The organism is Oscillospiraceae bacterium, assembly GCA_025757685.1.
In the GTDB taxonomy this organism is placed as follows: Bacteria; Bacillota; Clostridia; order Oscillospirales; family Acutalibacteraceae; genus CAG-217.
The window spans coordinates 433,530-491,200 of sequence record CP107220.1 but is presented as its reverse complement, the minus strand read 5'-3'; the positions used below and the strand labels follow the sequence as shown (position 1 = coordinate 491,200).

The following is a 57,671-nucleotide window of genomic DNA, read 5'->3' as shown; positions in this document are numbered from 1 at the left end:
TCCTTGATCATCATCTCGTCCACCCAGTCCGCGTCCGTATTGGCGTCGCCCACCTGGTCCATCACATAAATGGTGTCACCCCCATCGGAATACACCGGCTCGTACAAGGACACCGGGTCCACAATGGCCTCCAGCGCCAGCACCACATCGGCGGTTTTCATGCCCAGCTTGGCGGCGATCTCGTCCACCGTAGGCTCTCGACCATTGGCGGCCATCAGCTGCTCCTTCACCTGCATGGCTTTATAGGCGGTATCCCGCATAGAGCGACTGACCCGCACCGGGTTATCGTCTCGCAAAAAGCGGCGCACCTCCCCTACGCACATGGGCACGGCGTAGGTGGAGAACTTTACATTCAACTCCGTATTAAAATGGTCAATGGCTTTGATCAGTCCAATGACCCCCACCTGGAACAGATCGTCCATACTTTCGCCCCGTCCGGAGAACCGCTGGATCACCGACAGCACCAGCCGCAGATTGCCGCAGATCAGGGTGTCCCGGGCCTGCTTGTCCCCGGCCTGGGCCTTGCGCAGCAGGTCCATTTTTTCTTTTTCTCCCAGCACTTTCAGCTCCGAGGTGTTGATCCCGCAAATTTCTACTTTACCGTATTGCACATGCGTCCGCCTTTCTATGATATGTACAATACGCTTATGAATAGTATGGACCGCTGGGTGCAAAAATATCAGGCAAAGCAAGATTTTTGTGTGGCGGGTGATCGGGTTGCAGTATAATGTGGCGTTGCGCCAATCGTTTTATCCCCTCAGTCGCACAAATGCGACAGCACCTAACCGGTGCCCGTCCCCTCTGTCGCATAAATGCGACAGCTCCCCTTGAAAAAACAAGGGGAGCCGTTTTTACATTTTAATATTGTGTTTCTATCACGCCGGGTCCCGGCCGTCAAAAACGGCAAACACGGCATAATCACTCAAACAATAAAAATCATTGTCATAGGTGGCAGACAGATAATTCATAAAGGCGCACACCTCCTGCGCGGTTTTTTCCGTAGCAAAAAGCAAATTGTCGTTCAGATCCTCGGCGTACTCCCGCAGCACCTGGCCGTTCAATTCTTCAAAGAATTCCGGGAACAACGCCTCCTCATACTCGGTAACGCCCACTCGGATTAGGCCGTCTGCCAGGGGTGATACACTCAGATCCTGGGCGCACACATCGTAGCCCAAAAGCGCGCCGCCCAAAAGTCCCGCACTCTCGTGCTCGTCGTTAAAGGTGATCAACTCGCAATCCGCGCCTCGGCTACCAAGCAGGTCCACCATCTGCCGGGCAGCGCAGGCCGCCGCCACAGTACACCGGATCTCCTGGCTTTCATCGTCCACAAAATTCTCCAAAAAATCCGTGACCCGGCCGCCGATCTTGGCGTCCGTCATATAATCAGCCAACTGGTTGGAGCGGCAAACGCCCCGATACCCATCTGGCTGCAAATCGCAAATGGCAAGTCCCTTCAACAAAAATCCCTTCTTTGTGTTAAAAGTGCAAAACGGTCTTGACCACCGCCAGCATCTCCCGCATCCAGTAGGTGCCAAGCAGGTACACATCGGTGGCCGCCGGTGTGGAGCTGGCGGTCAGACCCGCCCGCTGACACAGCAGCATGCCACGACGGCAATGGAAATCAGAGGTCACCACCGTCACATGGCGGTTCAGTCCGTTTTGTTCTATAATTTTGGCCGAAAAAGCCACATTTTCCTCCGTAGAAGTGGAGTGATCCTCCAGATACAACCGATCGGCGGCGATCCCCCGGCGCACCAGCTCCCGGCGCATACACTCCGCCTCGCTGATCTTCTCATCCGGGCCTTGGCCGCCGCTGAGCACAGCCTTGCTGTCCGGGTTCTTCTCCAAATACTCGGTGGCTGCCTCGATCCGCTGGCGCAGCATACGGGAGGGGCGTTCCCCCTTCACCGAGCAGCCCAGCACCAGTACAGTCTCTTCCCGGTGGCCGGTTTGGATCAGCCCAGTGAGCATATAGCCGCTGGTGAGCACCGCCACGGTGCACACCAGTGCCACCACTGCCTTGAGCACCACCGCGCCCGGGGCGTGATTGCCCGGCGCCAGCAAATGGGTCACCGGCTGCGCAAACATGCCGCACAGCAACAGCACCACGGCAAAAGCAATGCCCAGCACATTACCGGCATTGAGAATTCGATTGAGCACCCAAGGCGCCAAATACCACAGCAGCAGTACCGCGCCGACGGCGAAAAACGCAACCTGAATAAAAATCACCTGTTCGTCTTGTTTTTTGTCTTTCTTTCGTAAATGTAGCATAACACAGCGCTCCTTTCAGCCATTTCAGCCTAACAGAGCCGCCGCAGAAAGGCAAGGCACGGGCGGTGGAAACACTCCACGCACCGTGGAACCGGCGAAAAACATTGACAATTCGCCTCACTGCCGTATAATAACTATATTATAGTATAGCATTCAGGAGCCAAATATGGAAGAAAAAAATACAAATTGGCAAAAAAGTGTTTGCGCTGTGGTGCTGCGCGAGGGTAAGGCACTGCTGGCTCGCCACACTTACGGCGCCGGTAAGGGGCTGTTTATCACCCCCGGCGGGTATCTGAAAAACGGCGAAAGCCCGGAGCAGGCCATGTGCCGGGAACTGATGGAAGAGACCGGCATTACCGCCAAGCCGGTGAAGCTGCTGGCGGTGCGCTTTAGCGAGCAGGACTGGTACGCCGCCTTTTTGGCAGAGTACACCGGCGGCACGCCCCGCAGCGATGGGGACGAAAACGACCGGGTGGTGTGGATGGATTGCGAAGAAGCGCTCTCCCGCCCCGATGTGCCGGACCTGTCCAAAAAACTCATTACCGCCGCCATGTCCGGTGGCGGGCTAACGCCTATTGACTATGCTCCCCAGCGGGAAAAATTCGGCGCCATGACTTTCTACGCCGCCGAAAAATAGAACAGAAAAAGCCGACTTGACTGTACGCAACAATCAAGCCGGTTTTTTTAATCGTTATCTAACACAGACTTCAGGTACTGGCCGGTGTAAGACGCCGGGCAAGCAGCGATCTCCTCCGGGGTGCCGCAGGCCACCAGCGTGCCGCCGCCGACACCGCCCTCCGGGCCAAGATCAATAATATAATCCGCCGTTTTGATCACATCCAGGTTGTGCTCGATCACCACCACGGTGTTGCCGTTGGCCACCAGCCGCTCCAGCACATTCACCAGCCGGTGCACATCTGCCGTGTGCAGCCCGGTGGTGGGCTCGTCTAAAATATAAATCGTCTTGCCGGTGGGACGCTTCATCAGCTCGGTAGCCAGCTTCACCCGCTGCGCCTCGCCGCCGGACAGGGTAGTCGCCGGCTGGCCGATCTTTACATACCCCAAACCCACATCGGACAGGGTTTGCAGCTTGCGCAAGATCTTGGGCTGCTGGGCAAAAAACGCCACGCCCTCGTCCACGGTCATCTCCAGCACTTCATAAATATTCTTGCCCTTGAACTTCACTTCCAGGGTCTCTCGGTTGTACCGATGACCGCCGCACACATCGCAGGGTACATACACATCGGCCAAAAAGTGCATTTCAATCTTCACAATACCGTCGCCCTGGCAGGCCTCGCACCGACCGCCCTTAACATTAAAGGAAAAGCGATTGGCCTTGTAGCCCCGCATTTTGGCATCCGGGGTGGAAGCGAACAGGTCGCGAATGTCGTTAAACACACCGGTATAAGTAGCCGGGTTGGACCGGGGGGTGCGGCCAATGGGCGACTGGTCAATGTTGATGACCTTGTCCAGATTGTCCACGCCGGTCATACGGTCAAACTTGCCCGGGCGCTTTTTGGCGCCGTTGAGCATATTGGCCAGGTGCTTATAAAGAATCTCGTTTACCAAACTGGATTTGCCGGAGCCGGACACGCCGGTCACGGCCGTAAAGGTAGCCAGCGGGATCTCCACATCAATGCCCTTCAAGTTGTTTTGTACCGCACCGTAGATCGTCAGTTTTTTGCCGTTGCCCGGCCGCCGCTTGGCCGGTACCGGGATCTTGCGCTTGCCGCTCAGGTACTGGCCGGTGATGGAGCGCTCGCAGGCAATAATATCGTCTACCGTGCCCGCTGCCACCAGCTCGCCGCCGTGGATACCGGCACCGGGACCAATGTCTACCACATAGTCTGCCGCCCGCATGGTGTCCTCGTCATGTTCCACCACGATCAGGGTGTTGCCCAAGTCCCGCAGGTGGCGCAGGGTGCCCAGCAGCTTTTCATTGTCCCGCTGGTGCAGACCGATGGACGGCTCGTCCAAAATATACAGCACACCCATCAGGCTGGAGCCGATCTGGGTAGCCAGACGAATGCGCTGGCTTTCGCCGCCGGACAGGGTGGCCGCTTCTCGCGCCAGAGACAGATAATCCAACCCCACACTGTTCAGGAAATTCAGTCGATCGCGGATTTCCCGCACGATCAGGGCGCCGATCATCTGTTCCTTTTCCGTCAGCTGCAAGTTTTGGATAAAATCCAGCTCCTCATGAATGGGCATTTGGCAGAACTCATAAATATTCTTGCCCCCAACGGTCACAGACAGGCTCTCCGTAGACAGGCGGGCGCCGCCGCAGTCCGGGCACACGCACTGGGTCATCACAGCCTCAATATCTGCCCGGGCCCAGTCGGAGGTGGTCTCCGCATACCGGCGCTGCAAGTTGGGAATCACGCCCTCAAAGGTACCGTTGTAATTGGAAGAGCCGTAAGAGGTGCTCCGCTGCATTTTCAGCTTTTTGGTGCCGGTGCCGTATAAGATGGCGTCCAGCCCCTTCTTGGGAATCATCTCTACCGGAATATCCAGCGAGAATTTGTACGCCTGGGCAATGGCCTCAAAATACATCCGGGCAATGCTGCCGCCGTCTGCCACATTCCAGCCGCTGGCCTTAATGGCTCCCTGGTTGATGGACAGCTTTTTGTTAGGAATCACCAGCGCCGGATCAATTTCTTTATAAGACCCGATACCGCCGCAGGTTTTGCAGGCGCCAAAGGGATTGTTAAAGGAGAACATGCGGGGGCTCATCTCTGCGATCACCGCACCGTGCTCCGGGCAGGCGTAATTGAGGGAATACAGTTCCTCCCGCTCCCCTACAATATCCACCAGCACCACGCCGTCTGCAATATGGGTGGCGGTCTCCACGCTGTCGGCCAAGCGGCCGGCGATATCCGGCTTCATCACCAGGCGGTCCACCACGATCTCAATATTATGCTTTTTGTTCTTGTCCAGCTTGATCTCTTCCGCCAGGTCATAAACGGAGCCGTCAATGCGCGCACGTACAAAGCCGGACTTGCGGGCGTTGTCCAGTTCCTTAACATACTCGCCCTTGTGCCCTCGCACAATGGGCGCCATAATTTGAATTTTTGTTTTCTCCGGCAGGGTAAGAATTTGATCCACGATCTGATCCACCGTCTGCTGGGTGATCTCGCGCCCGCATACCGGGCAATGGGGAATACCGATCCGTGCCCACAACAATCGCAGGTAGTCATAGATCTCCGTTACCGTGCCCACGGTGGAGCGAGGGTTGCGGGAGGTGGTCTTTTGGTCAATGGATATGGCCGGGGACAGACCCTCGATATAGTCCACATCCGGCTTCTCCATCTGACCCAGGAACTGGCGGGCGTAAGAGGACAGGCTCTCCACATACCGGCGCTGACCTTCGGCATAAATGGTGTCAAAAGCCAGGCTGGACTTGCCGGAACCGGACAGGCCGGTAAACACCACCAGCTTGTCCCGGGGAATCTCTACATCAATATTCTTCAAGTTGTGCTCGCGGGCACCTTTTACCACAATATTCTTTATCATTTCAGCTTGCGCTCTCCCTCCTGCTCCAGTTTTTGAATTTCATCACGCAGGAACGCCGCGTGCTCGAATTCCAGCAGCCGGGCAGCCTCCTGCATTTCCCGCCGCAAACGGTCGATAAGCAGCTGCCGCTCTTTCTTGGTCAGTTTCTTTTGCTTGCCGTCGGCGGGGGCTTTGGAGGTAATCTCCAAAATATCCCGCACATCCTTTTTAATGGTCTTGGGCACAATGCCGTGCTCGGCGTTATACGCCTCCTGAATGGTGCGACGGCGCAGCGTCTCTCGAATGGCCCGCTCCATGGAGGGAGTCACGCTGTCCGCATACATAATCACCTCACCGTTGGCGTTGCGGGCGGCACGGCCGATGGTCTGCACCAGGCTGGTCTCGGACCGAAGGAAGCCCTCTTTGTCCGCATCCAGGATCGCCACCAGGCTCACCTCCGGAATATCCAGTCCCTCACGCAGCAGATTAATCCCCACCAGCACATCGAATTCGCCCAGGCGCAGATCGCGAATGATCTCCATACGCTCCATGGTATCCACATCGTGGTGCATATACCGCACCTTGATGGAGAATCCCTCCAAATACTCGGTAAGATCCTCGGCCATGGCCTTGGTGAGGGTAGTCACCAGCACCCGCTCGCCCCGCTGGGTGCGCAGGTTGATCTCGGACACCAGGTCGTCCATTTGGTCCTCGGTGGGCTTGACGGTAATATTCGGATCCAGCAGTCCGGTTGGGCGAATCACCTGTTCCACGATCTGGGCGCTGCGTTCCCGCTCAAAGTCGCCGGGGGTGGCAGAGGTAAAGATCACCTGATTGATCTTGCCGTAGAATTCGTCAAACTGTAACGGCCGGTTGTCAAAAGCGGAGGGCAGCCGAAAGCCATAGTCGATCAGGCTGGCCTTGCGGGAGCGGTCGCCGCCGTACATGCCCCGCACCTGGGGCAGCATCACGTGGCTCTCGTCGCAAAACAGCAAAAAGTCCTCCGGAAAATAATCCAGCAGGGTAAAAGGCGGCTGGCCGGGCTTGCGCCCGCTCATCACCGCAGAGTAGTTCTCAATGCCCTTGCAAAAGCCGGTCTCCCGCAGCATTTCAATATCATTCATGGTGCGCTCTTTGATCCGCTGGGCCTCTAAAAGCTTGCCCTTTTCTTCAAAATAGGCCACCCGCTCCACCATTTCCTGATAGATTTGGTTCAAAGCGCGCTCCATCTTTTCCCGCCCCACTACATAGTGGGAGGCCGGGTACACACAGGCGTGGGACAGCACACCCTTGATCTTGCCGGTAAGCGGGTCAATCTCGCAGATCCGGTCAATCTCGTCCCCAAAAAATTCCACCCGCAAAGCGGTGCCGCTGCTGCCGGCAGGAAAGATCTCCAGCGTGTCGCCCCGCACCCGGAACTTGTTGCGCACAAAGTTAATGTCGTTACGCTCGTACTGAATAGCCACCAACTTTTCAATCAGCGCGTCCCGGCTCCACTCCATACCGGTGCGCAGAGAGATCACCATATTCCGGTAATCAATGGGGTCGCCGATGGAATAAATGCAGGACACGGAGGCCACAATGATCACATCCCGCCGCTCGGACAGTGCCGCCGTGGCGCTGTGGCGCAGTTTGTCAATCTCGTCGTTAATGGCCGAGTCCTTTTCAATATAAGTGTCCGTTGTGGGCACGTAAGCCTCCGGCTGATAGTAGTCGTAGTAGGAAACAAAATACTCCACCGCATTTTCCGGGAAGAATTCCCGAAACTCGCTGCAAAGCTGGGCGGCCAAGGTCTTGTTATGCGCCAACACCAAAGTGGGCCGGTTCACCCGCTCAATAATATTGGCCATGGTAAAGGTTTTGCCGGAGCCGGTGACCCCCATCAGGGTTTGCTCCTTCATACCGTCCAGCACGCCCCGGGCCAACTTCTCAATTGCCTGCGGCTGATCGCCGGTGGGCTTAAACTTGCTGTGTAGCTTAAACTGTTCCATTCTCGCTCCCGTCTGCCCGCATAGAAGGCGTGCAAACACTTTTGTCAAAAACTGTATATACAGTGTTTATTATACACGGTCATACCGCCAAATACAACTGGTTATCCTGCCAATTTTGAACAAATGTTCCCCTGGCTTTTTGTCCATTTCGGCAAATTTTGCGCCCCCGGTGCGCGGGCTTTACTTTTGGCGTTCAATCCGTTATAATGAGCGTATGAAAGAAAAGCAAATCACCCCCGGCGATGCCGGTCGGCGGCTGGACCGCTACCTGGGGCGCACCTTTCCCTCTCTGCCCCGGTCGCTGATGTATAAGGAAATACGCAAAAAGAATATTAAGGTCAATAAAAAGCGCTGCACCCCGGAGCAGGTACTCTCTGCCGGTGACCGAGTGGCCCTGTATCTGCCGGACGATGTGCTGGCGGAAAAGACGGTGTATTATGACTTTCTCTCCGCCTCCAAGGCGCTGGATGTGGTGTACGAGGACGAGAACCTATTGATCCTCAACAAACCCCAGGGGCTGCTTTGCCACCCAAACGGCAAGGAGTATATAGACACACTGATTGCCCGGGTCAAGCGCTATTTATATGAGCGCAATCAGTGGTCGCCGGAGGACTCCGGCTTTGCCCCGGCGCTGGCCAACCGTATTGACCGGAACACCGGCGGGCTGGTGATTGCAGCCAAGACCGCCCCGGCACTGCGGGAAATAACGGCGCTGATACGGGAGCGCAAGATTGAAAAATTCTACCTGACCGTCACGGAAGGGATCCCGCCCAAAGCAGCGGACACCCTCACCGCCTACCTGCACAAGGACGAGAAAAAGAACAAGGTCACCTTGTATGACGCGCCAGCCCCCGACCGCATGGCATGCAAAACCGGTTACCGCGTGCTGGACACCAAGGCGAACCGGGCGTTGCTGGAGGTAGAACTGTACACCGGGCGCACCCACCAAATTCGTGCACAACTGGCAGGCATAGGCTGTCCCCTGGCCGGGGACGGCAAGTACGGCAACACGCACGGCCGCTACCGCCAGGCGCTGCTCAGCTACAAGCTGATTTTCCATGTGCCGGCGGACTACACCATTGCCCATTTGGACGGCAAGGTGTTCACCGCAGACACCCGACCCATCACGCAAATCTTTACTGGAGATGATTCAAATGAAAGATAAGTTTATTCGCATTCTGTCCCCAATGACCCTGGCGGTTGTGATCCTGCTGGACCTGGCGGTGATTGGCTATGGTGTCTTTGCCGTCTATCGGCTGACCCAAGTGCGCACCGGCATGACCGTAATCTTTGCTATCATTGAGATCGCAGCCATTGTGATCGCCGTGCTCACCACCAAGGAGACGGTAAAGAACGGCCTGCTGCTACGCGCCACGGACTTTGAATTTACCGGCATGGATAAAGACAATGTGTACGCCTACAATCAAATCAAGGACATTGCCGGCTACAAGGACGAAGCACCCAGTCTGGTCAAGAACTTTATTGACCGGCACGCAGTGCTGACCCTGACCCTGACGGACGACACCACAGTGCTGCTGGATCTGGGGCTGTGCCAAAAGCGCACCTTGGAAGCTGTGCAAAAAGCCCTATGCGAACGCTGCGGCGTGGATTACCAGCCCCCTACCGTTAAGACCAAGCTGGAATTCAAATCCCTGCGCAAGCGTGGCGAGACGGAAAAAGCGGAGAAACAGCCCGACACCGCAGAAGCCCCCACAACCGCAGACCAGCAGGACGACACTGTGAAATAAGCCTAAAATGTTGAAAGCGCACGGCCAAAGCCGTGCGCTTTTTCTATACCTATTATATATATAAAGCGCCTATGCGTTATCCCGCATTAGGGTAATACTTTGCAGCACCAAAAAGGCCACCGCCAGCACCCGCAGCACAAGAATGAGGATCTGCATAGCCCGAATGGTCTGCTGAAAGGCAGACAGCACGCGAATATCCTTTACATAATGGGTCTTCACACTTACACCTCCAATACCACGCCGTGGGCCACGCCGGGAATGGAGTTGCCCTGCTTGGTGCTGGTGGGCGACATCAGCGCGCCGGTGGCCACAAACAGCACCTTGCGCAGCGCACCCTGCTCCATTTTCTTCAAAATATGGCTGCACAGCACGGAGCCGCCGCAGCCACAGCCGGAGCCGCCTGCATTCACATCCTGACGCTTGAGATCATAGATCATCATGCCACAGTCCTTGTGGTGACCCGCCAGTTGAATACCCCAATCCTGCTCCATCAGCTGATACAGCAGCTTGGTGCCCACTGCGCCCAAGTCCCCGGTGACAATTCGATCGTAGTCTGCCGGGGTGGTGGCGCTGTCCTCCAACAGGTCATGAATGGTGCGGGCAGCCGCCGGCGCCATAGCCGCGCCCATATTGCCGGCATCCGTAATACCATAATCGGTAATGGTGCCAATATGCACCGCCCGTATACGCACGCCATCACCCTTGCTTTCCAGCACTGCACTGCCGGCGCCGGTCACCGTCCACTGGGCACTGGGCGGCCGCTGACCGCCATACTCCAGAGGAAAACGAAATTGCCGCTCGCTGGAGCAAAAATGGCTGGAGGTTCCTGCCACACAGCACTTGGCCCCGGCATCAATCAGCATAGCCCCCACACCCAAGGACAACGCCATGGTGGAACATGCGCCATACAGTCCAATGGCAGGAATGTCCAAATCCTTAATGGCAAAAGCAGAGCCCATACATTGATCCAGCAGGTCGCCGCTTAGGATAAAATCCACATCGGACGGACTTTTGCCCGCTGCCGACAGCGCCCGCAAAATGGCATCCCGTAGCATGGCGGACTCGGCCAGTTCAAAGGACTGCTGTCCCATGGTGGTATCGGCAAACACCGCGTCAAAGTCGCCGCCCAAGGGGCCTTCCCCCTCTTTTTTACCTGCCACGCCGGCGTGACCGGTGATCACCGGCGGATCTGCAAAGGAGACGGTCTTTCCTTTTTTGTGCATAAAAAAACACCTCGGATATAGTATATCCGAGATGTTGTACTTTATCGCTTAGCCAAGAATTTCTTTTAAGATCTTGGTAACCTCCGCCGCCGGTGCCTTGCCGCGTAACGCGCGCATACACTGGCCGATCAGGAAGTTGAAGGAAGCAGCCTTGCCGCCCTTGTACTCATTGACGGCTTTTTCATTCTGTGCCAGCACATCCTCGACCACCTTGCGAATGGCGCCGGTGTCGCTGACCATTTCCATTTGGTTCTGCTTCACATATTCGTCCGGGTCCACATTGTCTGTAAACACGGCAGCCAGCACTTTCTTAGCGCTGTCCCGGCTGATCTTGTTGCCATTTTGCAGCTGAATGATACGACCCAGAGCGTCCGGGTTAAAGTGCATATCCTCCGGCAGGGTTTGGCTGTCGTTAAGCAGCTTCATCACCTCGCCCATGATCCAATGGGCACTGTCCTGGGGATTGCCGGTGATCTCCACCGTGCGCTCAAACAGCCGCACATAAGATACAGAGGAGCAGATCATATCCGTATCATAATCCGTCAAGCCATACTCGCTCTTATACCGAGCCTTTTTGGCCTCCGGCAGTTCCGGCAACTGCTGGCGAATGGTGTCAATGTATTCGTCCGACAATTCGATGGGCGGCAGATCCGGCTCCGGGAAATACTTATAATCCTGGGCGTCCTCCTTGCTGCGCATCGCGTAGCTGGTGCCCTTGGCGTCGTCCCAACGGCGGGTCTCCTGCGTCACGGCGCCGCCGTCCTCGATCACCTCGATCTGGCGCTGGGCCTCGCTCTCAATGGCGTTATGAATGGCGCGGAAGGAGTTAATATTTTTCATCTCCGTGCGGGTGCCGTACTCAGTAGCGCCCACCGGCATCACAGACACATTTACATCCGCCCGCAGAGAACCCTCCTGCATTTTGCAGTCAGACACACCGCAGAACTGCAAGATGGCCCGCAGCTTTTCCACATACTCTACCGCCTCATCGGCGCAGGCAATATCCGGCTCAGACACAATCTCCAGCAGCGGCACGCCGCAGCGATTGTAGTTCACCAGCGTGCAGTCGCTCCACTCATCGTGCACCAGCTTGCCGGCGTCCTCCTCCATGTGGATCTCCTTGATCCGCACTTTCTTGGTGCCGCCGTTGATTTGGTCCGTGATCTCCACATAGCCATTTTGACAAATGGGCAGATACAGCTGGCTAATCTGGTATGCTTTGGGCAAATCGGGATAGAAATAATTCTTACGGTCAAATTTATTGTACCGGGTGATAGTGCAGTTGGTAGCCAAACCGGTGCGCACCGCGTATTCCACCACTCGCTCATTCACCACCGGCAGTGTGCCCGGCATACCGGCGCAAATCTCACAAACATGGCTGTTGGGTTCGCCGCCAAACGCCGTAGAGCAGTTGCAAAAAATCTTGGTCTTGGTGGAAAGTTCCGTATGGACCTCCAAACCGCAAACGGTATTGTATTCCATTACAGCGCCTCCTTTTCCGTTACCGGGGACTGCTTGTGATAGTCGGTCACGCTTTGGAACGCATGACCGGCGCAAAGAATGGTCTCCTCCTCAAAAGGACGACCGATCAGCTGCATACCTACCGGCATACCCTGGGTGTCAAACCCGCAGGGCAGCGCCAGGGAGGGCAAACCGGCAATGTTGATCATAACCGTATAAATATCGCCCAGGTACATAGCCAGCGGGTCGGACAGTCCCTGACCCATAGGCAGCGCCGTAGTGGGTGCCACCGGCCCCAGCAAAAAGTCATAGTCCTTAAAGGCGTCGTCAAAGGCCTGACAGATCAGACCCTTGGCCTGCAAGGCTTTCTTATAATAAGCGTCAAAGTAGCCGCTGGAAAGTACAAAGTTGCCCAGCATGATGCGCTTTTTCACTTCCATACCGAAGCCCTCGGAGCGGGACTTAAAGTAAACTTCCCGCAGAGAGTGCGCCTCCGGCGATTTGTAGCCGTATTTAATGCCGTCAAACCGGGACAGATTGGAGCAGGCCTCGGCGCAGGCGATAATATAATAAGTGGGAATGGCGTACTTCACAATGGGGAGCCAAAAGATCTCTACCGTGGCGCCCAAATCGGTCAGTGTGTCGGCAGCAGCGCGCACAGCGGCGGCCACCTGCGGGTCAATACCCTCGCCGAAGTAATCCTCCGGAATACCGATCTTCTTGCCCTGCACATCCTTGGCGTTCCACACAGCGTTCAGATCCAACCGGCCGCCGGTCATAGAGGTGCCGTCCTTGGGATCCTTGCCCCGGATCACATCAAACACCGCCGCCACATCCGCAGCCGAACGGGCAATGGGCCCAATCTGATCTAAAGAAGAAGCATAAGCGATCAGGCCATACCGGCTGACTGCGCCGTAAGTGGGCTTCAGCCCGGTGACACCGCAGAATGAACAAGGCTGACGAATAGAACCGCCGGTATCGGAGCCCAAAGCCACAACTGCCTCCTTGGCTGCCACAGCCGCTGCTGCGCCGCCGGAGGAACCGCCGGGCACCCGGTCCGTGTTCCAGGGATTTTTGGTTGCACCGTAAAAGGAAGTCTCCGTGGTGGAGCCCATGGCAAACTCGTCCATATTCAGCTTGCCCAGAGGGATCATGCCCGCAGCGTGCAGCTTTTCAATCACCGTTGCGTTATAAGGCGGCTTAAAGCCGGTGAGAATCTTAGACGCACAGGTGGTCAGCTGACCTTTGGTACAGATATTATCTTTGATACCGATGGGCACACCGGCCAGCGGGGACAATGCCTCCCCGGCGTCGATCCGGCTCTGTACCGTCTCAGCCTGCTGCAAAGCAGCCTCTTTATTCAGTGAGGTGTAGCAGTTATAAGTGCCGTCCTTACTGTCAATGGCAGCGATGACCGCCTCTACCGCCTCCGGCGCAGACAGCTCGCCTGCTTTTATCTTTTGCGCCAGCTCTGCTGCGCTCCATTCAAAAACATTCATGCTGTGCCCTCCTTACTCTACCGTCTTAGGCACCACAAAGGCGCCGTCCTGGCTCTCCGGTGCATTGGCCACCACTTCTTCCGGGGTCATGTGCACCTCCACCTGGTCCTTGCGGAACACATTGGTCACCGGGAAGCAGTGGCTCTTGGCCTCTACCCCGTCGGTGTCCAGCTGGCTCAAGGTGTCGATATAAGTAAGCAGTTCCTGCAACTGGTCGCCAACGGTGGCTTCCTCCGCAGGGGTCAATTCAATTCTGGCCAAACTCTCCAGATACTGGATCAGTTCCGGTGTGATCTTCATACGCTAACCTCGATCTATCTATCGTTCTATACGCTCCGTTACGCTTTCGGTGCCGGGCGGCGCAGCTTAATGTGTGCCTCTCGCAGCTGCATTTCGCTAACGGTGTTGGGTGCGCCCAGCAGCATATCCTGGGCATTGGAGTTCATAGGAAATGCGATTACCTCGCGAATGTTGTCCTCATCCCGCAGCAACATGATCAGCCGGTCTACGCCGGGCGCCATTCCTGCATGGGGCGGTGCGCCGTAATGGAATGCGTTAAACAGCGCGCCAAACTTCTCTTCCACATCCTGGGCAGTATAACCGGCCATCTCAAAGGCCTTGATCATCACATCCGGGCGGTGGTTACGCACAGCGCCGGAGGACAGCTCCACGCCGTTACACACAATGTCGTACTGATAAGCCTTGATCTCCGTGGGCTCCTGGTGCAGCAGCGCGTCCATCTCGCCCTGGGGCATAGAGAACGGATTGTGCGTAAAGATCAGCTTGCCGTCATCGTCCCGCTCAAACATGGGGAAGTCGGTGATAAAGCACAAGTCGAACCGATCCTTGTCGATCAAATCCAGGCGACGACCTAACTCGGTACGGATCTGCCCGGCAAGGTCATTGACGATCCGAATGTTGTCGCAAATAAAGAACAGGGTGTCGTCCGTTTTCAGGTCCAGCATGGTGCGCAGTTCCTCTTTCTTCTCGGGAGACAGGAACTTGTCAATGGGGCCTTTATAGCTGCCGTCCTCTTGAACGGTGATGTAGCCCAAGCCCTTCATGCCAATGTCCATAGCAAAAGCCAGCATTTTTTCGTACCAGCCCTTAGACTGCCCTGCACAGTTCGGCACCACGATACCTCGCACCGGACGACCCTTAAAAGGCTTAAACTCTACGGTACTGAAATATTCGGTCAGATCATGGATGATCAGCGGGTTGCGCAGGTCCGGCTTGTCCGTGCCGTATTTCAGCATGGACTCGGCGTAAGGAATACGCACAAAGGGCGCCGGGGTCACTTTCTTGTCAGAGAACTTGGTGAAGGTGTCATACAGCACCTCTTCCGCCACGGCAAACACATCTTCCTGGGTGGCAAAGGCCATTTCAAAATCCAGCTGATAGAACTCGCCGGGAGAGCGGTCCGCTCTGGCGTCCTCATCACGGAAGCAGGGCGCGATTTGGAAATACCGGTCAAAGCCGGAGGTCATCAGCAGCTGTTTAAACTGCTGGGGCGCCTGGGGCAGCGCATAAAACTTGCCCTCGTGCTTACGGGAGGGAATGATATAGTCCCGGGCACCCTCCGGAGAGGAACAGGTCAAAATCGGGGTGGTGATTTCCGTAAAGCCCATTTCCGTCATCTTCTGCCGCAGGAAAGCGACTACCTTACTGCGGAAGAGAATGCTCTCATGCACCTGGGGATTACGCAGATCCAAAAAGCGGTACTGAAGCCGTACATCCTCACGGGTGTCCTTGGACTCGGAGATCTCAAAAGGCAGCGTGCGGGTACATTCGCCCAGCACGGTCACTTCCGTCACATGCACTTCCAGCTCGCCGGTAGCGATCTTTTTATTCACCGTCTCCGGGTCACGCTTTACGACCTTACCGGTCACGGAGATCACGCTCTCCTTACGAACGCCCTTCAGCAGCGCGTCGTCGTGGAACACCACCTGGGTCACGCCGTACTCGTCGCGCAGATCAATAAAGATCACGCCGCCGTGATCGCGGATGGTATCTACCCACCCGGCCAAAGAAACAGTTTGGTTCAGCTGGTCAAAGGTCAGCTGATTACAGTTATGGGTTCTGTAAGCCATAATTCTTAAATCTTCCTTTCGCGGAATTTGGGTACAGTATCTACTGACCCACATTAACTCTGCTATTATAACACACACACCCGCCCACATTCAACCGCTAATTTATAATTTATTATATATAATATAAGCATTTCCGGCAAAAACAGCAAAAAGCCACCCGGCAAAGCCGAGTGGCAAGGTTTTATTGTCTGGTACGCAAAGCGGCTGACATGGGAGGAACGGTTAACCGGCCGTCCATGCAGGTATCGTCAAAAAAGGCATAAGCATTGTCCCACACCGGATCCACGGCAAAGGTCTTAGGCTCAGAGGTGCGGTTCACTGCCGCCAGCAGGCGGGCACCGTCGCTTTGGCGTTCATAGCACACGCCGCCCAGGTCACCCTGTACCGGCACGAATGTGCCCGCAGCCAACGCTTTGCAGCCTCGACGCATTTGGCCCAGTCGCTGATACCAATGCAGTAAATCCCGATCCTGGTGCGCCCAAGGCATACAGCCCCGGTTGAAGGGGTCTTTCATGCCCTGCACACCCACCTCATCTCCGTAATACAGAGAGGGTACGCCGGGCAAAGTATATTGCAGAAAAGAAGCCAGCTTCAGCAGCTGCACCCCGCGGGCATAATCCGCTCCGGACAGAGTATTGTTGCGGTGCTGCCAAGCCCGCCCTTGGCCGGTACAATCCGGTCCGGCCAACGCGGTAATAGCCCGCAGAGTATCGTGGGTGCCGATATGGTTCATCAGCACCGCCGTCACCTGGGGCGGATAATGCTCGGTAATAGACAAGATGGCGTCCAAAAACGCCTGGCCGCCGCCGTAGCGCACAAAGTGCAAGATCGCCGCGGCAAAGGGATAATTCATCACACTGTCCAGCTGATTCCCCAGCAGATAACGCCGCCGCTGCCCATAGGCAAACTTGGTGGTGGCGTCCTCCCACACCTCGCCGATAATGATGGCGTCCGGGTTCTCGCTTTTTACAGCCCGGCGCAGGTCGTCCAGGAACACATCCGGCAGCTCATCCGCCACATCCAACCGCCAGCCACTGATGCCGCAGCGCATCCAACGGCGAAGGATGCCGTTCTCACCGCAAATATAGTCCCGATAAGATGGCTCCTCCTCACGGATCTCCGGCAGCAGGCGAATGCCCCACCAAGACTTGTAATCGTCCCGATCCTTGCCAAATTGGTACCAGCTGTAATAGGGGCTGTCCGGGCTGTTATAGGCGCCCACCGTAGGGTAATGACCATAGTAATTAAAATACTTGGAATCCCGCCCGGTGTGGCTGAACACGCCGTCTAAAATCACACCGATCCCCAGTTTTTTCGCCTGGCTGCACAGATATTTTAAGTCCTCTGTATCGCCCAGCATAGGGTCGATCTTCTCATAATCCCCGGTGTCGTACCGATGGTTGGAATGGGCCTCGAAAATCGGATTCAAATAAATCGCGGTCACGCCCAGCTTGGCAATATACGGCAGCTTCTCCGCAATGCCTTTCAGGTCGCCGCCGAAATAATCGTTGTTCCAAAGGCCGTTCATCTGGGCCTCGTCCCAAAAAGGCTCTTCCCCCCAGTTACGCCGCACCCGGGTGGCAGGCACACCGGTCTTTGGCGCGCCGGAATTGTAAAACCGATCCGGAAAGATCTGATAGATCAGTCCACCCCGCAAAAAGGCCGGCGTTTGAAAATCCTTATCATACACCGTTTGCTGAAAATCCGCGCCGTCCGGCAAAAAATCCCCTTTGCCGCCCCCGGCGTTGCGCACAAAGTGCAGTCCCCATGGGGTGTCCAATTCAAAATGATAAAAATACAGCCCCGGGGTGGTGGCGGCAAAATGCAGCTCCCAATACTCTGCCTCCGTGCCGCACATACCGGCCCAAAACATACCGTAAGGCACCGGCGTTTCGCCGTCCTTGGTGACCACCAACCGGGCGCCGGAGCAATGCATATCCCGCGAGACCACCAGCCGCAGATGTACCGGCTCATCCGTTGCCACGGCGCGGATGGGCGACTTGTACTGTGGGTCTCTGGCGTTGAAGATCAGCATATTTTCCCTCTCTTAAACAGTAAAAAGCGGCAGACACAGGCATTGCCCTGCGCCTGCCGCAAGCAGATTTATTTCTTTTTGGTGGTTTTCTTTGTAGCGGACTTTTTGGCCGCAGGCTTTTTGGCTGCGGGTTTCTTCACCGGCTTCTCAGCGGGCTTTTCCGCAGCAGCCGCCGCCTTTTGAGGCCGGGGCTGCGCTACAACCACCGGGTGGGTGTGCCAAATATTCTCCGCATATTCCTGCACGGCACGGTCTGCGCTGAAAATGCCTGCACCGCTGATATTCATCAGGCTCATCTTGGCAAAGGCGGTCTTGTCAGCATACACCTGTGCCGAGCGCCGCTGGGCGTTTTGATAATCGGCAAAATCTGCCAGCGCCATGTACGGGTCCACATTGATCAGTGAGGAGGTAATCTCACTAAAGTCCTTGCCGTTCACGCCATACTGGATCATATCAATGGCGTTCTTTAACGCCGGGTTATTGGTCACATAGTTCATGGGGTGATAGCCGCTGCGGCGCAGAGCCTCCACGTCCGGCGTCTTCATACCAAACAGGAAGATATTGTCCTCCCCTACGGCGTTGCAGATCTCCACATTGGCGCCGTCCAAGGTGCCCAGAGTAACGGCGCCGTTGAGCATCAACTTCATATTGCCGGTGCCGGATGCCTCCGTGCCGGCCAGCGAAATCTGCTCACTGATGTCCGCAGCAGGCATCAGCACCTCTGCTAAAGACACGGAGTAGTCCTCCATAAACACCACTTTCAGCTTATCCTTGGTGTCCGGGTCATTATTCACCACATGCGCCAAAGCGTCAATCAGCTGAATGATTTTCTTAGCCATGTAGTAACCCGGGGCTGCCTTGGAAGCAAAAATATAAGTCCGGGGAGTAAAGTCCATATTCGGATTTTCTTTCAGCGCCTGGTACTGCGCAATAATGTTCAGTACATTCAGCTGCTGGCGCTTATACTCGTGCAGGCGCTTCACCTGCACATCAAAGATGGAATCCGGGTCCAGCACCACGCCGTTCTGCTTCTTCACCACCTTGGCAAAGCGCTCTTTGTTGGCGCGCTTGATCTTTTGCAGCTGGTCCAGCACTGCCGGGTCGTCCTTGTAATCCCGCAGAGTCAGCAGACGGTCGCTGTGCTTAATAAAGTCGTCACCGATCAGCTCCGTTAAATAATCGGTCAGCTGCGGGTTGGACTGGCACAGCCAGCGACGGAAGGCAATGCCGTTGGTTACATTGGTAAACTTGGCCGGGGTGATGGTGTAGAAGTCGTGGAACACCGTGTCCTTCAAAATTTCGCTATGCAAAGCAGACACACCGTTGACGCTGTGAGAGCCGGCCACGCACAGGTTGGCCATCCGTACGGCACCGCAAGAGATCACAGCCATACGCTCCACCTTGTCTGCGTCATGGGTAGCGCCCCAGACAAAGGCACGGAAGCGGTTGTCAATCTCCTTGGTGATCTCATAAATACGGGGCAGCAGGCGCTTGTACAGGTCCTCGCTCCAGCACTCCAGCGCCTCTTTCATCACCGTGTGGTTGGTGTACGCCATCGTGTCGGTTACCAGTTTCCAGGCAGAGTCCCAATCATAGCCGCACTCGTCCAGCATAATGCGCATCAGCTCCGGAATGGCCAAGGTGGGGTGGGTATCATTAATATGGATTGCCACCTTCTCCGGCAGATTATCCAGCGTGCCGTACTTGGACAGGTGACGGTGAATAATATCCTGCACAGAGGCGGACACCAGAAAATACTGCTGGCGCAGGCGCAGGGACTTGCCCTCCGGCGTGTTATCTGCCGGATACAGCACCTTGCTGATGGTCTCTGCCATGGCAGACTGTTCCATAGCCTTAATATACTCGCCCTGATTAAACAGACTCATATCCAGTGCAGGCTTGCGAGCCGCCCACAGGCGCAAACGAGCCACACCGTCACCCAGACCACTTACATACATATCATAGGGCACAGCGATCACGGTGTTGCAATCCCGCATAGTGACGGTATGGTACTCACCGTCCCAGCTTTCATCGACCCAGCCCTCAAAGCTGACAGTCTGGGCGCGCTCCTCACGGGGCACTAACCAAACCTCTCCGCCGGGCAGCCAAAAGTCCGGCAGCTCCGTCTGCCAGCCGTCTACCAGCTTCTGCTTAAAAATACCGGCCTCATACCGAATGGAATAGCCCATAGACTGATAGCCGTCAGAGGCCAAACCGTCCAGATAGCAGGCAGCCAGACGACCCAAGCCGCCGTTGCCCAAACCGGCATCCGGCTCCTCATCGTACAGCTGCTCCAGCTTTACATCAAAGCCGGCCAGTGCCTTTTCAAAAGTCTCAGTCAGACCCAGGTTATACAAGTTGTTCTTTAAGGAACGCCCCATTAAAAACTCCATACACAGATAATAGATCTGCTTAGAGTCCTGACCCTCAGCCTGATGGCGGAACTGGCTGTTCTTTTCGCTGAGCATCTCCCGCAGGATCATGGCCACAGCCTTATAATATTGTTCATTGGTGGCGTCTGCCGGCGTAACGCCGAAGAAGTGACTGAGTTTGTCGTTGATCCGTCGCTTTGCTTGCGCCACAGAAATCGTTGATTTCATACAAATCCTCCAAAAATTATTATAAATCACGCAAATAATCGTGTTCCATTTGTAGATTATATACTAAAATCGTCTGTAATTCAATACCAAGTCGCTAAAAGAGCCTATGCACGAAACAATTCTCTTATTCTTCCTCTGTTTTCGGCTTTTTCAGTTTGGACAGCATCTTGGTCGTCACCAGTTTGTACAGCTCTACCACCTGATACCAGTTCATTCCCAACATCAGGGCAAACAGCAGTGCCTCTGCCACATAGAACCACACGCCCTGCAAGCACAGCGCCGCCACCGTTTGGGCCACCAGCACCACGGTTTGGCAGGTGAGCACCACCGGCTGGTAGTTGATCTTAATGAATCGGCGCGTATCCCGACTGCGGGTCAGGAACACGACCACAAAGGCGCAGGCAGTGGCAACGGCCGCACCGTTGGCACCCATACGGGGGATCAAAATCAGGTTCAGCACCACATTGGTGACTGCACCGGTGAGGGCAGTTACCATCGCCATAATATTCTTTTTCTCCGCCATATAGATAGAGGCCAAAAAGTTCACCAAACAGGAGAATACGGTAGAGATGATCAGCACCGGCACATACTGCCAAGAGTCAAAATACGCGTCTGCCACCAAAACTTTTGTAATCATCTTACAAGTCAAAATCAGGAAAGACGCCACAAAGAAGGTGCCGCCACAGTACACCCGAAAGATCTTGGAGAAAAACCGGGCGGTATCTTTATTGTTATACTCATCCACTGCAGACAGCTGCCAGGCGTCTGTAAATACAGATGCGCACATAATCACCAAATTCGGGATCTTAGACGCGGCGGAATACAGACCGTTGGCAGAAGAGCCCACAAAATAAGTAACCATATAGCGGTCAGACACATTGATGATCCACCACAAGATAATGGTAGGGATCATGGGCACGCAGTAGCGCAGCATATCCCGCCCGGTCTGGCGGTGCACGCCCTTCAAGCGCACATAACGGTACAGCTTAGCAGTTACGGTAAAGAACAGCACGGAGCAAAAGTCCGACGCCACGATGGCCAAAATATAGCCGGTAACCCCCCACTTAAACACACCCAAGAACAGCATGGTAAACAGCAGATAGGTCACGGTAGCCAAAATACCGTCAATGGCAAACAGCTTTACATGACCGGAGCCGCGCACAAACTGCTGGCACAGCTGGCGAAAACCGGAGGTGAGCACAAACACATAAATGAGCACCAGGTAGTCGCCCAGCTTAAAGTCGTTGATCTTAATTAAACTGATCGGGTACGCAAACAACAGAAAGGCCAAAAAGCCCACCAGAGTCACCCGCACGCCTACGGTAAACACATCGCTCTTGCGCTCTGCCTTGTCCATCGAAAAGCGCAGGGCTGCCGAGTTGACGCACAAAAAGGCAATGGGTATGATCACATTGCCCGTCTGCTGGATCAGATCCGCCGCGCCATAGCTGCCCGTGGTCATCATACGGGTGACAAAGGGCATCAGCAAAAACGACAGAATTTTAGACGAAAAGGTGCCAATGGCAAAGATAATGGTATTGGAAGCGAGTTTTTTGTACTTATCCACTGTGTTTCGTTCCTTTACTCCCAGGAATTAGTAGGACCATTTTCCGCTGCGGAAGTCCATGGTATTGTCTGCCGAGGCAGAGGTGTAAATGCAGGAGGCGCGGTACACGCTGCCGCCGCTCTCCGTCTTTTTGCCGATCAAAAAGATATACTGATAGCCGCAGGCCACCGCTACGGTGCCGGACTTGTCCGCACCGGAGGCGGTGAGCATCACCTTTTTGGCACCGGAGTTCATATTCAGCTCCATTGCCCGGGCTGCTCCGCTCTTATAATCGGTATAATACAGCCGGTTGCCGTACACCACCGGGTAATCGGTGGAACGCACATGCTCCAGCAAGGTCACGGTCTTTTGGCTGCCGAACTTTTGGCGAACCAGATCATACTTGTCCTCCGACCGGCGCTGATAATAGTAGAAATAGCCGTTTTCCAGCGCCATAGAACGCACTTCGTCCTTCTCCGTTGCGGCACGGAAGTGGGTACTGTTGCCGCCGGTCTGCCCCACGGTCAGGTACTCCACCTCGCCGGTCAGGTTGTCCGTCTCCGTAAAATACACATCGGTAAGCGAAATGCCGACCAGCGCCAGTTTTTTGTCTGCCCCCGCTGTATAAAGCAAGGTCTTGTCCCCTGCCGCCGTCACGGTGTACAGAGAGTCGCCGGTCAGGCAAAACAGCCGATCGTTGTAGCCGTAGGCCCGACGCGCGTCGGGAAGCAAAGTCACGGCATCGCCGCCGGAGACGGAAAGTTTTTGCAACTTCTTGCTGCCTTTATCAATATAGTAGAGGAAATCGCCCATAATATTCAGGCAGCAGGCATTTTTCACGTCCTTCACCTTGGTGGTGGTCTCCTCTGTCGGCGCAAAGCGGTAAATACCCTGACCAGGTGCGGCAAAATAGATATACGCACCATTAAAGGTCACTGCCCCATGGGTTTTGTTCAGAATATTGCCCACCTGACTACCTTGCTTGGAAGTGTCAAACGCAAAAGCGGAGGCATCCTTGTAATCGGCGTAAGTAGGTTTCTCCGTAGTGGGCGGTGCAGTAGGTGCCTGCGTAGTGGGTGCCGTGGTGGTGTGGCCCAGCACATTTTCCTGCACAAAGGTCACAGCCTTGTCCGGCACCAAAAGGGAAAAATCAAAATCCGGCTTGCAGATCTTAACGGTAATCAGAAAGGCCGCCAGTGCCACCACCAGCACACCCAGCACCATAAAAAAGCGCTTGGTGCGGGCACGGCGCTGATTTTGCTTCCGCCGGCGCAGCCGCTCTTTTTCTACTGTCTGGTTCATTTTATCGCACCTGTCCGTTGCCAAAGATCAAGTATTTAGTGGTAGTCAGGGCACGCAGACCCATGGGACCGCGGGCGTGCAGCTTTTGGGTAGAGATTCCGATCTCCGCCCCCAGGCCAAACTCCGCCCCGTCGGTAAATCGGGTGGAGGCGTTCACATACACCGCCGCAGAGTCCACCCGCTGCAAAAAGCGGCGCGCGCTCTCCTCGTCCCGGGTGATGATGGCCTCGCTGTGGCCGGTGGAGTGCACATTGATAAAGTCAATGGCCTCGTCCACGCTCTTCACCGTCTTGACGCTGATAATATAATCCAAATACTCGGTATAAAAATCTTCTTCCGTGGCGGGCACCAAGCCGTCGCAGGCCTGCAAGGCTCGGGCGTCGCCCCGCATTTCCACATTCTTTTCGTCCAGCCGCAACTTAATGGCCGGCAGGGCGTGGTCAATAATATCCCGGTGAATCACCAGGCTCTCACAGGCGTTGCATACGCCGATCCGCTGGGTCTTGGCGTTAAAGATAATGTCTGCCGCCATATCCACATCCGCCGTGGCGTCCACATAAATATGGCAGTTGCCGGAGCCGGTCTCGATCACCGGCACAGTGGCATTCTCGCACACGGCAGCGATCAGTCCCTTGCCCCCCCGGGGGATCAGACAGTCGATATAGCCCTTCATATGCATCATCTCGGTAGCAGAAGTCCGGGAGGTGTCCTGCACCAGCGCCACAGCGTCCTGCACAATGCCTGCGTTAAACAGGGCGTCCCGCATCACCTGAGCCAGCATACGATTGGAGTGAATGGCCTCTTTGCCACCCCGCAGAATCACGGCGTTGCCGCTTTTTAAGCATAGAGCGGCGCCGTCCACCGTTACATTAGGCCGAGCCTCATACACAATGCCGATGACCCCGATAGGCACGCTAACCTTTTCCATATACAGGCCGTTGGGTCGGGTCTGACTCTCCAGCACGCGACCGCAAGGGTCCGGCAGGTCCGCCACATCCTGGCAGCCCTGGGCCATACCCTCGATTCGGTCGCCGTTTAGCGCCAGCCGATCCAGCAGTGCCGGGGACATACCGTTTGCCTTACCGGCTTCCAAATCCAGTGCATTGGCAGCCATAATCTCTGTCTGCCGCGCCCGCAGCGCATCAGCAATCGCCAGCAGCCCTGCATTCTTTTCCTCTGTGGTCAGGGTAGCCAGCACACCGGCTGCGTGCTTTGCACGGATTCCCATTTCTCTCATCTTTTCATCCATTGCATTCACCTGCTGTTCGCTTCAAAATAGGTGCCGATAGGCTGCCCGTCCAACACCTTATAAATAGCCGTGGGTCGCTCTCCATTCATAATAATCACCGGAATACCGGCGCCGGTGGCGATCTCCGCCGCCCGAATTTTCGTTGTAAAGCCGCCGGTGCCCTTGCTGCCGGCACCCCCGGCTACGGCGTACACATCGTCGTTGATCTCTGCCACACGGCCGATGAGGCGCGCGTCCTCATTCTCTGCCGGGTTGGCGTCAAACAGGCCGTCCGTATCGGTAAGCAGGATCAGCAGATCCGCCCCGATCAGTTGAGCCACCGTGGCAGACAGACAGTCGTTGTCACCGTGGAGCAGCTCCTCAACGGACACGCTGTCGTTCTCATTCACAATGGGCAGGGCGTCATATTCCAGCAGCTGATTAAAGGTGTCCACCAAATGTGCCTTTTCCTCCGGGTGATTTAAGGTGTAGCCGGTAAACAGCAACTGGCTCACCACCACGCCATACTCGGAAAACAGCTTGTCGTAGAGGAACATCAACTCGCACTGCCCCACCGCCGCGCAGGCTTGCAGCCCGCTGGTATGGTCCGGTCGCTCATGCATACCCAGCTTACCGGCACCGATACCCACGGCGCCGCTGGACACCAGCACCACCTGATGACCGGCGTTCTTCAGATCTGCCAGCACAGATACCAGCTTGGCCATCCGGGCAATATTGGTCTTGCCTGTGTCGTGGGTCAAAGTGGAGGTGCCTACTTTGACCACAATGCGTTTTTTCTCCGTCAGCTTCATTATACACTGCTCCAGGTTACATAATCAGTTACAGTATACCATACTTTAGTCCTGGAGTTAAGATTTTTTTGTATGTTTTTCAAAATTCCGTCAAAAATAGAAAAAGAAATGCGGCGGCAGCACAGCGCTGCCCCAAGGGAATGAGGAATGATTATGACAAAGCGAAGCTCCGTGCGACTGCTGTCCTTCGGTTTGCTGCTGGCGGGTATTTTGATCATCTATGCCATCACCGGCACCGTACAGGCTGCCCGGTACCGGGCGCGGCTGGAAAGCACCTATCGCCAAAGCCTGTCTGCCCTGGCGGAGGACCTGGAGGGCATTGAGACCGATCTGACCAAAAGCGTCTATGCAAACGGCGCCGCCACCCTGTCTGATGTAAGCCGAGATCTGTCTCAACAGGCCAATCAGGCCAAGGATTCTCTGTCCCGCCTGCCGGTGGAGCAGATGAACCTGGCAGGCACCTATAAATTTCTAAGCCAGACCGGTGACTACGCCACTTATCTCAGCAAAAAAGTCTATGCCGGCGAGGCCGTCACCGCCAAAGAGCACGAAAATCTGCTCCGGCTGCTGCAATACGCCACCAAATATAAAAACAGTGTGACCCAAATGGTAGAAATTTGCAATAACGGCGGCCAAATCACCAAGCGCGATGTAAAATCTGCGGACGGCACCAGTCTGCCCGCCATTAGCACAGACTTTTCCACCGCGGAGGAAGCCTTTGAGAACTACCCCACCCTGCTATATGACGGCCCCTTTGCAGACGCGGTACTGCACAAAGAGCCACAGCTGCTCAAGGGGCAGGACAAAATCAGCAAGGACGCTGCCGCCAAGATCGCTGCCAAGGCGCTGGGGTGCAATGAGACCCATCTAAACCGATTGGAGGACGAAGCCGGGCGTATGCCTGCCTATGTGTTCACCAAAGGGCAACAAACGGTAAATGTGACCAAAAGCGGCGGGTATGTCAGCTCCATTCTCTTCGGCGGCAAAATCAGTACCAAGGCCATAGATGAAAAAGAAGCGATCAAGCAGGCAGCCGCCTATTTGAAGAAACTGGGCTACCAAGATATGCGCTCCACCTATTACGCCGCCGACAGCAATATCTGCACCATCAATTTTGCCTACTGCCGAGACGGAATACTCTACTATACAGATCTAATCAAGGTTGGCGTGTCCCTGCGGGACGGCAGCGTGGTATCGCTGGAGGCCCGGGGCTATATCACCAACCACCACCGGCGGAATGTGCCTACCTTTACCGTATCGGAAAAGGCAGCCACCGCCAAGATCAGCCCCTATTTGGAGGTAAGAAGCACCAAAAAGTGCCTGATCCCCAAGGAGGACGGCCGGGAGGTCGCCTGTATTGAGGTGCTTACGCATTCGGCAGACACCGGAGAGGACGCGCTGGTGTACCTGAACGCCGCCACCGGTGCGGAAGAGGACATTCTTCTGCTGCTGTACAGCGATCATGGCACCCTAACCAAATAAAACGCATAAACCCGGCGCCGCCGGGCAGAATAAAACCGAAAGGAAGGCAACACCATGAAAAACCGATTGATGATTTTAGCACTGGCCGTAACCGTGCTGGCAACCGTGCTGCTGGGCTGCGCCAAGCAGGAGGAAAATCCCACCACAGAACCGGACACCACCGTCAGCGAAACCACCACACGAGAGAAAACCACAGCAAAAAGCCCCGGCGAGGCACTGAGCGAGGGCGCATCTGAGGCCGGCTCCAAGGTGCGTGAAGGCGCCACCGATCTCAGCGAGGCCGCCTCTCGTGCCGGGGAGACCGTATCCCGTGCCCTGGAATAAAACGAAAAAAGAAAGGACTTGTTCATCAGAACAAGTCCTTTTTTTATACCTAAAGGCGCCGCCGCGTAAGCGGGAGCCTTGGCGTAATCATTCGTAAAATCCGATTTCGGCAATATCCGGGGTGCTGCGGCTTTGGCGGATCACCAAGCGCACGCCCAGGCAATTCAATCCCCGGCGCAGCCGCACAATTTTCTTCATACCGATCACCGTGCCCTTGTAAATACGCTTCATCTTGCCGTTTGGCTTCTTCGCCCACAGTTCAAAGGCCTCCACCCGCTGGCTCTTGCGAATCTCCTCGGACAGAATCACATATTTCAACTTATGTACACTGTCAAAGTCAAAGTCGATATACCCCTGCTCCGGCTGTAATTCGCCCAGCCGGTATGTGATGATCGGGTGCTCGGTCATCTTGCGAATGGCCTGGCCCATCCCCTTCAAGGCGTGGGCGTCTCTCGGATGGATCACGCCCTTATTGGTAGGCGGCACATTCAGCAGCAGGGTGCAGTTGTTGCCCACAGAGCCAAGATACAACTTAAACAGTCTACGCGCGCTCTTAACCGTGCGATCCTCATCTTTGGACCAAAACCAACCCTTACGGATGGACACATCCACCTCCGCCGGATACCAAATCAGATCCCGCGCCATAGACAGCACCTTGCGGCTGCCCAGATCCTCGTCCATATTGTTCAGCTTTTTCAGCGCGGCAGCGTCGCCCTCGCCGTGTTGGCTCTTCTCATGCGTCTTTTCAGCGTCTGCCAGGCGAGCAGGCACCACACAGAACTCGCTTTTGCGGGTCTTGCCGCCCTCGTTGCCCACCCAGCGCACATCCGGGCCGCAAATGGAAATCAGCGCGTCCGGCTGCAGTTTGCGGATCAGGGCATAATACCGCGCCCAATCATACTCAAAGTTCGGCACATCGGCGCCTTTCGCACCGTCAAACCAAACCTCACTGATATGGCCGTAATTGGTAAGCAGCTCCGTTAACTGATTGCAAAAATAATCATTATAATCCGGGGTACCGTAGGTGGGCTCGTGCATATCCCAAGGGGAAAGATACACGCCAAAATCCAGTCCGCCGGCAGCGCAGGCGTCAGACACCTGCTTCACAATATCGCCGTCAAAGTCCGTGTTCTTTACACTAAACGATGTGTATTCACTGGGCCACAGGCAAAAACCGTCGTGGTGCTTACAGGTAAGGATGATCCCGCTGGCACCGGCAGCCTTCACCGTGCGCACCCATTGCTCCGGCTTGATCTTTTTAATGGTAAAGTCCTGCACCGTTTCTCTGCCGCTGCCCCACTCCCGCTGATTGGCAGTATTCATGCCAAAGTGCATAAAGCAGTAAAAAGGCTGCTGTGCCAAGTGAACCTGGTTAGGGCGCGGCACCACGCCAATGTAACGCTCCACTTCGCTGTCATTCAGCGGCACACCGCCGTTGGTGGTGGTCCAGTTCTGGTCAAAATTCGGCTTCATCTTATTCCCTCTCTCTTCCTCGGTTGTAGCAACTGAAATAGCGACCTTTATCGCCCATATACCAAGGCAGTTTCATACGCAGGTAACGCAGTTTGTCCCCCAGGCGCATGGTGTAGTCAAAGGGGCGGTCCTCGACCCGGTCATACAGCGGGGTTGCACAAGGTACAGCCACTGTATTCAGCTCCGTTGCAGCCAAAACCAGTGTTTCTTCATCCCGGGGCAATACCACCGTATCGCCGCCCTGCACATTTAAGATCAAAATATAGAAGTAGAGCTCCTTGGCAATGGCGTCCGTACCGTCTGCGTTATGGCTGTGGGTGCTTACATACCCCAGCTGTCCCTCTTGAATATGGGCGGTCTCGTGCAGATCGTACAGATCCCAGCTTGCAAAACGCCGGGTACGGCTCAGCACCGAGCAAGGCACCGTTTTTCCACCTACGGTAAAGTCTAAAATCCGATTACTGTCCGCAGACAACAGCAGCGCCAGCCGGCGAGTATCTTTCTTTAAGGTCAGGGTCTGACCGGCAAGGCGCAAGGCGTTCTTGCCGTCCTTTGCAATAGCAAAAGGAATACCGGCTGCCGTGACCTGATCGCCGATCCGCTCCGCAGGAATAGACAGGGGCAGCTCGCCCTGCTCGCCTTGCTTGGTGATCAACTGCACGTTCATAGGCAGTGTCAAAGGCGTTGCCTTAGCAGCGTGACCCACCTGCGCCGCCGGTTGCAGCCGTAGGGCAAAGGTCCTGATCTGATACGGTGTAAAATCCGTGACCAGGCAGCCGTCTTTTACCGTTGCCGGGCCTTTTTCTTCTTCAGAGGCAAACAGCTCTCGGGCTTCTGCCACACCGGCACCCAGGCGCAGGGCGTAGTGCTCCACCGGCGTACCGGCGCCCTCGTTCAAGCGCACCACGATCTCGTCGCCGTCCTCCGCGAACTTCATTGCCCGCAGCACCACCTGGGGGTGAGAGGCATTTCCAAAACTGTACGCAGTACCCAGCACGCCCGGGTGCTTTGGCTCCACATACCCGGTCAGGGGCTGCAAAAAGGCACGGGCCTGATTTTGCGTATCGGCGCCCACCTGCCCTTTATGGGAGAACAGGGCATAGCTGTATCGGTTCAGTCCCAGGTCCATCATAGATTGCATGGAGTCGATCCGGTAATTGCGTACCGGGCTGTGCAGCACGGTCATACGCAGGGTATTGTCCTTATACTTGTCCCAGCCGTACTTGCACTCGCTAAGCACAGACACGCCCCAGTCGCCGCTTTTATCCGTCAGATCCACCCAGTTTTGGGCAGGCACTTCAAACAGCTTTTCCGTCATATTGCCCCGGCGAATGGCGCCCAGCCCTAGGTCAAAGGTAGCCTCCGGGTTGGTGCAGGCAAATGCAAATTTGTTCTTTGCCATCGTGTGCAGACTGCGCCACTCGATCTCAGAATACACCTCTACCCGGCTGCCGCCGTCGGTGAGGGCAATGATATTCTTAAAGGTAGAGTCCCCATCCTTTTGCTCCACACAGAAGGACACCCGCGCCGGGCCTTTCTCCTGAATGGTCACCGTCACCGGATTTGGCAGGCGGTCCGGGTCCTTGTTGGCTTCTTTATAATTCATTTCCCAGGCAGGCCAGGGCTTAGAGCCGGTATACTTGAACAGCCCCAGGCTGATGGGCTCCGCCAGCAGCTCCTGCTCGTCCATTTCTTTGTCCAGGATGGAGGTGATGTTGCCCTTTTTGTTCAGGCGCACAACATATTTTTGGTTCTCCATCTGATTTTCGCTGCTGATGGACAGGCTGCCCCGCAGACGGCAGGGCACATCGGAGGGCCGCACATCATAGACCGCAAAGCCCAAGGCAGGCACCGTGGCAACAAATACCAGCTCCGCCGTGCCATTCTCGTAGCGGTTCACCTGACTTTTCACTTCCCTGCCCTTGGGGTCGTATACCCGCGCACAGGCCTTGGGCCAGTGGGGCAGCTCCAGAGTCACCGCATCCGTGCGGGCCACTTCCAGACTGTTAAATACCGTCACCGGCGTGCCGGCGCAGAAGTCCGTTTTCAGCAGACTGCCCACAGACCCGGCAGCTTGGGTCAACTCACCGGCAAAGCCGTTCATGGCCATACCGTAGTCGTTCCAGCTGCGGCGATAGGCGCGCTGCACGGAGGTGCCCGGCAGATCATCGTGGAACTGATGGGCAATGGTACGCTTCCAGTTCAGCTCCATAGCCTCTTTATTGTAATGGGCGGTGCCCAGATAATCCGCCACTACGCCGGAACGCTCCGCCATATCCGCCAGTTCCTGGCAGCGGCGGTTCCAACGCTTGCCCACGGCCCGGGAAGTGTAGCCGCCAACGCCGTGATTTTGCATCACCAGTTCCGTCTCCCACCGGGGCAGCTTGGCTTTTTGCTCCGGGGTCATCTGGGCGTTCAGGTCACGGAACAGATCATCCGCACCGGACGCCAGCACCTGCACATCGCTGTCTTTGTTTTTGTTGACCTCCTGCTCTACAAAGGCCACAGAGGCTTCCTTAGGCGCACCGCCCCGATCGCCGATCCCGTGGAAAATCATAGTGCTGTTCAGATCGTATTTTTCGTTTTCTTTCAGCTTTTGCTGCACAAAATCCCAGTCCCGCAGCTTCTTCAGCGTAAAGTAATAATCGTGAGGGTTCAGACTGGCCAGCACCTGCGCGCCGTCCGGCCCTTGCCACACGCCAATATCAAAAGGAATGCCGTAGGCGCCGCCCCAACCCAGCTTTTGGGTCGTAAAGCCCATCAGGTTGGCGTGGGCTATAATGCTGGGCAGCGCCCAACCGAAGCCAAAGCAGTCCGGCAGATAAATATCCACTGAGCGCTTGCCGAATTTCTCCTCAAAATAGCGATTGCCGTAAAGAATATTACGAAAGAGCGCCTCCGGCGACGGTACATTCACATCGCCATTCTCAAAGGCGGAGCCGCAAACGCTCCACCGCCCCTGGGCAATATAGTCCCGCATTTTGGCGTACAGTTCCGGGTAATATTCCTCCATCAGCTCGTAACGATAGCTGCCCTCAAAATTGAAGTGATAGGTGGGATATTTTTGGAACAGTGCAAAGTTGTCCACCAAGGTATTGTAGATGTACCGGGACACGGTGGTCTCAAAGTCCCAGGACCAAATGGTATCCAAGTGGGCCGTAGCCACAGTATAGATTTTTTTTTGCATTGGAAGTCCCCCCTTATGTGGTCATTGTATCATTATTTTCAGGGGATTGCAACACTGTACTGCCCCATAGAAATAGGAAAAATCACACACCCTTCTCCCGACTCATAAAGAATACGCAGGATCTAAAACAAAATGCAATTTTCTCTGTTATCTATTTCATGTGCAAATTGGCTGAAGTCCGTTTGCTTCTCTTTACAGCAGGAATAAAGAAGTTAATCCTATTGCCGAAAAATAGGACGCAAGTGAAAGACAGAGCGGGCGTGCCGTGAATACGCTTTTATGATTTACGACACAGCTTTGCAACCTTATCCCTTGAACAAGGAATGGACATAAAACCGTATCGCACATGCTTGGTCACACAGACGCCGGCTTTACAATGAACACCTATATGCATGTGACGGATTCCATGCAAGAGAATGTTGCAAACGCAATGGGAAATTTACTCGGCGGTACGCAACAAATTCATAAATGGTCAATAGATGGTCTTGAGCGAAAAATCGAATAAACGAACAAAATCTCACTCCGTAAAAAAGAGTGAGATTTTTTGTTGCATATTGAATTTTGAAATGCATTTCAGAAAAAGAAAAAGCCTGCGAAAACGCCGTGTTTACGCAGGTTTTGGAGCTGATAGTCGGACTCGAACCGACGACCTGCGCATTACGAATGCGCTGCTCTACCAACTGAGCCATATCAGCATAACGTGCTGCGTTGCAGCACGGCTAAGATTATACTATATTTCGCGGAGAAAATCAAGAGAAAAATCGCAACTCCCACGCAAAAACAAAACCGCACTGCCGGTCTTACAAAATCTCCAGCAATTTTGAAAAAACGAATTTCACAGCAGACTCGCGCACCCGGTTGCGACCCAAATTGCCAAATTGGCAAGTATAGGTCTGCACCTGATCCTGCACGCAAAAGCCGAAGCAAACCGTACCCACCGGCTTTTTAGCTGTGCCGCCACCGGGGCCGGCAATACCGGTGATGCCAACGCCCACATCGCTCTCCGCCGTCCTGGCCACGCCCCGTGCCATTTGCGCCGCCACCTGCTCGCTGACTACGCCATAATTCAAGATCGTGTCCGCCTCCACGCCCAAAAAACGAATTTTCGCCGCATTGGCATAGGTTACAAAGCTGGCATTCAGCACCTTGGACGCATTGGCTACATTAACCAGCGTGCCGCAGCACAGCCCGCCGGTGCAAGACTCTGCAAATGAAACGGTATATCCCAAGTGGATCAGCCGATCCACCACTTGTTCTTCCAACGCCATTTCATCACCTCTTGTTCAATCTGTAATTAGTATAGTCCTTTTGCAAAAAAAATGCAACCATTCGCAAAAAAGGCTTGCAATATAGCGCATTTTATGGTATAGTGTTTAAGCAATCGGGGTGTGGCGCAGTTGGTAGCGCACTAGACTGGGGGTCTAGGGGCCGCAAGTTCAAGTCTTGTCACTCCGACCAAAAGGACAGCTTTTCGGCTGTCCTTTTTTCTTTTGCTTTTTATTTTCGGCTTAGTTAAGCCAAATTTTCGCTTACACAAAAAGCAAGAGAAAACAGAAAATTTTTGGCGTTGCAGCACTTATTGCAGTACTTTTTGATACAAAATACAGAAAAAGCAGGTCATTCCCATACCGATCATGATGGTAAGCTGTCTCTGCCTTTTGCTCATCGGACAGCGTGATTGCCATACCCCGCAGCGTGTCCAAAACCTCCTGAGCGTACTCGTCACGCACCGTGTGTTCCGGGGTGCTGTCCAGCCGCTTTGTAAAGAAGTCCTTGATCTTTTCGATAACGGACTTCTTTTCTTTTTGGGTCAGGTCAGTATCTTCCGCCAGCCACTTGGCGAACTTATCGCCGCCCTCCTGCGTGCTGGCTTCACCACTGATGAAGTCAAAGATCATCTCGCTGACGGCATCTTCTTTGCCTTAAAACCATTATACAGTCTTGCCGCCGCGGCTGTCAACGCTCAGCGCAAGCGGATCCGTCTTGAGTACCAAATAGCGGACAATAAATGATAGCACCAACGAATGCCGCGCAATCAGTTAGCCGTTGAAATGGGTTCAAAACCAAGTTTGCTAATAAAAGGACAAATCTGAGCCCTACTTTCCTATAGCTATCAATGCAAAAAGAGCAAGTCCGAAGACTTGCTCTTTTTTAGATTCTGTAATTCTGGGAATTACTCCTTGATAGCGGTAACAACGCCGGAACCAACGGTACGGCCGCCCTCACGGATAGCGAAGCGCAGACCCTCTTCAATAGCGATGGGGGTGATCAGCTTAACATCCATGTTTACGTTATCGCCAGGCATGCACATCTCAGTGCCCTCGGGCAGGGTGATCACGCCGGTAACGTCGGTGGTTCTGAAATAGAACTGGGGACGATAGTTGTTGAAGAAGGGAGTATGACGACCGCCCTCTTCCTTGGTCAGTACATACACCTGACCGGTGAACTCAGTGTGCGGATGAATGGAACCGGGCTTAGCCAGAACCTGACCACGCTCGATGTCGGATCTCTGAACACCACGCAGCAGGCAGCCGATGTTGTCGCCGGCCTCAGCATAGTCCAGAATCTTACGGAACATCTCAATACCGGTGCAAACGGTCTTGGAGCTCTCGTCCTTCAGACCAACGATCTCAACTTCCTCGCCGGTCTTCAGCTGGCCTCTCTCCACACGGCCGGTAGCAACGGTACCACGACCGGTGATGGTGAACACATCCTCTACGGGCATCAGGAAAGGCAGGTCAGCCTTACGGTCCGGAGTGGGGATATACTCGTCAACAGCGTCCATCAGCTCTTTGATGCACTCGCAAGCAGGATCGTCGTTGGAAGATGCTTCCAGAGCCTTCAGTGCGGAACCCTTGATGATGGGGCAATCCTCATCAAAGCCATACTCAGCCAGGGTCTCACGAACTTCCATCTCAACCAGCTCAAGCAGCTCAGGATCGTCCACTTGGTCGGTCTTGTTCAGGAAAACGATGATTGCGGGCACGCCTACCTGACGAGCCAGCAACAGATGCTCCTTGGTCTGCGCCATGGGGCCATCGGTAGCAGCGATAACCAGGATAGCGCCATCCATCTGCGCAGCACCGGTGATCATGTTCTTAATGTAGTCAGCATGGCCGGGGCAGTCCACGTGTGCATAGTGGCGCTTGTCGGTCTCATACTCAACGTGAGCGGTGTTGATTGTGATACCACGCTCTCTCTCTTCCGGAGCCTTATCGATATCTGCATAGTCCTCGAACTTTGCATAGCCCTTGTTTGCAAGGTACTTGGTGATAGCTGCGGTCAGAGTGGTCTTACCATGGTCAACATGGCCGATCGTACCAATGTTAACATGGGGTTTGGTTCTGTTAAAATGTTCTTTTGCCATTGGAATTTCCTCCTTAAGAATTTACAATAGTCAATTGTCATTGCTATTCTATCAAAATCGAATAAAAATAGCAAGCATTTTTTATTGATTTATCGAATTATCAGTCTTTTTTGGCGCGCTCGCTGATAATGCTCTCAGAAATGGACTTGGGAACAGGCTCATAGCCGTCCGGCTCCATGGTGTACTGGCCACGGCCCTGGGTCTTGGAACGCAGGTCGTTTACATAGCCAAACATCTCAGACAGCGGTACGCGAGCATTAATCTGCTTTGCACCGTTGCGGTCCTCCATGCCCTGGATCTGGCCACGGCGGGAGTTCAGGTCGCCGATTACATCGCCCATGTATTCCTCAGGAACGATAACAACAACCTTCATCATCGGCTCCAGAATGATGGGACCGGCCTTCTTGGCAGCGTCCTTAAATGCCATAGAACCGGCGATCTTAAAGGCCATCTCAGAGGAGTCAACCTCGTGGTAAGAACCGTCGTACAGCTCTACGCGAACATCTACCACATTGTAGCCTGCCAGAATACCGCTCTTCATAGCGCCCTGAATACCGGCGTCTACCGCAGGGATATACTCCTTGGGGATGGAACCGCCGACAATCTGGTTCACGAATTCATAGCCCTTGCCGACACCGGTCTCCGGATCAATGTTGGGCATAATGCGGATCTTACAGTGACCGTACTGGCCGCTACCGCCGGACTGACGCTTATACTTGGTATCGGAAGCCGCTTCCTTGGTGATGGTCTCTTTGTAAGCCACCTGGGGAGCGCCAACATTGGCCTCTACCTTGAACTCACGCATCAGACGGTCAACGATGATCTCCAAGTGCAGCTCGCCCATGCCGGCGATGATGGTCTGACCTGTCTCTTCATCGGTGTAAGCCTTAAAGGTGGGGTCCTCTTCTGCCAACTTAGCAAGACCCAGGCCCATCTTTTCCTGACCGGCCTTGGTCTTAGGCTCAATGGCAACACGGATCACGGGATCCGGGAAGTTCATGGACTCCAGAACAATGGGATGATCCTCGTCACACAGGGTATCACCGGTGGTGGTGTTCTTCAGACCTACGGCAGCAGCGATGTCGCCGGCGTAGCAGGTGGGAATATCCTCACGGTGATTGGAGTGCATCTGCAGAATACGACCCATTCTCTCCTTATGACCCTTTACAGAGTTGTAGCAGGGAGAGCCTGCGTCAATGGTACCGGAATATACACGGAAGAAGCAGATCTTACCAACGAAGGGGTCGGTAGCGATCTTGAACGCCAGAGCAGCAAAAGGCTCTGTGTCGGAAGAGTGACGATACTCCTCCTCGTCCGTGTCCGGATTTACGCCCTTAATGGACTCAACATCCGTGGGGGCGGGCATATAATCTACGATTGCGTCCAGCAGGGGCTGTACACCCTTGTTACGGTAGGAAGTACCGCAGGTGATGGGCACCATCTTGTTGGCAATGGTAGATTTTCTGATGGTCTTTTTGATCTCGTCAACAGTCAACTCTTCACCGGCGAAATACTTCTCCATCAGCGCGTCGTCCATCTCTGCGACATGCTCGATGAGCTGCTCGCGGTACTTCTGCGCCAATTCCATCATATCCTCAGGAATGGGCTCACGGCGAACATCATTACCCAGATCGTCATAATAGATCTCGGCGTCCATATTCACCAGGTCCACAATCCCGCGGAAAGTGTCCTCCGCGCCGATGGGCAACTGAATGGGCAGAGCATTGCACTTGAAACGGTCATTGACCATATCCAGTACATTGTAGAAATCTGCGCCCATAATGTCCATCTTATTGACATAGATCATTCTCGGTACATGGTACTCGTCAGCCTGACGCCATACGGTCTCAGACTGGGGCTCAACGCCACCCTTGGCGCACAGAACGGTAACGGAACCGTCCAACACACGCAGGGAACGCTGCACCTCTACGGTGAAGTCCACATGCCCGGGGGTATCGATGATATTGATTCTGTGCTTCTTCCAGAAGCAAGTGGTAGCAGCGGAAGTAATGGTAATACCGCGCTCCTGCTCCTGCGCCATCCAGTCCATGGTTGCTGTACCATCATGGGTCTCACCGATCTTATGGTTAATACCCGTGTAATACAGGATACGCTCGGTGGTGGTGGTTTTACCAGCATCAATATGCGCCATGATACCAATATTTCTTGTCATTTCAAGAGATACTTTTCTCGGCATAATATCCTCCTAACAAACTGAATGGCTTAATATCTGAAATGAGCAAACGCCTTGTTTGCCTCAGCCATCTTATGGGTATCGTCGCACTTTTTGGCAGCGCCGCCGGTCTTATTGGTAGCATCCATAATCTCGGCTGCCAGGCGCTCCTTCATGGTTCTCTCAGAACGCTGACGCGCATAGAGAGTGATCCAGCGCAGACCCAGGGTCTGGCGCCGTTCCGGACGAACCTCAAGCGGTACCTGGTAGGTCGCACCGCCTACACGGCGAGCCTTAACCTCCAGTACGGGCATAACATTCTCCATGGCAGCTTCAAAAGTTTCCAGGGGATCATTACCCGTCTTTTCTTTGATGATGTCGAAAGCGTCGTACACGATCTTCTGTGCGACACCTTTTTTACCATCGTACATAACGTTGTTGATCAGGCGTGTAACAAGCTTAGAGTTGTACAGCGGATCAGGCAGAACGTCACGCTTAGCGATCTGGCCTCTTCTTGGCATCTTCGCTTCCCTCCTTCATTATCATTGATGAGTTCATAGGTACTCGAGTTTTCCCGTGGAGCCAACAAAAAGGTCATACACTGTATAGCTATATAAAGTATATAAACTTTTGCCGGATTTCCAAACAAGAAGATCAAACTCAGCCGGGCTGAGCTTGGTGGATCCTTAACGGATCGGCGCTGCTCTTATTTCTTAGCAGCCTTCGGTCTCTTGGCGCCGTACTTAGAGCGGCCCTGCATTCTGCCGTTCACGCCCTGGGTATCAAGAGTACCGCGAATGATGTGGTAACGCACACCGGGAAGATCCTTTACACGGCCGCCGCGGATCATAACTACAGAGTGCTCCTGCAGGTTGTGACCTACGCCGGGAATGTAAGCGGACACTTCAATGCCGTTAGACAGACGCACTCTGGCAATCTTACGCAGTGCAGAGTTCGGCTTTTTCGGAGTTGCAGTCTTGACTGCGGTGCAAACGCCGCGCTTCTGGGGAGAATTGTTATCGGTCATAACATTCTTCTTGGTGTTCAGCCCCTTCAGCAGAGCCGGTGTTTTGGACTTTTTCTCCAGCGTCTTACGACCTGTTCTTACAAGTTGGTTAAAGGTAGGCAATCGTTTATCTCCTTTCAAATTATTTTGTACGCTTTTGCGCACAAAACACAAATTTGGCAAAGCAAATTTGCATTTTCTGCTCAAAAACGCACCTACTGGGGCAGAACTTTACGGTTCTGCCCCGGTAAATGGTCAATTTTCGGCTAAATTCGATGGGATTTGGGCCGATTTAGCGCAAATCGCACACCGACAATTTAGCATTATATCACTCGGACATACTGTTTGTCAAGAGCTCTTGCAGCTGTTCCAGGTTCAAAATTTCCTCGCTGCCCTCAGCGGAGAAATAGCTGGGCACCACATCCACCTTATCAAACACCTGCATACCGGTACCGGCGGGCACCAGCTTACCGATGATTACATTTTCCTTCAGACCGATCAGCGGATCCACCTTGCCCTTGATGGCAGCATCGGTGAGCACGCGGGTGGTCTCCTGGAAGGAGGCGGCGGACAGGAAGGAGTCGGTGGCCAAGGACGCCTTGGTAATACCCATCAGAATCGGGATATAAGTGGCGTGCTTCAAAGTGGTCTCGCCCAAAGCGATCCGCTTGTCAATGGCCTCATTGGCCTCGTCTACCTGGGCCACATCCACCATGGTGCCGGACACCAGATCGGTATCGCCGGCATCGTCCACGGTGCACTTCTTAAGCATCTGACGAACGATAACCTCAATGTGCTTGTCGTTAATATCAACACCCTGGGTACGGTAAGCGAACTGTACTTCCTTAATTAGGTAGTTATAAACAGCCTCTTCGCCCAAGATAGCCAAAACATCGTGGGGGTTCACGGCGCCGAGCGTCAGCTCCTCGCCCTTCTTCACATGGGCACCCTCAACAATGTGCTCGCACAGACGGGCACCGTAAGGGATCAGATACTTCTTCTCTTCCCCGTCCTCGCCGGTCACAATGGCGTGACGGCTCTTCTTGATCTCCTCAAAATGAACCACACCGTCGATCTCAGACAGAATGGCCAGCTGCTTGGGTTTTCTGGCCTCGAACAGCTCCTCTACACGGGGCAGACCCTGTGTAATATCGGCACCACCGGCAACACCGCCGGTATGGAAGGTACGCATGGTCAACTGTGTACCCGGCTCACCGATGGACTGGGCGGCGATGATACCCACGGCCTCACCTACCTGAACCGGCTCGTTAAAGGCCAGGTTGGCGCCGTAGCACTTGCAGCACACGCCGTGGTGGGACTTACAGGTGATCAGAGAACGGATCTTTACGGACTCGATACCGGCGTCCACAATACGCTTGGCGTCTTCCTCTGTCATCATACGATCCGGCTCCATCAGCACTTCGCCGGAGTTAGGATCGATCACCGGGTCTACAACGAAACGACCGGTAAGGCGCTCCTCCAACGGCTCCAGTACACGGTTGCCGTCCATGATCTTGCTTACGATAATACCATCGTGGCAGCCGCAATCCTGGTCGCGAATGATTACATCCTGGGATACATCTACCAGACGGCGGGTCAAGTAACCGGAGTCTGCGGTACGCAGTGCGGTATCGGCCAAACCTTTACGGGCACCACGGGAGGAAATGAAGTACTCCAGAATATTCAGACCCTCACGGTAGTTGGCACGAATGGGAACCTCAATGGTCTTACCGGCGGTATTGGCGATCAAACCACGCATACCGGCCAGCTGACGCAGCTGAGAGGTACTACCACGGGCACCGGAGTCTACCATCATGTGAATGGGGTTATGGGCGCCGTCAAAGTTACTGGTCAGCTCGTGGGATACCTTGTTGGTGCAGTCCTCCCAAGCCTTGATAACGGCGGACGAACGCTCCTCGTTGGTAATCAGGCCGTAGTTGTAGTTGGTGGTAATCTCGTCCACCCGCTTCTCGGCCTCGTCCAGGTACTCCTTCTTCTTCTCCGGGATCAGGGCGTCCACAACGGCTACGGTGGTGCCGGAAATGGTGGAATACTTATAGCCCTGCGCCTTCAAAGCGTCCAGCACCTTGGATGCCACGGCAACGCCGTGCACGCGAATGCACTTCTCGACGATTTGGCCCAGCTGCTTCTTCTTTACAACAAAGCTGATCTCCGGTACAAACTCATTCTCCGGATCGGAACGATCCACAAAACCCAGGTCCTGAGGCACCGGGGCGTTAAAGATCACACGACCGATGGTCGTCTTAACCAGGTGCTCGTGCACTTCCCCGTCCACTTCCTTGGAGAAGCGGATCAGGCACTCGGAGTGCAAGCCCAAAGAGCCTTCCTGGTAGGCCATCATGGCCTCGTCCTTATCTCTGTAAATATTATAGCGGGTATATTCGTTGCCCTGGGCGTCTTTCTCCACCGTGGGGCAGCCCGGCTCGCCGCCCTTAATCATGGTCAGGTAATAGGAACCGATCACCATATCCTGGGTAGGCACGGTCACCGGCTTACCGTCAGAGGGTTTCAGCAGGTTGTTAGCAGCCAGCATCAACATTCTGGCCTCTGCCTGTGCCTCTGCAGAAAGGGGCACGTGCACAGCCATCTGGTCGCCGTCGAAGTCTGCGTTAAATGCGGTACAAGCCAGCGGGTGCAACTTAATTGCGCGACCCTCTACCAGCACCGGCTCAAAGGCCTGAATACCCAAACGGTGCAGGGTAGGTGCACGGTTAAGCATCACCGGGTGATCCTTAATGACCACTTCCAGAGAGTCCCAAACGGCCGGGTTGTTGGCACGCTCCACCATCTTACGGGCAGATTTAATGTTAGAGGCCACGCCGGTCTCTACCAGCCGCTTCATCACAAAGGGCTTAAACAGCTCGATCGCCATTTCCTTCGGCAGACCGCACTGGTGCATCTTCAATTCCGGACCAACCACGATTACGGAACGGCCGGAGTAGTCAACACGCTTACCCAGCAGGTTCTGACGGAAGCGACCCTGCTTACCTTTCAGCATATCGGACAGGGACTTCAGCGGACGGTTGTTGGGACCGGTGACCGGACGGCCGCGGCGGCCGTTGTCGATCAGGGCGTCCACAGACTCCTGGAGCATACGCTTTTCGTTGCGCACGATAATATCCGGTGCGCCCAACTCCAGCAGCTTCTTCAGACGGTTGTTTCGGTTGATAACGCGGCGATACAGGTCGTTCAGATCAGAGGTGGCAAAACGGCCGCCGTCCAGCTGAACCATGGGGCGAATATCCGGGGGGATTACCGGGATGGCATCCAGGATCATCCACTCCAGCTTATTGCCGCTCTGATAGAATGCATTGACCACATCCAGGCGCTTGAGCAGACGCACACGCTTTTGACCGGTAGCAGTCTCCAGCTCCTCGGTCAGCTCATCCCGCAGGGCTTTCACATCAATGTCTTGCAGCAGCTTTTTGATGGCCTCGGCGCCCATGCCGGCCTCAAAGTCGTCCTCATAGCGCTCGCGCATTTCTGCATATTCTTTTTCGTTCAGGATCTGCATTTTCTCCAGCGGGGTGTCGCCGGGATCCGTTACGATATACAGTGCAAAGTACAGCACCTTCTCCAAATAACGGGGGCTCAGATCCAGTACCAGCCCAAGGCGGCTGGGAATGCCCTTAAAATACCAAATGTGAGACACGGGAGCCGCCAGTTCAATATGACCCATACGCTCACGGCGCACCTTGGCCCGGGTGATCTCTACGCCGCAGCGCTCGCAGACCTTGCCCTTATAGCGTACTCTCTTATATTTGCCGCAGTGGCACTCCCAGTCCTTCATGGGGCCGAAAATGCGCTCGCAGAACAAACCGTCCCGCTCCGGCTTCAGCGTTCTGTAATTAATGGTCTCCGGCTTGGTGACCTCGCCGTAGGACCACTCCCGAATCTGCTCGGGAGACGCCAGACCGATTTTGATCGAGCTGAATTCGTTTTCTTTATTCTCCATCATGGAAGCACTCCTTTATATATAATGTAGTGTCGGAATGGCGTTTACGCATCGGCCCCATCGTCCGAATCGTCGTCCAGGGCGTTTGCAAACAAATCTGCAAACGAATCCGCTGCGTCTGCGCCTGCTTCCTCGCCGGCTTCTTCCGCATTCTCAATGCCAAAGCCCTCGCTGCCCTCGTCAAAGTCATTGACGGTGGTGAACGCCTTGTCATCAATAGGCTGAATACCGGTGCCATCGTCCAGATCCTGCTTGAGCTCTACTTCCTCGCCGTTGGCGTCATACACACGAGTATCCAGACCCAGTGCCTGCAGCTCCTTAAACAGAACCTTGAAGGATTCCGGCGTGCCTGCCTTGGGGATATTCTCGCCCTTAACAATGGCCTCATAAGCCTTCACACGACCCACAACATCATCGGACTTCACCGTCATGATCTCTTGCAGGGTGTAAGCAGCGCCGTATGCCTCCAGTGCCCAAACCTCCATCTCACCGAAACGCTGGCCGCCGAACTGGGCTTTACCACCCAAAGGCTGCTGGGTGACCAGGCTGTAAGGACCGGTGGAACGGGCATGGATCTTATCATCCACCAGGTGATGGAGCTTCAGGTAATACATGTAGCCCACGGTCACCGGGTTATCAAACTTTTCGCCTGTACGGCCGTCGGTCAGGGTAGTCTTACCGTCCTCACGCAGGCCGGCCAATTTCAGGCACTCACGAATGTCGTCCTCATGAGCACCGTCAAATACGGGGGTCATCATCTTCCAGCCCAGTGCCATGGCGGCATAGCCCAGATGCACCTCCAGCACCTGCCCGATGTTCATACGAGAAGGTACGCCCAAGGGGTTCAATACAATATCCAACGGGCGACCGTCCGGCAGGAACGGCATATCCTCCTGGGGCAGTACCCGGGACACAACGCCCTTGTTACCGTGACGACCGGCCATCTTATCACCGGCCTGGATCTTACGCTTCTGGGCGATATAAACGCGAACCACTTTGTTCACGCCGGGGCTCATTTCATCGCTGTTGGCACGGGTGAACACCTTAACATCCACCACAATACCATACTCGCCATGGGGCACACGCATGGAGGTGTCACGCACCTCGCGGGCCTTCTCACCGAAGATGGCACGCAGCAGCCGCTCCTCTGCGGTCAGCTCCGTCTCGCCCTTGGGGGTCACTTTACCCACCAAAATATCACCGCTGTGTACCTCGGCGCCGATGCGGATAATACCGTCCTCGTCCAGATCCTTCAGCGCGTCCTCGCCCACATTGGGAATATCGCGGGTGATCTCCTCCGGACCCAGCTTGGTGTCTCTGGACTCCACCTCGTGCTCCTCAATGTGAATGGAAGTATAAACATCGTCCCGCACGATCTTCTCGTTGATCAATACGGCGTCCTCGTAGTTGTAGCCTTCCCAGGTCATAAAGCCGATCAGGGCGTTCTTACCCAGAGAAACCTCACCATTGCAGGTAGCGGGACCGTCGGCGATCACCTGGCCGTCCTCTACCTGCTGGTGCAGGGAGACGATGGGCCGCTGGTTGATACAGGTGCCCTGGTTGGAGCCGCAGAACTTTACCAACTCGTAATGGTCGATCTCACCGGAAGCGGTCTTAATATCAATGGTACGCGCGTCTACGGCGCACACGGTGCCGCCACGCTTGGCAATGACCACCACGCCGGAGTCGTAAGCTGCCTTATACTCCATACCGGTACCCACTACCGGGGCCTCGGTCTTCAGCAGCGGCACAGCCTGGCGCTGCATGTTGGCGCCCATCAGTGCGCGGTTGGCGTCGTCGTTCTCCAAAAACGGGATCATAGCCGTAGCTACGGATACAACCATCTTGGGGGATACATCCATGTAATCCACTCGCTCCGGGGGCAGGGTCAGGAACTCGTCCCGATGGCGGCAGGTAACGCGGCGGTTGGTGAAGTGACCTTCCTCGTCCAGGGGCTCATTGGCCTGGGCCACAACGAACTCGTCCTCCACATCGGCGGTCATGTAGACCACCTCATCGGTGACCACACCGGTCTCTTTGTCCACCTTACGGTACGGTGCCTCAATGAAGCCGTACTCATTCAGCCGGCTATAGCAAGCCAGATAAGAGATCAGGCCGATGTTGGGTCCTTCTGGAGTCTCAATGGGGCACATTCTGCCGTAATGGGTATAGTGTACATCTCGCACCTCAAACCCGGCGCGGTCACGGGACAGACCGCCGGGGCCCAGTGCGGACAGACGGCGCTTATGAGTCAGCTCCGCCAAGGGGTTGTTCTGGTCCATAAACTGGGACAACGGAGAGGAACCGAAGAACTCACGGATAGCAGCCACCACCGGGCGAATGTTAATCAGTGCCTGGGGGGTAATGGCGTCCTCGTCGTCCTGTGCCTGCAAGGTCATACGCTCACGAATCACGCGCTCCATACGGGTAAAGCCGATACGGAACTGGTTTTGCAGCAACTCGCCTACCGCGCGGATACGACGATTGCCCAGGTGGTCAATGTCGTCTGTGGTGCCTACACCGCAAGCCAGGTTGCAGAGATAAGACACGGTAGCAAAAATATCGTCTGTGGTAATGTGCTTGGGCACCAGGTCGTCCTGCTTAATGCGGATCTCCTCTTTCAGTGCCTCTTCATCATCGCCGCACTTCTCCAGGATCTCTGCCAGCACAGCATAGCTGACCTTTTCACGAATACCCAGAGGGGTGCAGTCAAAGTCCACATATTTCTTGATATCGACCATGCCGTTGGACACAACTTTTACCTTGTTGCCGTCCACATCGACAAATGCAAACATAACACCTGCATCCTCGATCTCCATGGCCTTGATCTTGTCGATCTTCTCACCGGCGTCTGCCAGGAACTCACCCTGGGGAGAGATCACCGGTTCTGCCAGGATCTGGCCGTTCAGGCGGTCAGCCATACCCAGCTTTTTGTTATACTTGTAGCGACCCACTCGGGACAGATCGTACCGGTGCGGGTCAAAGAACAGGCCGTCCAAGTGAGCCTGTGCCGTCTCCAAAGTGGGCGGCTCGCCGGGACGTAGGCGCTTGTACACCTCCAGGAGTGCCTCCTCCTGGTTCTTGGTGGTGTCCTTCTCAATGGTGGCCACCAGGCGCTCATCCTCACCGAAATAGTCAATGATCTCATGATCAAGACCCAGACCCAACGCACGCAGGAAAGTGGTGATAAAGATCTTGCGGTTCTTATCAATGCGCACATAGAACAGGTCGTTGGCGTCCGTCTCATACTCCAGCCATGCGCCCCGGTTGGGGATCACGGTGTTGGTATACAACTCCTTACCGGTCTTGTCATGGTCCATGTGGTAATACACGCCGGGGGAACGCACCAACTGGGACACAATGCAGCGCTCTGCACCGTTGATTACAAAAGTGCCGGCATCCGTCATCAGCGGGAAGTCGCCCATGAAGATGATGTTCTCCTTCACCTCACCGGTCTCTTTGTTCTGCAAGCGGGCACGGACCTTCAGCGGTTTGGCGTAAGTCACATCCCTTGCCTTACACTGGGCAATGGTGTACTTGGGGTCCTCGTCCATGGTGTAGTCGATAAAGTCCAGCACCAGATTGCCTGTATAATCCGTGATGGAACCAATGTCGCGGAACACCTCTTCCAAACCTTCATCCAGGAACCACTGGTACGATTTCTTCTGCACTTCAATGAGGTTGGGCATTTGCATCACTTCATTGATCTTTGCAAAACTCTTTCGTGTTGTGGTGCCGAGCTGCACGTCTTTCACGTTCAACATAAAAGGGGTCACTCCAATCTTTTTTTCTCAGAAAAAAGTCGAAATCCAGCGCCGATCCGCTGCCGCGGGCCTAAAGTTTTTCGCACGGCCCGGCAGGGGCGCGCATATACTCGTGCGCATAAATTTCCATTTTAATCGTGCATATAATATAGACGAACAAGCCCGGAAAGTCAACAATTATTTTTATATAAATTCCACAAAATGAAAAACTTTTTGATACACGCCACCGTGTGCTTCTTGTTTTTCGTCACTTTGCACAAGAATTTTTCAAAAAATTCTACAAATCGGAGCGCTAAAAATTGATTTCTTCTCTCCCCTTATGGTATAATAGACGGCAAGAAAATCAACTGGAGCGAACCATGAAACAAAACTGTAAGCGTATCTTTTCTCTGCTGCTGTGCGCCGCTTTGGTGTGCACCCTGTTTGCCGGTTGCGGCGGACGGAACAAGCAGCTGGATATTATCTACCCCATCACCGGCAATATCACCAGCTTTGACCCTCAGGTGGCTGCCACCCAGGATGAATACCTGATCGCGGAGAACTGCTATGAGGGGCTGGTGCGTGTAGAGGACGACGGCACGGTCAAACCGGCTGTGGCTGCGGACTGGACAGTGAGCACCGACCAAAAGACCTACACCTTTCATCTGCGCCAGGGACTGAAGTGGCACCTGACGGACGCGGTAACCGAGCGTATGGGCAAGAACTGGGATCCGGACATTACCGCCCATGATTTTGTTTTTGCGCTTCAGCGCGCCGTGTCACCCCAAACCGCCTGTCCCCTGTACCCTGCCCTGTCCGGCATTGCCGGTGCACAGCAGGTGTACACCAAACAGAAGAGCGCCTCTGCGCTGCAAGTAAAGGCCACGGACGATTACACCTTGGTGATCACCTTACGCACCCCGGCCGCCGGGTTCTTTTCTACCCTGTCCGGCGCAGCAGCCATGCCCTGCAATAAAGAATTCTTTACCGCCACCAAGGGCCGCTACGGCCTGGGCACGGAGTATTCTCTCTTTAACGGCCAATTTTATGTAAAGAATCAACTGGACACCTCTTATACCCTGAACAAAAATGAAGAATACAAGGGCGCCAACCCCACGAAGGTGGACAATATCACCCTGAATATCAAGGACGAAAACAGCAAGATACCGGAGAAGTTGGAAAGCGGCTACTACGACGCCGCCTTTCTCACCGGCAGTGAGTACGGCGCCCTGAAAAAGAAGGACGACCTGACCGCTATCCCCTATGCCAACACCACCTGGGCGTTTTTGCTTAACACCAACCAAGGCAGCCTATCCAATGAAAAAATGCGCCGAGCCATCTGCCTGAGCCTGTCCCCGGCAGATACAAAAAACAGCAAGTATCTGCAGGCGTCCACCGGCATTACCCCACCTAGTACCACGGTGGACGGCGGGAATGTGACCACCGCTAAAAACAGCCTGGTACCTGCCAGGGATGCTGCCCGCGCCCAAACCCTGTGGAAAGCCGGGTTGGAGGAGACCGGGCTGACCGCCGTAGCGCTGACAGTCATTACCATCCCGGAGATGGACGCTTACGCCAAGGCGCTGGTACAGGGGGTGCAAAGCAGCTTGGGCACCGTGACCACCTACGGCAACGGCACCGGCATTGCCTTTTCCCTAAAGATCGAAACCATGACCAAAGCGGAGATGGAGAGCCAGATGGCCGCAGGCACCTATGACATTGCCTTGTACCCTATGGAGGCCGCCAGCCAAAGCCCGGTGACCTTTCTGTCCAACCTGCTCTCCACCAACTATATGAAGCTGCAAAGCGATAAAATCGAACAGGCGCTGACAGTGGCCAAGAACGCCACGGCCGGCACGGCCACCGCCGCCTGCCGAGCCTGCGAGCAGGCGCTGATCCAAACCGGCGCCGTTCTACCGGTATTCTATGAGTCTGCCTACTATGTGATGGCTGGAGGCGTCAGCGGCGTACAGTTTCACCCGGGCAGCGGGAGGGTCTCCTTTGTTGAAGCGAACAGAGCATAATAAGCAGTACGCTACGGTCTTTTGGGTGCTCAGCGTGGTGTGTATGGGTGTAATCTTCTACCTGTCCTCCCGCACAGCGGACCAATCCAGCCGCGAGAGCGGCGCTGTACTGGCCTGGCTCACCCGCCTGCTGGGCGATGGTCGGCTCACAGACTTTTTGGTGCGCAAATCCGCACACTTTTTGGAATACACCGGGCTGTGCCTGCTGCTGAGCCTTGCCTGCGCAGCCACCTGGGGACGCCGGTACACGGCCGTCAGCCTGCCCATTGCCAGTCTGTATGCAATCACTGACGAAGTGCACCAGCGCTTTGTGCCCGGGCGTTCCTGCCAGGCGGCAGACTGGGCGATTGACACCGCAGGTGCGGCCCTTGGGCTGCTGTGTGCCGGGGTGCTGCTGTGGCTTTGGCTGCGCTATCGTACCAAAAAGCACGACAAGAATTGACATTGCCGCCAAATCGTATATAATATAGGACATATTCTTAAAATTAAGAGCGAGGAAACAACATGAATGTATTGATTTACGATACGGAAGAACAGATCGGCATTGCAGCCGGTAACTATATGTGCGGCCAGGTGCTGGCAAAGCCCAACTCCGTACTGGGCCTGGCCACCGGCTCCACCCCGCTGAAGCCCTACAACCACATGATTCGCCTGTACGAGCAGGGTGCCGTGGACTTCTCCAAAGTGACCACTTTTAACCTGGACGAATACTGCAAGCTGGATGTGGAAGACAAAAATTCCTACCACTCCTTTATGCACGAAAATCTGTTTGACCACATCAATATCCCGAAGGAGCGCATTCACTTTTTGGACGGCAACGCAGCGGACTTAGAGGCCGAGTGCAAGCAGTACGAGGAGAGCATTCGCGCTGCCGGCGGCATTGATATTCAGCTGCTGGGTATCGGCTCCAACGGTCACATTGCTTTTAACGAGCCCAGCGACTCCTTCCAGCGGTGGACCCATGTGGTGTCCCTTAAGGAGAGCACCATTCAGGACAACAGCCGCTTCTTTAACACCATTGAGGAGGTGCCCACCCAAGCACTGACCATGGGCATTGGCTCCATTATGCAGGCCAAGCGCATTCTGATCATCGCCCTGGGCGAGCACAAGGCCAAAGCCATCAAGCAGGTGATCTCCGGCAATGTAACCCCGGAATGCCCCGCCTCTGTGTTGCAGTTCCATACGGATGTAACGCTGATGCTGGATCGGGGTGCCGCTTCCCTGCTGTAATATTCTGAAATCAGGTGATCAAGTATGAATAAAGGGATCAAAGCAGCGCTGGCGCTGGGTCTGTGCTGCGTCACTGCCGCCGGGCTGTTTGGCTGCACCAAAGCTGCCCCGGAGGAGACCACCCAGCCCGCCACGGTCGCAACCCGGCCCGCTGCCACCACGGCAGACACCACGGTGCCGGAGAGCACCACAAATGCTTCTACCAACACCACTACAAAACCGGCAGAAACCACCACCAAAAAGGCAAAAGAGGACAGCGGCAACGCCTACACCGTCAACCAGGCACTGGATGCCCTGACCAACTACTACGGCAAGGGCTACGATGTGGACGGCACCGTGTCTGAGGGCAACAACTACTATTTTGCCGTTTATAAAAACAAAAAGAAGTACGCCTCCGTCAAAGTCAATATGCAGACCGGCGATGCGGTAGAAACCCGCACCAAGGACGGCGCGACGGCCAACTTCAATGTATTTGTATAAGGAGGCTCCTATGGATAAGGAAAAGTTTTATATCACCACGCCCATTTACTACCCCTCCGGCAATCCCCACATCGGGCACTGCTACACCACCGTGGCCTGCGACTCCATCGCCCGCTTTCGGCGCATGCAGGGGTATGATGTGCTCTTTCTCACCGGTACGGACGAGCACGGTCTGAAAATTGAGCAAAAGGCCGCCGAGAAAGGCGTGACCCCCAAGGCGTATGTGGACGAGATCGTAGCCATCTTTAAGAAGCTGTGGTCCTACATGAACATCAGCTATGACCGCTACATTCGCACCACCGACGATTACCATATAGAGACGGTACAGAAGATCTTTAAAGAGCTGTACGACCGGGGCTATATTTACAAGGGCGAATACAAAGGCAAATACTGCACCCCCTGCGAGAGCTTTTGGACGGAAAGCCAGCTGGTGGACGGCAAGTGCCCGGAATGCGGCCGCGAGGTCACCGAGGCCGCTGAGGAAGCCTATTTCTTTAAGCTGTCCCCCTTTGCCGACCGGATCGAAAAGCTGCTGTTGGAGACGGATTATTTACAGCCTAAGAGCCGCGCGGTAGAGCTGGTCAACAACTTTATCAAGCCCGGTTTGGAAGATCTGTGCGTGTCCCGCACTTCCTTCACCTGGGGCATTCCCGTCACCTTTGATCCGGGTCATGTGGTTTATGTGTGGGTAGATGCGCTCTCCAACTACATCAGCGCCCTGGGCTACCTGAATGACAAATATGACGACTTTGACCGCTATTGGCCCGCCGATGTGCACATGGTGGCGAAAGATATTATGCGCTTTCACGCCATTATTTGGCCTGCCATGCTGATGGCGCTGGATCTGCCGCTGCCCAAGCACTTGGCAGTACACGGCTGGATCACCTTTAACGGTCAAAAGATGAGCAAATCCATCGGCAATGTGGTAGACCCGCTGGTGCTGGGCGAGCGCTACGGCGCAGACGCCATTCGCTACCACATTCTGCGAGAGATGGCGCTGGGCGCAGACAGCTCTTTTTCTAACGAAATTATGATCAACCGCATTAACGCGGACTTAGCGAACGATCTGGGCAACCTGGTGTCCCGCACCGTGGCTATGGCAGAGAAATACTTTGGCGGCACCTTGCCGGAATGCAGAGAAGCAGACGAAGAACTGGACGCCTCTCTCATTGACCCGGCACTGGAGCTGCGGGATAAAGTGGCTGCCTACATGGACCAGACCCAGCTGAACAACGCCCTGGCAGAGATCTTCAAAGTGATCTCCAGAGCCAACAAGTATATTGACGAAACCACCCCCTGGATCCTGGGCAAGGACGAGAGCCGCAAGGCTCGGCTGGCCAGCGTGCTGTACAACCTGCTGGAGGTGATCCGGATCACCACCACCCTGCTGTCCTGCTTTATGCCCACCTCTATGCCCAAGGCCTGGGCGCAGATCGGCGCTACCGAGAACCTGATCACCTATGAGAACGCTGCCAAATTCGGCGTGCTGCCTGCCAATGTAACGGTGCACAAGGGCGACGCTCTGTTCCCCCGCATTGACACAGATAAGGAGATCGACGAACTAAACGCCTTAATTAAAGCCCAAATGGAGAAGGCTACCGCTGCCCTGCAGCCTAAGGCAGAAGTACCCGGTGTGGCGCAGATTGCCTTTGACGACTTTAGCAAGGTAGAGCTGCGCGTGGCAGAGATCACCGACTGCGAACCCATTAAGCGGGCAAAGAAGTTGCTAAAACTGCAAGTGAATGACGGCGACGGCAGCCGTCAGATCGTCAGCGGCATTGCCCCCTGGTACAAGCCGGAGGACCTGATCGGTAAAAAAGTGGTGATCGTAGCCAACTTAAAACCTGCCAAGCTGTGCGGCGAGATGAGCAACGGTATGCTTCTGGCCGGCGATGTAGGCGATGATGATGTACAGGTGCTGTTTGTGGACGGTATGCCCGCCGGCACCAAAATTCGCTAAAGAAAGCACAAAAGAGCGAGCAGTCTGCGGACCGGTCGCTCTTTTCTATAAAGGAATTCGATTTATGGAAAACGCTCCGATTTTTGACACCCACGCCCATTATGACGATCCTCAATTTGACCCGGATCGGGAGCAGCTGCTCCGCCGGCTGCCCGACCAAGGCGTGGTGGGTGTGGTCAGCTGTGGCTGTGATCTGCCCTCCTCCCTGCAAAATCAGGCGCTGAGCCGCCAATATCCCTGGTTTTACTTTGCCGCCGGGTTCCACCCGGAGAATTTGGAAGGCGCCGATTTAGAGGACATAGAGCGCCTACGGCCGCTGCTGGCGGACCCCAAGTGCGTGGCGGTTGGCGAGATCGGCTTGGACTACCACTGGATGGCCAGCGACAAAGACACGCAAACGGCCTTTTTTCGCCGTCAGATCCAGCTGGCAAAGGAAGTGGACAAACCCATTATCGTACACGACCGGGAAGCCCATGGCGACACGCTGGAGCTGCTGCAAGCTTTGCAGCCCAAAGGCGTGGTTCACTGTTTCTCCGGCAGCAAGGAAATGGCAAAGGAGATCATCAAACTGGGCATGTACATCGGCCTGAACGGTGTGGCCACCTTTAAGAACGCCCGCAAAGCGCTGGAGGTGGTGGAAACGATCCCCTTAGAACGCCTGGTGTTGGAAACGGACTGTCCTTACCTGGCGCCGGAGCCTTGCCGCGGGCAGCGCAATAACTCTGCTCTGATCCCCCACATTGCCGCACGCATTGGGCAGGTGCTGGGACTGTCTGCCCAGGCTGTTCTGCGCCAAACGGCAGAGAACGCCCGCGCACTGTACGGTCTGCAAGTCTAAACAAAGAGAGAGCCACAAAAACCGTTACCGGTCTCTGTGGCTCTCTCTTTGTGTTGGATCGCCTGCTTACAGGCTCTTGATAAAGTCAAGGACTTTCTTCTGATTCTCTTTGTCTATCACGCACAGACGGAACAGGGTCTCCCACTCCTCTTTGTTCAACTCGCCCAAGCAGTTGATAAAGTTGAGGATGCCATTCTGATCCTCTTTGTCCATAATCCGCAGACGAAACAGTACCATGCGCTCTACATTACTAAGCTCGGCAATACCGTCATTGATCTGGCCCTTCAAATAGCTGGAGGGCTGCTCGTTATTGGCATCATAAGCCACGCCTGCATCATGCAGCGTATCTGCGGTGTTGCTTGCAGCGCTTTTCATGCCCAGCAGGTAGTCCGTGCTCACCTCATAGGCATGGGCAATCTTACACAGCAGGGGGTATTTGGGGTGGCTCTTTCCAGTCTCATAATACGCATAAGTGCTGCGATTTACTTCAAATAGCTTAGAGGCCTCCTCTTGGGTCATACCTGCGTTCTCACGCAGACGAGTCAGCATGGCCGGCAGGCCGTTGCCCTCTCTCGCATTGCTGGAATTTTGTTGTTTTGTTGCGTTGTTCATAATCGCTTCCCGCTCTCCTCTCTCACGGTCTTGGTCATTGGGTGATTATTTTGATTGTTATTCGATATGGGCCGTGTTCTTTTTTCACAGCGTGACAAGTTTACACAAATTTTCCGAATTTGTCAAGGGTTTCGCCAACATTTTCCGGTTACAAAAAATTGACAAAGCCGTGATGAAATGATATTATAAAGCAAAATAAAGCGAAAAAGCGCATAATACCGCCAAAAATTTAAGGAACGGTGACGACCAGAATGACAAAAAAAACGATTAGCCTTTTTTTGGCAATTTGTCTGTTAATGACCACTTTAACAATATTACCGACAACTGCCTTTGCCAAGAGTTATGCCGACCAGTTACGGGACAAAGGCTTCCCGGAAAGCTATATCAGCAAGCTGGTAAGCCTGCACAATAAGTACCCCAAATGGGATTTTCAGCCGCTGAAGACCGGGCTGAATTTCACCGCTGCCGTTAAAGCAGAGCGCTCCCCTCACTCTAAGCAACTGATTGAGCGTCAGTCTTCTCTGTCGGCCGCCTATTACTGCAGCTGCGCCTCCTGCAAGAACAAGCCCCAGGAAGGCTCCAGCTGGTACTCTGCCTCTCAAAACGCGGTGATGCACTATATGGATCCCCGCAACTTCTTTGATGAGAAGCATATTTTCCAGTTTGAATCCACCGCATATAATGCCAAGCAAACCAAAGCCGGGGTGGAGACCATTCTCTCCCCCACCTGGATGCACAATTCCCTGATCAACTACCTGACCACCAACGGCAAGACTCGCAAGAACTACGACAGCAAGACCAAGTATTCCGACGCGATTTTGGCCGCCGCAAAAAACAGCGGTATGAGCGCCTATTATCTGGCCTCCAAAATCGTACAGGAGGTGGGTAGTACCAAAGCCACCACCGGCGGCGCCAGCGGCAACCGTGCGCCGTTTATCGGTATTTACAACTACTACAATATCGGCGCTTACAGCGGCGCGATGGACGGGCTGGAATGGGCTGCCGGGTATCTGCGCCTGGAGGAGAACGCCACCATTTACTCTAACTATAAAAACGGCAAGGTCAGCGGCACCAAGACCAAGGCTAAAAAAGGTCAGTATATGGTATGGCGCGCCAATGCGGGCAAATACTACCGGGTGCGCCTGTACAAAGATAAGGGTGGCAGTTACACCACCGGCACCTCCGGCTATGTGCCCAAAAGTGTCTGCCGCACCAAGTACTTTAGCTACGGCCGTCCCTGGAGCAATCCCTACAAGTCCATTTACAACGGCGCAACATACATAGCAAACGGCTTCTCCAAAACCCAAAACACCGGCTATCTGCAAAAGTTCAATGTAGCCCCCGGCACGGCAGAGAAGCACAGCCACGAATACATGGCCAATGTACAGGCGGCGGCTTCTGAGTCTGTTACCACCTATAACGCCTATAAATCGGCTAAAATTCTGAACACGGCCAAAACCTTTATTATTCCCGTGTACAGCGGTATGCCCGCTTCCACTGCGAATGTGAACCACATTTCCACTTCTACCTCCGGCAGCACCACGACCACCACAGCAGCCAAGAACCGGGTCACCGGACTGACTCTGACCGGGCGCACCCAGACCAACTTAACATACAAGTGGAACAAGGTATCCGGCGCCACCAAATACTATATCGACATTACCAACAAAACCAAGGGTACCAACTTCTCCAAAACCGTCACCGGCACCAGCGCCACCCTGCACAACCTGACAGATACCGAGGAGTACGCCGTGCGGGTGCGAGCCTATGTAAAAGGCAAATACGGCCCTTACAGCGCCTACAACACCAAACACTGCCTACCCGGTAAAGTCAGCGGTGCTAAGGTAAAAAGCCGTTCTGTGGCCTCTGTGGCTCTCCAGTGGAGCAAAAAGGCCGGTGCCGACGGCTACTATATCTATCGCTACGACACCAAATCCAAAAAAACAACCAAGGTAGCTACGATCAAAGGTAACAAAACCACCGGCACCGTCAGCAAGCTGAATGCTAACACCGCCTACACCTTCCAGGTGGCAGCGTACACCACAGACAGTAGCACCAAGACCGGCGCCAAAAGCAGCAAGGTCAGCACCAAAACACTGACCGCCACCCCAAAGATCAGCTCCGCTACCTCGCCTAAGTCTAAGAAGATCACGATTAAGTGGGGCAAGGTCGCGTGCAGCGGCTACCAGGTGCAATACTCCACCACCAAGAACTTTAAGCAGAATTTTCTGGACTTTACGGTAAAGGAGAGCGCCACCTCCAAGACCTTCTCCACCTACCGGGCCAAGACCACCTACTATGTGCGTATGCGTTCCTACCGCACCGAGGGCAAGAAAAAAGTCTACTCCGCCTGGAGCGCCACCAAGTCCGTTAAAGTGAAATAATAAACATAACAAAACGCCCCGTGCAGTTCCAAACCGCACGGGGTACTTTTGTGTGTTATTCTTTTGAGCCGCCAAACTTCACTTTTATGATATAGTCCCGCAAAAAGGACAGCAGGACGATCAAAACCGGTGCACCGGCACAAAGCCACTTGACCCATCCGCTTTGCTCCAACCGCTCTCCGCCAAAGGCAATGAACAATACGACCTCAAAGAGGACCAGCAAAGCCACCAGACAGCAAGTGGTTAGAATGTAGAATTGTTTTTTGTTCATTTGCTTCCGTTCTCCTATTCAGTACAAACATTACTATAATTTATACGAACTATACGGACCATAACTTTCTCCGGAGCTTGGCCTAAATGTCCAGTCATATCGACATTGTACCTTACCGCTCGCTAACACCTGCGTATATGCAACACATTTTACATTTCCTCCAATGCACGCCGCAGATACAGCGCTCAAGGCTGTCGCACCGATCTTAGTCAATACTGAAAGCCACCCTGTACTCGGGATAACCGCAGCAATGATACCCGCTAATGTCGCAGCTGCCACACCTCGAGCCCACGAAATACGATGATTTGATGTATCGTGATAACGCCAACCAGTGGTAGCTAATGGCGATACACTCTCAATTGATTTTTCATCTGGAAAGCTCACAGCATTCTCAACATAAGCAACCGGTTTGCCGTTGAGAAATATTATACCAGAACAAACATCATAATACACAACATCCGTTATTTCATCCGTGATGTTAGTAATGCACATATATTCTTTATCATCCACAATCCTAGATTCGCATCTATATTCCTTGCCATCAATTATGGCAGTTTCAATATTTTCGGCTGCGTAGGTGGCGGTAGCACCAAAAGAATAAACGACGAACATTACAGCGGATAAAAACAAGCTTACCATTCTTTTACTCATAATAATTCTCCTTCTTTTTTATATTGCTCTTGTCTGCTTACGAATAAAGGAATGCTTTGAACATCGGAAACACCTCCTGCCTATTTATTGGGTAATCGATTGGCTAACGCACTTGACAATTATTCGGCGCCTTTGCAATTATCAATCTCGATTTTAATATATCATTTATCATTCTGTCTGCATTTGTTTCCAAACTTCTATCTTCAATAACATTTAAGCGCATTGTAAATAATTTGTCAAGCGTTTTTTTAGAACATAAAAAAGGCGGGGAGTACCCGCCTTTAACATTTCAATCCTTATTTCTTTTTGCCGGATTTTTCCTCATACACGGCAGCCACGGTATCCACATCGCCGGAGGCAATAATATGCCCTTTCTCCAGCAAAATAGCTGTGTCGCAAATGGCCTTCACCTGCTGAATATTATGAGATACGAACAGCACGGTCACGCCCTGATCAAACATAGACTGGACCTTAGCCAAACTCTTTTTGCGGAAACGGGCGTCACCTACGGACAGCACCTCATCCAAAATCAGAATATCCGGCTCCACGGCCGTGGCAATGGAAAAGCCCAAGCGGGCTTTCATACCGGAAGAATAGTTCTTCAGCGGCACGTCAATAAACTTGCCCAGCTCGGAGAATGCCACAATCTCGTCATATTTTCTCTCCAAATACTCTCGGTTGTAGCCCAGAATGGCACCGTACAGGAAAATATTTTCCTTACCGGTGTAGTTGGGGTCAAAGCCGGCGCCCAGCTCCAGCAAAGGCGCAATCACGCCTTTCTTTTTCACAGTGCCCTCCGTAGGCTTGTATACGCCTACAATGGTCTTGAGCAGTGTGGATTTACCGGCACCGTTCAGGCCCAAAATGCCCAAATGCTGGCCCCGGCGTACCTGGAAGTTAATATCCTGCAAGGCATAAAACTTCTTGAATTCCAGCTGACGCCTTAACAGCTTGATCACATATTCCTTTAAGTTGTCCACCTTTTCCTTATTCAGGTTAAAGGCCATGGTCACATTTTCAACAGAAATGACTACATCGTTGTCCATACGGTTCATCCTTTACAGTTCTTGCCCTTGCGTGCAAAGGCCACAATCCCGGAAATCGCCAGCAGCAGTCCGCCGGCACCCAGGCACATATACAGCCAGCCGATCATATACTGAGTAGCGGCCGCACAAAGATACGCGGGAAAAAT

General features: G+C 54.3%; 44 protein-coding genes and 2 tRNA genes (2 of these 46 cut by a window edge). 13 read left to right on the top strand and 33 right to left on the bottom strand.

The genetic code is table 11. The features are described from left to right. From sigG to OGM59_02130, 3 genes are all read right to left on the bottom strand, one after another. Positions 1 to 611 carry the 5' portion of an RNA polymerase sporulation sigma factor SigG gene (gene sigG, locus OGM59_02140; protein UYI91295.1) on the bottom strand. The gene continues 157 nt to the left of window position 1, outside the view, so 611 of the gene's 768 nt are visible here — the first part of the coding sequence; its start codon is at positions 609 to 611; its stop codon lies off the left edge, out of view. 264 nt (positions 612 to 875) lie between these two features. Continuing rightward, positions 876 to 1,460 carry a hypothetical protein gene (locus OGM59_02135; protein UYI91294.1) on the bottom strand — a complete coding sequence of 195 codons (585 nt, stop codon included), beginning with the start codon at positions 1,458 to 1,460 and terminating at the stop codon, positions 876 to 878. A 16-nt stretch (positions 1,461 to 1,476) separates the two neighbouring features. Continuing rightward, the gene (locus OGM59_02130; protein UYI91293.1) at positions 1,477 to 2,271 is read right to left on the bottom strand and encodes a YdcF family protein; all 795 of its coding nucleotides are present in this window, start codon (positions 2,269 to 2,271) and stop codon (positions 1,477 to 1,479) included. Between the two features lie 166 nt (positions 2,272 to 2,437). Here OGM59_02130 and OGM59_02125 point away from each other — a divergent pair, with 166 nt between their 5' ends. Continuing rightward, positions 2,438 to 2,908: an NUDIX hydrolase gene (locus OGM59_02125; GenBank protein UYI91292.1), complete on the top strand. Its 471-nt coding sequence runs from the start codon at positions 2,438 to 2,440 to the stop codon at positions 2,906 to 2,908. A gap of 47 nt (positions 2,909 to 2,955) precedes the next feature. On the opposite strand, the gene uvrA is transcribed toward OGM59_02125, so the two are convergent. Then, positions 2,956 to 5,784, bottom strand: a complete 2,829-nt coding sequence (gene uvrA, locus OGM59_02120; GenBank protein UYI91291.1) for an excinuclease ABC subunit UvrA — start codon at positions 5,782 to 5,784, stop codon at positions 2,956 to 2,958. Beyond that, positions 5,781 to 7,754, bottom strand: a complete 1,974-nt coding sequence (gene uvrB, locus OGM59_02115; GenBank protein UYI91290.1) for an excinuclease ABC subunit UvrB — start codon at positions 7,752 to 7,754, stop codon at positions 5,781 to 5,783. The genes uvrA and uvrB overlap by 4 nt, the downstream gene beginning before the upstream one ends. 214 nt (positions 7,755 to 7,968) lie before the next feature. On the opposite strand from uvrB, the gene OGM59_02110 reads away from it, so the two are divergent. Then, positions 7,969 to 8,919 (top strand): RluA family pseudouridine synthase, encoded by a 951-nt coding sequence (locus OGM59_02110; protein UYI91289.1) that lies wholly within the window; start codon positions 7,969 to 7,971, stop codon positions 8,917 to 8,919. Then, a complete protein-coding gene (locus OGM59_02105; GenBank protein ID UYI91288.1) occupies positions 8,909 to 9,502 on the top strand; it encodes a hypothetical protein in 594 nt (197 codons plus the stop codon). Before OGM59_02110 ends, OGM59_02105 begins: the two co-directional genes overlap by 11 nt. A gap of 69 nt (positions 9,503 to 9,571) precedes the next feature. Here OGM59_02105 and OGM59_02100 read toward each other — a convergent pair whose 3' ends face one another. From OGM59_02100 to proB, 12 genes are all read right to left on the bottom strand, one after another. After that, positions 9,572 to 9,721 carry a hypothetical protein gene (locus OGM59_02100; protein UYI91287.1) on the bottom strand — a complete coding sequence of 50 codons (150 nt, stop codon included), beginning with the start codon at positions 9,719 to 9,721 and terminating at the stop codon, positions 9,572 to 9,574. Between the two features lie 2 nt (positions 9,722 to 9,723). Further along, the gene (spoVAD, locus tag OGM59_02095) at positions 9,724 to 10,725 is read right to left on the bottom strand and encodes a stage V sporulation protein AD (GenBank protein UYI91286.1); all 1,002 of its coding nucleotides are present in this window, start codon (positions 10,723 to 10,725) and stop codon (positions 9,724 to 9,726) included. Positions 10,726 to 10,773: 48 nt separating this feature from the next. Then, positions 10,774 to 12,207: an Asp-tRNA(Asn)/Glu-tRNA(Gln) amidotransferase subunit GatB gene (gatB, locus tag OGM59_02090; GenBank protein ID UYI91285.1), complete on the bottom strand. Its 1,434-nt coding sequence runs from the start codon at positions 12,205 to 12,207 to the stop codon at positions 10,774 to 10,776. Beyond that, positions 12,207 to 13,685 (bottom strand): Asp-tRNA(Asn)/Glu-tRNA(Gln) amidotransferase subunit GatA, encoded by a 1,479-nt coding sequence (gene gatA, locus OGM59_02085; protein ID UYI91284.1) that lies wholly within the window; start codon positions 13,683 to 13,685, stop codon positions 12,207 to 12,209. The genes gatB and gatA overlap by 1 nt, the downstream gene beginning before the upstream one ends. Before the next feature lie 12 nt (positions 13,686 to 13,697). Next, entirely contained in the window at positions 13,698 to 13,985 is a 288-nt protein-coding gene (gene gatC, locus OGM59_02080; protein UYI91283.1) for an Asp-tRNA(Asn)/Glu-tRNA(Gln) amidotransferase subunit GatC, read from the bottom strand. Between the two features lie 38 nt (positions 13,986 to 14,023). Beyond that, positions 14,024 to 15,775 carry an aspartate--tRNA ligase gene (gene aspS, locus OGM59_02075; GenBank protein UYI91282.1) on the bottom strand — a complete coding sequence of 584 codons (1,752 nt, stop codon included), beginning with the start codon at positions 15,773 to 15,775 and terminating at the stop codon, positions 14,024 to 14,026. 181 nt (positions 15,776 to 15,956) lie between these two features. Continuing rightward, positions 15,957 to 17,810 (bottom strand): glycoside hydrolase family 13 protein, encoded by a 1,854-nt coding sequence (locus tag OGM59_02070; GenBank protein UYI91281.1) that lies wholly within the window; start codon positions 17,808 to 17,810, stop codon positions 15,957 to 15,959. A 68-nt stretch (positions 17,811 to 17,878) separates the two neighbouring features. Continuing rightward, entirely contained in the window at positions 17,879 to 20,410 is a 2,532-nt protein-coding gene (locus OGM59_02065; GenBank protein ID UYI91280.1) for a glycogen/starch/alpha-glucan phosphorylase, read from the bottom strand. 124 nt (positions 20,411 to 20,534) lie between these two features. Next, positions 20,535 to 21,977: a polysaccharide biosynthesis C-terminal domain-containing protein gene (locus tag OGM59_02060; protein UYI91279.1), complete on the bottom strand. Its 1,443-nt coding sequence runs from the start codon at positions 21,975 to 21,977 to the stop codon at positions 20,535 to 20,537. A 27-nt stretch (positions 21,978 to 22,004) separates the two neighbouring features. Continuing rightward, positions 22,005 to 23,258, bottom strand: a complete 1,254-nt coding sequence (locus tag OGM59_02055; protein UYI91278.1) for a DUF5050 domain-containing protein — start codon at positions 23,256 to 23,258, stop codon at positions 22,005 to 22,007. 1 nt (position 23,259) lies between these two features. Next, complete coding sequence (locus tag OGM59_02050; GenBank protein ID UYI91277.1) at positions 23,260 to 24,507, bottom strand: glutamate-5-semialdehyde dehydrogenase; 1,248 nt, start codon at positions 24,505 to 24,507, stop codon at positions 23,260 to 23,262. Positions 24,508 to 24,512: 5 nt separating this feature from the next. After that, positions 24,513 to 25,298 (bottom strand): glutamate 5-kinase, encoded by a 786-nt coding sequence (gene proB, locus OGM59_02045; GenBank protein ID UYI91276.1) that lies wholly within the window; start codon positions 25,296 to 25,298, stop codon positions 24,513 to 24,515. Positions 25,299 to 25,451: 153 nt separating this feature from the next. Between proB and OGM59_02040 the strand changes: the two genes are divergently transcribed. After that, positions 25,452 to 26,780: a germination protein YpeB gene (locus OGM59_02040; protein UYI91275.1), complete on the top strand. Its 1,329-nt coding sequence runs from the start codon at positions 25,452 to 25,454 to the stop codon at positions 26,778 to 26,780. Positions 26,781 to 26,834: 54 nt separating this feature from the next. Further along, on the top strand, positions 26,835 to 27,104 hold the full coding sequence (locus tag OGM59_02035; GenBank protein ID UYI91274.1) for a hypothetical protein: 270 nt from the start codon (positions 26,835 to 26,837) through the stop codon (positions 27,102 to 27,104). Between the two features lie 87 nt (positions 27,105 to 27,191). Here OGM59_02035 and OGM59_02030 read toward each other — a convergent pair whose 3' ends face one another. The 4 genes from OGM59_02030 to OGM59_02015 form a co-directional block, all read right to left on the bottom strand. Next, entirely contained in the window at positions 27,192 to 28,577 is a 1,386-nt protein-coding gene (locus OGM59_02030) for an alpha-L-fucosidase (protein UYI91273.1), read from the bottom strand. Position 28,578: 1 nt separating this feature from the next. Further along, a complete protein-coding gene (locus tag OGM59_02025; protein ID UYI91272.1) occupies positions 28,579 to 31,764 on the bottom strand; it encodes a hypothetical protein in 3,186 nt (1,061 codons plus the stop codon). Between the two features lie 619 nt (positions 31,765 to 32,383). After that, positions 32,384 to 32,459 (bottom strand) — tRNA-Thr (locus OGM59_02020). A 105-nt stretch (positions 32,460 to 32,564) separates the two neighbouring features. Further along, entirely contained in the window at positions 32,565 to 33,032 is a 468-nt protein-coding gene (locus OGM59_02015) for a CinA family protein (GenBank protein UYI91271.1), read from the bottom strand. A gap of 114 nt (positions 33,033 to 33,146) precedes the next feature. Here OGM59_02015 and OGM59_02010 point away from each other — a divergent pair. Continuing rightward, positions 33,147 to 33,222 (top strand) — tRNA-Pro (locus tag OGM59_02010). Between the two features lie 71 nt (positions 33,223 to 33,293). Here OGM59_02010 and OGM59_02005 read toward each other — a convergent pair. The 7 genes from OGM59_02005 to rpoB form a co-directional block, all read right to left on the bottom strand. Further along, positions 33,294 to 33,662: a hypothetical protein gene (locus OGM59_02005; GenBank protein UYI91270.1), complete on the bottom strand. Its 369-nt coding sequence runs from the start codon at positions 33,660 to 33,662 to the stop codon at positions 33,294 to 33,296. Between the two features lie 275 nt (positions 33,663 to 33,937). After that, positions 33,938 to 35,131: an elongation factor Tu gene (gene tuf, locus OGM59_02000; GenBank protein ID UYI91269.1), complete on the bottom strand. Its 1,194-nt coding sequence runs from the start codon at positions 35,129 to 35,131 to the stop codon at positions 33,938 to 33,940. Between the two features lie 100 nt (positions 35,132 to 35,231). Then, positions 35,232 to 37,328: an elongation factor G gene (fusA, locus tag OGM59_01995; protein ID UYI91268.1), complete on the bottom strand. Its 2,097-nt coding sequence runs from the start codon at positions 37,326 to 37,328 to the stop codon at positions 35,232 to 35,234. 26 nt (positions 37,329 to 37,354) lie between these two features. Then, the gene (rpsG, locus tag OGM59_01990; GenBank protein ID UYI91267.1) at positions 37,355 to 37,825 is read right to left on the bottom strand and encodes a 30S ribosomal protein S7; all 471 of its coding nucleotides are present in this window, start codon (positions 37,823 to 37,825) and stop codon (positions 37,355 to 37,357) included. Positions 37,826 to 38,010: 185 nt separating this feature from the next. After that, positions 38,011 to 38,433 (bottom strand): 30S ribosomal protein S12, encoded by a 423-nt coding sequence (gene rpsL / locus OGM59_01985; GenBank protein ID UYI91266.1) that lies wholly within the window; start codon positions 38,431 to 38,433, stop codon positions 38,011 to 38,013. A 205-nt stretch (positions 38,434 to 38,638) separates the two neighbouring features. Next, positions 38,639 to 42,289, bottom strand: coding sequence for a DNA-directed RNA polymerase subunit beta' (gene rpoC, locus OGM59_01980; GenBank protein ID UYI91265.1), 3,651 nt, complete (start codon positions 42,287 to 42,289; stop codon positions 38,639 to 38,641). A gap of 41 nt (positions 42,290 to 42,330) precedes the next feature. Further along, positions 42,331 to 46,050: a DNA-directed RNA polymerase subunit beta gene (rpoB, locus tag OGM59_01975; GenBank protein ID UYI91264.1), complete on the bottom strand. Its 3,720-nt coding sequence runs from the start codon at positions 46,048 to 46,050 to the stop codon at positions 42,331 to 42,333. Between the two features lie 359 nt (positions 46,051 to 46,409). On the opposite strand from rpoB, the gene OGM59_01970 reads away from it, so the two are divergent. From OGM59_01970 to OGM59_01945, 6 genes are all read left to right on the top strand, one after another. Then, on the top strand, positions 46,410 to 48,053 hold the full coding sequence (locus OGM59_01970) for a peptide ABC transporter substrate-binding protein (protein UYI91263.1): 1,644 nt from the start codon (positions 46,410 to 46,412) through the stop codon (positions 48,051 to 48,053). Further along, positions 48,031 to 48,495 carry a VanZ family protein gene (locus tag OGM59_01965; protein ID UYI91262.1) on the top strand — a complete coding sequence of 155 codons (465 nt, stop codon included), beginning with the start codon at positions 48,031 to 48,033 and terminating at the stop codon, positions 48,493 to 48,495. Before OGM59_01970 ends, OGM59_01965 begins: the two co-directional genes overlap by 23 nt. 62 nt (positions 48,496 to 48,557) lie before the next feature. Then, positions 48,558 to 49,283 (top strand): glucosamine-6-phosphate deaminase, encoded by a 726-nt coding sequence (gene nagB, locus OGM59_01960; protein ID UYI91261.1) that lies wholly within the window; start codon positions 48,558 to 48,560, stop codon positions 49,281 to 49,283. A gap of 24 nt (positions 49,284 to 49,307) precedes the next feature. Next, complete coding sequence (locus OGM59_01955; protein ID UYI91260.1) at positions 49,308 to 49,763, top strand: hypothetical protein; 456 nt, start codon at positions 49,308 to 49,310, stop codon at positions 49,761 to 49,763. A 10-nt stretch (positions 49,764 to 49,773) separates the two neighbouring features. Then, on the top strand, positions 49,774 to 51,723 hold the full coding sequence (gene metG / locus OGM59_01950; GenBank protein UYI91259.1) for a methionine--tRNA ligase: 1,950 nt from the start codon (positions 49,774 to 49,776) through the stop codon (positions 51,721 to 51,723). A gap of 64 nt (positions 51,724 to 51,787) precedes the next feature. Further along, positions 51,788 to 52,561, top strand: coding sequence for a TatD family hydrolase (locus tag OGM59_01945; GenBank protein UYI91258.1), 774 nt, complete (start codon positions 51,788 to 51,790; stop codon positions 52,559 to 52,561). 66 nt (positions 52,562 to 52,627) lie between these two features. Here OGM59_01945 and OGM59_01940 read toward each other — a convergent pair whose 3' ends face one another. Then, a complete protein-coding gene (locus OGM59_01940) occupies positions 52,628 to 53,173 on the bottom strand; it encodes a helix-turn-helix domain-containing protein (GenBank protein UYI91257.1) in 546 nt (181 codons plus the stop codon). A gap of 251 nt (positions 53,174 to 53,424) precedes the next feature. On the opposite strand from OGM59_01940, the gene OGM59_01935 reads away from it, so the two are divergent. After that, positions 53,425 to 55,557, top strand: a complete 2,133-nt coding sequence (locus tag OGM59_01935; protein ID UYI91256.1) for a fibronectin type III domain-containing protein — start codon at positions 53,425 to 53,427, stop codon at positions 55,555 to 55,557. Between the two features lie 55 nt (positions 55,558 to 55,612). Here the strand turns inward: OGM59_01935 and OGM59_01930 are convergent, their stop codons facing one another. From OGM59_01930 to OGM59_01915, 4 genes are all read right to left on the bottom strand, one after another. Beyond that, on the bottom strand, positions 55,613 to 55,828 hold the full coding sequence (locus OGM59_01930; protein UYI91255.1) for a hypothetical protein: 216 nt from the start codon (positions 55,826 to 55,828) through the stop codon (positions 55,613 to 55,615). A gap of 33 nt (positions 55,829 to 55,861) precedes the next feature. Further along, on the bottom strand, positions 55,862 to 56,479 hold the full coding sequence (locus OGM59_01925; GenBank protein ID UYI91254.1) for a hypothetical protein: 618 nt from the start codon (positions 56,477 to 56,479) through the stop codon (positions 55,862 to 55,864). A 296-nt stretch (positions 56,480 to 56,775) separates the two neighbouring features. After that, the gene (locus tag OGM59_01920) at positions 56,776 to 57,525 is read right to left on the bottom strand and encodes an ABC transporter ATP-binding protein (GenBank protein ID UYI91253.1); all 750 of its coding nucleotides are present in this window, start codon (positions 57,523 to 57,525) and stop codon (positions 56,776 to 56,778) included. A 5-nt stretch (positions 57,526 to 57,530) separates the two neighbouring features. Further along, on the bottom strand, positions 57,531 to 57,671 hold the 3' end of the coding sequence (locus tag OGM59_01915; GenBank protein ID UYI91252.1) for a hypothetical protein. 678 nt of this gene lie beyond the right edge of the window; only the last 141 of its 819 coding nucleotides appear in the window; the start codon falls outside the window, past its right edge; the stop codon is at positions 57,531 to 57,533.

What these genes read in the sequence shown, in the direction of transcription:
- OGM59_01920 (UYI91253.1), bottom strand. Translation starts at nt 57,525, where the DNA reads ATGGACAACGATGTAGTCATTTCTGTTGAAAATGTGACCATGGCCTTT.
- OGM59_02050 (UYI91277.1), bottom strand. Translation starts at nt 24,507, where the DNA reads ATGGATGAAAAGATGAGAGAAATGGGAATCCGTGCAAAGCACGCAGCC.
- OGM59_02055 (UYI91278.1), bottom strand. Translation starts at nt 23,258, where the DNA reads ATGAACCAGACAGTAGAAAAAGAGCGGCTGCGCCGGCGGAAGCAAAAT.
- OGM59_02025 (UYI91272.1), bottom strand. Translation starts at nt 31,764, where the DNA reads ATGCAAAAAAAAATCTATACTGTGGCTACGGCCCACTTGGATACCATT.
- OGM59_02035 (UYI91274.1), top strand. Translation starts at nt 26,835, where the DNA reads ATGAAAAACCGATTGATGATTTTAGCACTGGCCGTAACCGTGCTGGCA.
- tuf (UYI91269.1), bottom strand. Translation starts at nt 35,131, where the DNA reads ATGGCAAAAGAACATTTTAACAGAACCAAACCCCATGTTAACATTGGT.
- OGM59_01935 (UYI91256.1), top strand. Translation starts at nt 53,425, where the DNA reads ATGACAAAAAAAACGATTAGCCTTTTTTTGGCAATTTGTCTGTTAATG.
- OGM59_02005 (UYI91270.1), bottom strand. Translation starts at nt 33,662, where the DNA reads ATGATCTTTGACTTCATCAGTGGTGAAGCCAGCACGCAGGAGGGCGGC.
- uvrA (UYI91291.1), bottom strand. Translation starts at nt 5,784, where the DNA reads ATGATAAAGAATATTGTGGTAAAAGGTGCCCGCGAGCACAACTTGAAG.
- OGM59_01940 (UYI91257.1), bottom strand. Translation starts at nt 53,173, where the DNA reads ATGAACAACGCAACAAAACAACAAAATTCCAGCAATGCGAGAGAGGGC.
- OGM59_01925 (UYI91254.1), bottom strand. Translation starts at nt 56,479, where the DNA reads ATGAGTAAAAGAATGGTAAGCTTGTTTTTATCCGCTGTAATGTTCGTC.
- OGM59_02070 (UYI91281.1), bottom strand. Translation starts at nt 17,810, where the DNA reads ATGCTGATCTTCAACGCCAGAGACCCACAGTACAAGTCGCCCATCCGC.
- OGM59_02065 (UYI91280.1), bottom strand. Translation starts at nt 20,410, where the DNA reads ATGAAATCAACGATTTCTGTGGCGCAAGCAAAGCGACGGATCAACGAC.
- OGM59_01945 (UYI91258.1), top strand. Translation starts at nt 51,788, where the DNA reads ATGGAAAACGCTCCGATTTTTGACACCCACGCCCATTATGACGATCCT.
- OGM59_01930 (UYI91255.1), bottom strand. Translation starts at nt 55,828, where the DNA reads ATGAACAAAAAACAATTCTACATTCTAACCACTTGCTGTCTGGTGGCT.
- gatC (UYI91283.1), bottom strand. Translation starts at nt 13,985, where the DNA reads ATGAAGATCACACCGGAACTGATCCAGTATCTGGAGAGTTTGGCCAGA.
- OGM59_02015 (UYI91271.1), bottom strand. Translation starts at nt 33,032, where the DNA reads ATGGCGTTGGAAGAACAAGTGGTGGATCGGCTGATCCACTTGGGATAT.
- rpoC (UYI91265.1), bottom strand. Translation starts at nt 42,289, where the DNA reads ATGATGGAGAATAAAGAAAACGAATTCAGCTCGATCAAAATCGGTCTG.
- metG (UYI91259.1), top strand. Translation starts at nt 49,774, where the DNA reads ATGGATAAGGAAAAGTTTTATATCACCACGCCCATTTACTACCCCTCC.
- OGM59_02040 (UYI91275.1), top strand. Translation starts at nt 25,452, where the DNA reads ATGACAAAGCGAAGCTCCGTGCGACTGCTGTCCTTCGGTTTGCTGCTG.
- OGM59_02110 (UYI91289.1), top strand. Translation starts at nt 7,969, where the DNA reads ATGAAAGAAAAGCAAATCACCCCCGGCGATGCCGGTCGGCGGCTGGAC.
- fusA (UYI91268.1), bottom strand. Translation starts at nt 37,328, where the DNA reads ATGCCGAGAAAAGTATCTCTTGAAATGACAAGAAATATTGGTATCATG.
- OGM59_02130 (UYI91293.1), bottom strand. Translation starts at nt 2,271, where the DNA reads ATGCTACATTTACGAAAGAAAGACAAAAAACAAGACGAACAGGTGATT.
- rpoB (UYI91264.1), bottom strand. Translation starts at nt 46,050, where the DNA reads ATGTTGAACGTGAAAGACGTGCAGCTCGGCACCACAACACGAAAGAGT.
- gatB (UYI91285.1), bottom strand. Translation starts at nt 12,207, where the DNA reads ATGGAATACAATACCGTTTGCGGTTTGGAGGTCCATACGGAACTTTCC.
- OGM59_02105 (UYI91288.1), top strand. Translation starts at nt 8,909, where the DNA reads ATGAAAGATAAGTTTATTCGCATTCTGTCCCCAATGACCCTGGCGGTT.
- gatA (UYI91284.1), bottom strand. Translation starts at nt 13,685, where the DNA reads ATGAATGTTTTTGAATGGAGCGCAGCAGAGCTGGCGCAAAAGATAAAA.
- uvrB (UYI91290.1), bottom strand. Translation starts at nt 7,754, where the DNA reads ATGGAACAGTTTAAGCTACACAGCAAGTTTAAGCCCACCGGCGATCAG.
- nagB (UYI91261.1), top strand. Translation starts at nt 48,558, where the DNA reads ATGAATGTATTGATTTACGATACGGAAGAACAGATCGGCATTGCAGCC.
- OGM59_01955 (UYI91260.1), top strand. Translation starts at nt 49,308, where the DNA reads ATGAATAAAGGGATCAAAGCAGCGCTGGCGCTGGGTCTGTGCTGCGTC.
- rpsG (UYI91267.1), bottom strand. Translation starts at nt 37,825, where the DNA reads ATGCCAAGAAGAGGCCAGATCGCTAAGCGTGACGTTCTGCCTGATCCG.
- aspS (UYI91282.1), bottom strand. Translation starts at nt 15,775, where the DNA reads ATGGCTTACAGAACCCATAACTGTAATCAGCTGACCTTTGACCAGCTG.
- proB (UYI91276.1), bottom strand. Translation starts at nt 25,298, where the DNA reads ATGAAGCTGACGGAGAAAAAACGCATTGTGGTCAAAGTAGGCACCTCC.
- OGM59_02125 (UYI91292.1), top strand. Translation starts at nt 2,438, where the DNA reads ATGGAAGAAAAAAATACAAATTGGCAAAAAAGTGTTTGCGCTGTGGTG.
- OGM59_01970 (UYI91263.1), top strand. Translation starts at nt 46,410, where the DNA reads ATGAAACAAAACTGTAAGCGTATCTTTTCTCTGCTGCTGTGCGCCGCT.
- OGM59_02030 (UYI91273.1), bottom strand. Translation starts at nt 28,577, where the DNA reads ATGAAGCCGAATTTTGACCAGAACTGGACCACCACCAACGGCGGTGTG.
- spoVAD (UYI91286.1), bottom strand. Translation starts at nt 10,725, where the DNA reads ATGCACAAAAAAGGAAAGACCGTCTCCTTTGCAGATCCGCCGGTGATC.